The 57,671-nt window shown below is 65.3% G+C and carries 47 protein-coding genes (1 of these 47 running past the window's edge); 27 read left to right on the top strand and 20 right to left on the bottom strand.

Features of this window, described 5'->3' with window-relative positions; translation table 11 throughout:
- The 6 genes from lspA to VIM12_RS10675 all read right to left on the bottom strand — a co-directional run.
- Positions 1 to 194 carry the start of a signal peptidase II gene (gene lspA / locus VIM12_RS10700; RefSeq protein ID WP_331941617.1) on the bottom strand. Its footprint begins 325 nt before the window's first position, so the window shows 194 of its 519 coding nt (coding positions 1–194); it begins with the start codon at positions 192 to 194; its stop codon lies beyond the left edge, outside the window.
- A 43-nt stretch (positions 195 to 237) separates the two neighbouring features.
- Positions 238 to 3,087 (bottom strand): isoleucine--tRNA ligase, encoded by a 2,850-nt coding sequence (gene ileS / locus VIM12_RS10695; protein WP_331941616.1) that lies wholly within the window; start codon positions 3,085 to 3,087, stop codon positions 238 to 240.
- A 57-nt stretch (positions 3,088 to 3,144) separates the two neighbouring features.
- Positions 3,145 to 4,122: a bifunctional riboflavin kinase/FAD synthetase gene (locus VIM12_RS10690; protein WP_331941615.1), complete on the bottom strand. Its 978-nt coding sequence runs from the start codon at positions 4,120 to 4,122 to the stop codon at positions 3,145 to 3,147.
- 35 nt (positions 4,123 to 4,157) lie between these two features.
- A complete protein-coding gene (locus VIM12_RS10685) occupies positions 4,158 to 5,021 on the bottom strand; it encodes a M90 family metallopeptidase (RefSeq protein ID WP_331941614.1) in 864 nt (287 codons plus the stop codon).
- 40 nt (positions 5,022 to 5,061) lie between these two features.
- Entirely contained in the window at positions 5,062 to 5,481 is a 420-nt protein-coding gene (locus VIM12_RS10680; RefSeq protein ID WP_331941613.1) for a YidB family protein, read from the bottom strand.
- 120 nt (positions 5,482 to 5,601) lie between these two features.
- On the bottom strand, positions 5,602 to 6,327 hold the full coding sequence (locus VIM12_RS10675; protein ID WP_331941612.1) for a 16S rRNA (uracil(1498)-N(3))-methyltransferase: 726 nt from the start codon (positions 6,325 to 6,327) through the stop codon (positions 5,602 to 5,604).
- 188 nt (positions 6,328 to 6,515) lie between these two features.
- Here VIM12_RS10675 and tkt point away from each other — a divergent pair, with 188 nt between their 5' ends.
- Positions 6,516 to 8,510 (top strand): transketolase, encoded by a 1,995-nt coding sequence (gene tkt, locus VIM12_RS10670; RefSeq protein ID WP_331941611.1) that lies wholly within the window; start codon positions 6,516 to 6,518, stop codon positions 8,508 to 8,510.
- A 22-nt stretch (positions 8,511 to 8,532) separates the two neighbouring features.
- A complete protein-coding gene (gap, locus tag VIM12_RS10665; protein WP_331941610.1) occupies positions 8,533 to 9,543 on the top strand; it encodes a type I glyceraldehyde-3-phosphate dehydrogenase in 1,011 nt (336 codons plus the stop codon).
- 53 nt (positions 9,544 to 9,596) lie between these two features.
- On the opposite strand, the gene glnE is transcribed toward gap, so the two are convergent.
- Positions 9,597 to 12,314: a bifunctional [glutamate--ammonia ligase]-adenylyl-L-tyrosine phosphorylase/[glutamate--ammonia-ligase] adenylyltransferase gene (gene glnE, locus VIM12_RS10660; protein ID WP_331941609.1), complete on the bottom strand. Its 2,718-nt coding sequence runs from the start codon at positions 12,312 to 12,314 to the stop codon at positions 9,597 to 9,599.
- Positions 12,315 to 12,503: 189 nt separating this feature from the next.
- Between glnE and VIM12_RS10655 the strand changes: the two genes are divergently transcribed.
- The 4 genes from VIM12_RS10655 to aroG all read left to right on the top strand — a co-directional run bounded on the left by VIM12_RS10655 (position 12,504) and on the right by aroG (position 20,385).
- On the top strand, positions 12,504 to 16,667 hold the full coding sequence (locus tag VIM12_RS10655; RefSeq protein ID WP_331941608.1) for a YhdP family protein: 4,164 nt from the start codon (positions 12,504 to 12,506) through the stop codon (positions 16,665 to 16,667).
- A gap of 17 nt (positions 16,668 to 16,684) precedes the next feature.
- Positions 16,685 to 17,494, top strand: a complete 810-nt coding sequence (locus VIM12_RS10650; protein WP_331941607.1) for a carbon-nitrogen hydrolase family protein — start codon at positions 16,685 to 16,687, stop codon at positions 17,492 to 17,494.
- A gap of 113 nt (positions 17,495 to 17,607) precedes the next feature.
- Positions 17,608 to 19,068 carry a metalloprotease TldD gene (gene tldD, locus VIM12_RS10645; RefSeq protein WP_331941606.1) on the top strand — a complete coding sequence of 487 codons (1,461 nt, stop codon included), beginning with the start codon at positions 17,608 to 17,610 and terminating at the stop codon, positions 19,066 to 19,068.
- A gap of 255 nt (positions 19,069 to 19,323) precedes the next feature.
- Positions 19,324 to 20,385, top strand: a complete 1,062-nt coding sequence (aroG, locus tag VIM12_RS10640; protein WP_331941605.1) for a 3-deoxy-7-phosphoheptulonate synthase AroG — start codon at positions 19,324 to 19,326, stop codon at positions 20,383 to 20,385.
- Positions 20,386 to 20,467: 82 nt separating this feature from the next.
- On the opposite strand, the gene VIM12_RS10635 is transcribed toward aroG, so the two are convergent.
- Together VIM12_RS10635 and VIM12_RS10630 are read right to left on the bottom strand one after the other, a co-directional pair.
- On the bottom strand, positions 20,468 to 21,103 hold the full coding sequence (locus VIM12_RS10635) for a retropepsin-like aspartic protease family protein (protein WP_331941604.1): 636 nt from the start codon (positions 21,101 to 21,103) through the stop codon (positions 20,468 to 20,470).
- Positions 21,104 to 21,110: 7 nt separating this feature from the next.
- Complete coding sequence (locus tag VIM12_RS10630; protein ID WP_331941603.1) at positions 21,111 to 21,596, bottom strand: YajQ family cyclic di-GMP-binding protein; 486 nt, start codon at positions 21,594 to 21,596, stop codon at positions 21,111 to 21,113.
- 117 nt (positions 21,597 to 21,713) lie between these two features.
- Here VIM12_RS10630 and murB point away from each other — a divergent pair, with 117 nt between their 5' ends.
- Positions 21,714 to 22,736, top strand: coding sequence for a UDP-N-acetylmuramate dehydrogenase (gene murB, locus VIM12_RS10625; RefSeq protein ID WP_331941602.1), 1,023 nt, complete (start codon positions 21,714 to 21,716; stop codon positions 22,734 to 22,736).
- 33 nt (positions 22,737 to 22,769) lie between these two features.
- On the opposite strand, the gene VIM12_RS10620 is transcribed toward murB, so the two are convergent.
- The 3 genes from VIM12_RS10620 to argF form a co-directional block, all read right to left on the bottom strand.
- Positions 22,770 to 23,090: a pyrimidine/purine nucleoside phosphorylase gene (locus VIM12_RS10620; RefSeq protein WP_331941601.1), complete on the bottom strand. Its 321-nt coding sequence runs from the start codon at positions 23,088 to 23,090 to the stop codon at positions 22,770 to 22,772.
- 27 nt (positions 23,091 to 23,117) lie between these two features.
- Positions 23,118 to 24,455, bottom strand: coding sequence for an argininosuccinate synthase (argG, locus tag VIM12_RS10615; protein WP_331941600.1), 1,338 nt, complete (start codon positions 24,453 to 24,455; stop codon positions 23,118 to 23,120).
- Between the two features lie 67 nt (positions 24,456 to 24,522).
- Positions 24,523 to 25,437 carry an ornithine carbamoyltransferase gene (argF, locus tag VIM12_RS10610; RefSeq protein ID WP_331941599.1) on the bottom strand — a complete coding sequence of 305 codons (915 nt, stop codon included), beginning with the start codon at positions 25,435 to 25,437 and terminating at the stop codon, positions 24,523 to 24,525.
- Positions 25,438 to 25,585: 148 nt separating this feature from the next.
- Between argF and VIM12_RS10605 the strand changes: the two genes are divergently transcribed.
- Positions 25,586 to 26,062 (top strand): DUF2269 domain-containing protein, encoded by a 477-nt coding sequence (locus VIM12_RS10605; RefSeq protein WP_331941598.1) that lies wholly within the window; start codon positions 25,586 to 25,588, stop codon positions 26,060 to 26,062.
- Here the strand turns inward: VIM12_RS10605 and rsgA are convergent.
- The 3 genes from rsgA to VIM12_RS10590 are packed head-to-tail and all read right to left on the bottom strand — an operon-like array spanning position 26,056 to position 28,571.
- Positions 26,056 to 26,952 (bottom strand): ribosome small subunit-dependent GTPase A, encoded by an 897-nt coding sequence (rsgA, locus tag VIM12_RS10600; RefSeq protein WP_331941597.1) that lies wholly within the window; start codon positions 26,950 to 26,952, stop codon positions 26,056 to 26,058. The genes VIM12_RS10605 and rsgA overlap by 7 nt on opposite strands.
- On the bottom strand, positions 26,949 to 27,299 hold the full coding sequence (locus VIM12_RS10595) for a 4a-hydroxytetrahydrobiopterin dehydratase (protein ID WP_331941596.1): 351 nt from the start codon (positions 27,297 to 27,299) through the stop codon (positions 26,949 to 26,951). Before VIM12_RS10595 ends, rsgA begins: the two co-directional genes overlap by 4 nt.
- A gap of 12 nt (positions 27,300 to 27,311) precedes the next feature.
- A complete protein-coding gene (locus tag VIM12_RS10590) occupies positions 27,312 to 28,571 on the bottom strand; it encodes a M48 family metallopeptidase (protein WP_331941595.1) in 1,260 nt (419 codons plus the stop codon).
- Between the two features lie 41 nt (positions 28,572 to 28,612).
- Here VIM12_RS10590 and orn point away from each other — a divergent pair, with 41 nt between their 5' ends.
- From orn to VIM12_RS10570, 4 genes are all read left to right on the top strand, one after another.
- Positions 28,613 to 29,200: an oligoribonuclease gene (orn, locus tag VIM12_RS10585; protein ID WP_331941593.1), complete on the top strand. Its 588-nt coding sequence runs from the start codon at positions 28,613 to 28,615 to the stop codon at positions 29,198 to 29,200.
- Between the two features lie 86 nt (positions 29,201 to 29,286).
- Positions 29,287 to 30,951 carry a peptide chain release factor 3 gene (locus tag VIM12_RS10580; protein WP_331941592.1) on the top strand — a complete coding sequence of 555 codons (1,665 nt, stop codon included), beginning with the start codon at positions 29,287 to 29,289 and terminating at the stop codon, positions 30,949 to 30,951.
- Positions 30,952 to 31,182: 231 nt separating this feature from the next.
- A complete protein-coding gene (locus tag VIM12_RS10575) occupies positions 31,183 to 31,758 on the top strand; it encodes a hypothetical protein (RefSeq protein ID WP_331941591.1) in 576 nt (191 codons plus the stop codon).
- A gap of 83 nt (positions 31,759 to 31,841) precedes the next feature.
- Complete coding sequence (locus VIM12_RS10570; RefSeq protein ID WP_331941590.1) at positions 31,842 to 33,197, top strand: TAXI family TRAP transporter solute-binding subunit; 1,356 nt, start codon at positions 31,842 to 31,844, stop codon at positions 33,195 to 33,197.
- Positions 33,198 to 33,200: 3 nt separating this feature from the next.
- Here VIM12_RS10570 and VIM12_RS10565 read toward each other — a convergent pair whose 3' ends face one another.
- Complete coding sequence (locus VIM12_RS10565; RefSeq protein WP_331941589.1) at positions 33,201 to 33,653, bottom strand: rhodanese-like domain-containing protein; 453 nt, start codon at positions 33,651 to 33,653, stop codon at positions 33,201 to 33,203.
- Between the two features lie 396 nt (positions 33,654 to 34,049).
- On the opposite strand from VIM12_RS10565, the gene glnA reads away from it, so the two are divergent.
- The 5 genes from glnA to cls all read left to right on the top strand — a co-directional run bounded on the left by glnA (position 34,050) and on the right by cls (position 40,381).
- Positions 34,050 to 35,465: a type I glutamate--ammonia ligase gene (glnA, locus tag VIM12_RS10560; protein ID WP_331941588.1), complete on the top strand. Its 1,416-nt coding sequence runs from the start codon at positions 34,050 to 34,052 to the stop codon at positions 35,463 to 35,465.
- Positions 35,466 to 35,626: 161 nt separating this feature from the next.
- Positions 35,627 to 36,124: a DUF4124 domain-containing protein gene (locus tag VIM12_RS10555; RefSeq protein ID WP_331941587.1), complete on the top strand. Its 498-nt coding sequence runs from the start codon at positions 35,627 to 35,629 to the stop codon at positions 36,122 to 36,124.
- 87 nt (positions 36,125 to 36,211) lie between these two features.
- Positions 36,212 to 37,285, top strand: coding sequence for a nitrogen regulation protein NR(II) (gene glnL / locus VIM12_RS10550; protein ID WP_331941586.1), 1,074 nt, complete (start codon positions 36,212 to 36,214; stop codon positions 37,283 to 37,285).
- 58 nt (positions 37,286 to 37,343) lie between these two features.
- Positions 37,344 to 38,939, top strand: coding sequence for a nitrogen regulation protein NR(I) (gene ntrC / locus VIM12_RS10545; protein WP_331941585.1), 1,596 nt, complete (start codon positions 37,344 to 37,346; stop codon positions 38,937 to 38,939).
- A gap of 194 nt (positions 38,940 to 39,133) precedes the next feature.
- Positions 39,134 to 40,381, top strand: a complete 1,248-nt coding sequence (gene cls, locus VIM12_RS10540) for a cardiolipin synthase (protein WP_331942032.1) — start codon at positions 39,134 to 39,136, stop codon at positions 40,379 to 40,381.
- 9 nt (positions 40,382 to 40,390) lie between these two features.
- On the opposite strand, the gene VIM12_RS10535 is transcribed toward cls, so the two are convergent.
- Positions 40,391 to 40,576, bottom strand: a complete 186-nt coding sequence (locus VIM12_RS10535; RefSeq protein WP_331942031.1) for a DUF1289 domain-containing protein — start codon at positions 40,574 to 40,576, stop codon at positions 40,391 to 40,393.
- A gap of 265 nt (positions 40,577 to 40,841) precedes the next feature.
- Here VIM12_RS10535 and VIM12_RS10530 point away from each other — a divergent pair, with 265 nt between their 5' ends.
- The 3 genes from VIM12_RS10530 to VIM12_RS10520 all read left to right on the top strand — a co-directional run bounded on the left by VIM12_RS10530 (position 40,842) and on the right by VIM12_RS10520 (position 43,111).
- Positions 40,842 to 41,417 carry a chromate transporter gene (locus tag VIM12_RS10530; protein ID WP_331941584.1) on the top strand — a complete coding sequence of 192 codons (576 nt, stop codon included), beginning with the start codon at positions 40,842 to 40,844 and terminating at the stop codon, positions 41,415 to 41,417.
- Positions 41,414 to 41,998: a chromate transporter gene (locus tag VIM12_RS10525; protein WP_331941583.1), complete on the top strand. Its 585-nt coding sequence runs from the start codon at positions 41,414 to 41,416 to the stop codon at positions 41,996 to 41,998. The genes VIM12_RS10530 and VIM12_RS10525 overlap by 4 nt, the downstream gene beginning before the upstream one ends.
- Before the next feature lie 90 nt (positions 41,999 to 42,088).
- Positions 42,089 to 43,111: a Stealth CR1 domain-containing protein gene (locus VIM12_RS10520; RefSeq protein WP_331941582.1), complete on the top strand. Its 1,023-nt coding sequence runs from the start codon at positions 42,089 to 42,091 to the stop codon at positions 43,109 to 43,111.
- A 19-nt stretch (positions 43,112 to 43,130) separates the two neighbouring features.
- Here the strand turns inward: VIM12_RS10520 and VIM12_RS10515 are convergent, their stop codons facing one another.
- The 3 genes from VIM12_RS10515 to VIM12_RS10505 form a co-directional block, all read right to left on the bottom strand.
- Complete coding sequence (locus VIM12_RS10515; RefSeq protein WP_331941581.1) at positions 43,131 to 43,364, bottom strand: DUF3072 domain-containing protein; 234 nt, start codon at positions 43,362 to 43,364, stop codon at positions 43,131 to 43,133.
- 28 nt (positions 43,365 to 43,392) lie between these two features.
- Positions 43,393 to 45,270 (bottom strand): hybrid sensor histidine kinase/response regulator, encoded by a 1,878-nt coding sequence (locus VIM12_RS10510; protein ID WP_331941580.1) that lies wholly within the window; start codon positions 45,268 to 45,270, stop codon positions 43,393 to 43,395.
- A 113-nt stretch (positions 45,271 to 45,383) separates the two neighbouring features.
- The gene (locus VIM12_RS10505) at positions 45,384 to 46,460 is read right to left on the bottom strand and encodes an SDR family oxidoreductase (protein WP_331941579.1); all 1,077 of its coding nucleotides are present in this window, start codon (positions 46,458 to 46,460) and stop codon (positions 45,384 to 45,386) included.
- Positions 46,461 to 46,584: 124 nt separating this feature from the next.
- On the opposite strand from VIM12_RS10505, the gene VIM12_RS10500 reads away from it, so the two are divergent.
- The 7 genes from VIM12_RS10500 to VIM12_RS10470 all read left to right on the top strand — a co-directional run bounded on the left by VIM12_RS10500 (position 46,585) and on the right by VIM12_RS10470 (position 57,182).
- Positions 46,585 to 46,959, top strand: coding sequence for an antitoxin Xre/MbcA/ParS toxin-binding domain-containing protein (locus VIM12_RS10500; RefSeq protein ID WP_331941578.1), 375 nt, complete (start codon positions 46,585 to 46,587; stop codon positions 46,957 to 46,959).
- On the top strand, positions 46,946 to 47,650 hold the full coding sequence (locus tag VIM12_RS10495) for an RES family NAD+ phosphorylase (RefSeq protein WP_331941577.1): 705 nt from the start codon (positions 46,946 to 46,948) through the stop codon (positions 47,648 to 47,650). The genes VIM12_RS10500 and VIM12_RS10495 overlap by 14 nt, the downstream gene beginning before the upstream one ends.
- 168 nt (positions 47,651 to 47,818) lie before the next feature.
- Positions 47,819 to 49,135 (top strand): efflux RND transporter periplasmic adaptor subunit, encoded by a 1,317-nt coding sequence (locus tag VIM12_RS10490; RefSeq protein ID WP_331941576.1) that lies wholly within the window; start codon positions 47,819 to 47,821, stop codon positions 49,133 to 49,135.
- Between the two features lie 67 nt (positions 49,136 to 49,202).
- On the top strand, positions 49,203 to 52,283 hold the full coding sequence (locus tag VIM12_RS10485) for an efflux RND transporter permease subunit (protein WP_331941575.1): 3,081 nt from the start codon (positions 49,203 to 49,205) through the stop codon (positions 52,281 to 52,283).
- A complete protein-coding gene (locus tag VIM12_RS10480; protein WP_331941574.1) occupies positions 52,280 to 55,495 on the top strand; it encodes an efflux RND transporter permease subunit in 3,216 nt (1,071 codons plus the stop codon). Before VIM12_RS10485 ends, VIM12_RS10480 begins: the two co-directional genes overlap by 4 nt.
- Complete coding sequence (locus tag VIM12_RS10475) at positions 55,492 to 56,910, top strand: efflux transporter outer membrane subunit (protein WP_331941573.1); 1,419 nt, start codon at positions 55,492 to 55,494, stop codon at positions 56,908 to 56,910. The genes VIM12_RS10480 and VIM12_RS10475 overlap by 4 nt, the downstream gene beginning before the upstream one ends.
- Positions 56,911 to 56,999: 89 nt before the next feature.
- Positions 57,000 to 57,182 (top strand): hypothetical protein, encoded by a 183-nt coding sequence (locus VIM12_RS10470; protein WP_331941572.1) that lies wholly within the window; start codon positions 57,000 to 57,002, stop codon positions 57,180 to 57,182.
- Positions 57,183 to 57,671 lie beyond the last annotated feature (489 nt).

Genomic DNA, 57,671 nt, shown 5'->3' with positions numbered 1-57,671 from the left:
GCGCCCCGGTTGTAGGTCAGCACCAGGTTGAAGAAGGACGTCACCGGAAGCGAGTCGCCGTAGGCCAGCATCCGGGTGATGGTGACCTTGGTGACCTGGTCGATCAGGACGATGATGGTGGCGATACCGAGCCAGGGCAGGAGGCTGGATTTCGGATTCGCGGACAGGGTCTTGAAGCTCTTTTGTTTGGCCATTTCAACTGGATCAGGTGCCGCTCCCGTCCCGGGAGCGGCGGGTTTAGGCAAAGGTTCGGGCTTCGCCCTTGCCGAACAGGTTGCTTACGCAGCGGCCGCAGATGCCGGCGTGCTCGGGATGCGCGCCGACGTCGGCGCGGTAGTGCCAGCAGCGTTCGCATTTCTGCTGTGCCGACGGCGTGACGACGACCGCCTCATCCGCCTCGGAAGCGACCCGGGTAACCCGTGCCTGCGAAGTGATGAACACGAACTTGAGGTCGTCGCCGAAGCTGGCCAGCAGATCGAACCTGTCGCCGCTGGCCTTGATCTCCAGTTCCGCCTGCAGCGAAGAGCCGATCCCGCCTGCCGCGCGCAGTTCTTCCAGCTGCTTGGTGACGGACGCACGCACTTCGCGCAACGCGGCAAACTTCTTCAGCAGCGCCGGCCCGTCCGCGAGCGCGGGCAGCGGATAGTAGGTCTGTGTGAAGATCGTCTCGTCGCTCCGTGCATAACCGTCCGCGCCGGCAAACACCGCCCAAGCCTCCTCGGACGTGAACGACAGTACCGGCGCCATCAGCCGCAGCAGGGCCTGGGTGATGTGCCAGATGGCGCTCTGGGCCGAGCGGCGCGCGATGGAATCGGCGCCGCCGGTGTACAACCGGTCCTTGAGGATGTCGAGGTAGAAACCGCCCAGGTCTTCCGAGCAGTAGCCCTGCAGCTTCGCCACCACCGGGTGGAACTCGAAATCCTGGTAGTGCCCCAGGATCTCGTCCTGCAGTTCGGCCATGCGCGCAATCGCGTAGCGGTCGATCTCGAACAGTTTCTCCACCGGCAGCAGGTCCTTCTTCGGGTCGAAGTCGGAGGTGTTCGCCAGCAGGAAGCGCAGGGTGTTGCGGATACGGCGATAGGCCTCGACCACGCGCTTGAGGATCTCGTCCGAGATGGACAGCTCGCCGGAGTAGTCGGTGGATGCCACCCACAGGCGCAGGATCTCGGCGCCCAGCGTGTCGGACACCTTCTGCGGCGCCACCACGTTGCCCTTGGACTTCGACATCTTCTTGCCTTCGCCGTCCACCACGAAGCCGTGGGTCAGCAGCGCCTTGTACGGCGGACGGCCGTTGATCATCGACGACGTCAGCAGCGAGGAATGGAACCAGCCGCGATGCTGGTCCGAACCCTCGAGGTAGAGGTCGGCGGGGAACTGCGACTGCTCTGCATGCGAGCCGCGCAGCACCGTCTGGTGGGTGGTGCCGGAATCGAACCAGACATCCAGCGTGTCCTTGTTCTTCACGTACAGGTCGGCTTCCGCACCGAGCAGTTCCTTCGGGTCGAGCGCCTGCCAGGCTTCGATCCCGTGCTCGCCGACGCGCCTGGCGACTTCCTCGAGCAGCTCGGGCGTGCGCGGATGCAGTTCGCCGGTTTCCTTGTGGACGAAGAATGCCATCGGCACGCCCCACTGGCGCTGGCGGGACAGGGTCCAGTCCGGCCGGTTGGCGATCATGCCGTGCAGCCGCGCCTTGCCCCAGCTCGGGAAGAACGCGGTGGCCTCGATGCCCGCCAGCGCGGTTTCGCGCAGCGTCGGGCCGCCATCCTTCGGCATGCGGTCCATGCCGGCAAACCACTGCGACGTGGCGCGGTACACCACCGGGGTCTTGTGGCGCCAGCAATGCATGTAGCTGTGGTCGAACATCACCAGCTTGAACAGGGCGCCGACCTCTTCCAGCTTCGCGCAGATCGGCTTGGATGCCTCCCAGATCGTCATGCCGCCGAAGAACGGCAGCCAGGACGCATACTTGCCGTCGCCCATGACCGGGTTCAGGATGTCCTCGTCCTTCATTCCGTGCGCCTTGCAGGAGTTGAAGTCCTCGACGCCGTAGGCGGGCGAGGAGTGGACGATGCCGGTGCCGGACTCGGTGGTGACGTAGTCGCCGAGGTAGACCGGGGAATAGCGGTCGTAGCCCTTGTCGAGCTGGGCGAACGGATGGCGGAAACGGATTTCGGAGAGCGCCTCGCCACGGGTCGTCGCGATGATCTCGCCCTGCAATGCATAGCGCTGCAGGCAGTCGCCGACCAGGTCCTTCGCCAGCAGCAGCAGCAGGGGTTCGCCGTTGCGCTCGGTGCGCACCAGCGCGTACTCGATCTCCGGATGGACGTTGAGCGCCTGGTTGGCCGGGATGGTCCATGGCGTCGTCGTCCAGATGACCGCGTAGCCGCGTTGCAGCGGCAATTGCGGCAGGCCGAAGGCCGCGGCGAGCTTGTCCGGCTCGGCGAACGGGAAGCCGACGTCGATGGCCGGGTCGCGCTTGTCCTGGTATTCGACTTCGGCCTCGGCCAGCGCCGAGCCGCAGTCGAAACACCAGTTGACCGGCTTCAGGCCGCGGTAGACATAGCCCTTCTCCAGGATGGTGCCGAGCGCGCGGATCTCGTCGGCCTCATTGCTGAAGTTCATGGTCTTGTACGGGTTGTCCCATTCGCCGAGCACGCCGAGGCGGATGAAGTCCTTCTTCTGGCGCTCGATCTGCTCTGCCGCATAGGCGCGCGACTTCGCCAGCACCTCGGCCGTCGGCAGGTTCTTGCCGTACTGCTTCTCGATCTGGATCTCGATCGGCATGCCGTGGCAGTCCCAGCCCGGCACGTACTGCGCGTCGAAGCCCGCCATGTTGCGGCACTTCACGATCATGTCCTTCAGGATCTTGTTCACCGCGTGGCCGATATGGATGTCGCCGTTGGCGTACGGCGGGCCATCGTGCAGGATGAACTTGGGGCGCCCCTTGGAAGCCTTGCGGATGCGCTGGTAGATCTTCTTTTCCTGCCATTCCTTGACCCACTTCGGCTCACGCTTGGCAAGGTCGCCGCGCATCGGGAAGGCGGTTTCGGTCAGGTTGACCGGATACTTGTTTTTTTGCTCGGACATGTCGGTTTATATCGTAAAAATGCGGTGGATCGGGCGGGCTGGGCAGGCGGTCGATCGTCAAATTCGGTCGGTCGCCGTCATCGCGAGCGCCGCCCGCTCGCGGAAGAATGCGCGCGCCTGCTGCACATCGTTCTCGATGGCGGCGGTCAGCGCGGGCAGGTCGCCATACTTCTGCTCGTCGCGCAGCTTCTTCAGGAACTCGACCCGCACGATGCGCCCGTAGCATTGCTCGTGATAGTCGAAGAGGTAGGTCTCCAGCAGCACCCGGCCGCTGTCCTCGACCGTCGGCCGCACGCCCATGCTGGCAACGCCCGGCAGCGGCTGGTCGCCCAGGCCGTGCACCTGGACCACGAAGATGCCGGACAGCGCCGGACGCTTGTGGGCGATGCGCAGGTTCATGGTGGGGAAGCCGATGGTCCTCCCCAGCTTCTTGCCATGGGTGACGTGACCGGAGATCGCATAGGGATGGCCGAGCAGCTGCGCGGCCAGCCCGAAGTCGCTGGCCGCCAGCGCGGCGCGCACCGCGGAGGAGGAGATGCGGGTGCCTTCGTTGAGCACCGCCGGCAGGGCCTCGACATGAAAGCCGTGCTTGCGGCCGGCCTCCGTCAGCCGGGCCACGTTGCCCGCGCGCCTGGCGCCGTAGCAGAAATCCTCGCCGACCATCAGCCATTTCACGTGCAGGCCGTCGACCAGCACCTTCTCGACGAAGTCTTCCGGCGACATTGAAGCGAAATGTGCATTGAAATGTTCGACGATCACCCGGTCGATCCCGGCGTCGGACAGCGATTGCAGCTTGTCGCGCAGGTTGGCGATGCGGGCGGGCGCCCGCGCCAGGTCACCCGCGGCGCGCGCGAAGAACTCGCGCGGGTGCGGCTCGAAGGTCATGACCGCCGCTTCGATCCCCAGCCGCCCCGCAGCCTCGCGCACCCGGGCCAGCAACGCCTGGTGGCCGCGGTGCACGCCGTCGAAGTTGCCGATCGTCAGGGCGCAGGGCGCGCGTGACGCGGCATTGGGAAGTCCGCGGAATACCTTCATTGGGAATAGGCGGGAAACGTTCGCAAAACCTGAGATTATAAATGCATTCGCCGCTTTTCCTGCCCGGCAATCCCCTGCAGCGGATTTTGCCGGTAATACTGGCGCAGCAGGTCGAAGACCGCCGGGTAGTCCCGTGCCAGCGGCGCGGGCAGCACGAAGAAGGCCTCCGAGGCGACCGCGAAGAACTCCGCCGGGTGCCTTGCCGCGTACGGGTCGAGCGGCAGGTCGGCTGCGAGCGCGTCATACAGTGCCGCATGCGCCGGGTTGTCATCCGCATAATCTTCCGGCAACTGGTCTTCCAGCATCTCGACCCGCGCGCAGAAGTCCCGGTACGCCTCGGCAAAGGCAGTGCGCCACCGGCGCGGCGACAGTCCGGCGTGAAACGCGGGCAGGAGCGGTGGCGAACCATTTGCCGCGCCGTTGCCCATGTCGATCTTGTGAGCGAATTCATGGATCACGACGTTATAGCCGGCGGTGTCGTTCTGTTGCGCATCTTCCCACGACAGCACCACGGCGCCTCCGGCATCGATGGCCTCGCCGGACACCGGCTCATGCCATTCATGCACCACGCCGGCCTCGTCGACCTCGGTCTGCGGAATCATGAAGGCGGCCGGATAGACGATGACGCCGGCCATGTCGCGATACAGGTCCAGCGTCAGGTTAAGCACCGGCAGGGTGGCCTGGGCCGCGATCAGGACCGCGGTCTCGTCGTCAAGTGCAAGGCCGTCGGCGCCGCTGAAGGATTTCTGGCCGAGCAATTCCTCGGACAACGCCTTCAGCCGCGCGAGGTCCTCACCCGGCAGCCGCGCCAGGAAGTCCAGCCGCTCGACGCAGTACTGCCACAGGGGATCGGGGATATGCGGCGCCTGCCGCCTGAAGAGTCGTGTCAGCCATTCCATTCCGGCATTGTCGCGCAATTCCGCCGGGCGCCGGGTGGAATCATTGGTAGCCGCCCATGAAATGGTCGAGCAGGCTGCTCATGTTGCCGACGCCGCCGCGCGGCACGTGTCCGTCCGGCGTCAGCTGGTCGATCAGGTCGGGGAGCATGGCGCTCAGGCGTTCGGCCACCTCCGGCTCGGCGTAACCGGTTTCCTCGGCGATCTGCTGCAGATGACCTTCGCCCAGCACCTGCTGCATCTGGTCCGGGCTGATCGGCAGGTTCGGGCCGGCGCCGATCCAGGAATGGATGACGCTTGCCAGTCCCGCTTCCTCGAAGCGCTCCACCAGCCCGTGCAGGCCGCCGGCCTGCCCGTTGTTGGCGATCAGGGAAAGCGCGGCCTGCAGCAGGCGCGTGCGCGAGTCCAGGAGCGGAAAATGGCTATCCCCCAGCATGTCGAACGCCCTGTCCAGCAGCCCCATGTTGCTCTCCCCCGGTCGAATGAACAAAGCCTTACCTTAGAAGAAACCCGCCGGCCGCGGTGGGGAATTCGCGGGTTGTTTGATTTGCATACATGGGGGGCGCCTGGATGCCGCGCACCCCTACATTTCGCCCCAGGCGCCGTTCAGCACCGCCAGCGCGGCCAGGCCGGCCGTCTCGGTGCGCAGCACGCGCGCGCCGAGCGAAAGGGCAATGGCGCCGCGCGCGACGGCGCCATCTTCCTCCTCGTCGCTGAATCCGCCTTCGGGACCGACGAGCAGGGCGATGGCCCGCGGCGGGTGGTGGCGCGCCCATTCGGCCAGGCTGCGCTCGGCGCGCGGGGAAAACAGGATGCGCTGGTGCAGGCAGCTCTGCCCGATCCATGTGCCGAAGTCGGCCGGTGGCGCCAGGTGCGGCAGGCGGTTGCGGCCGCATTGTTCGGCCGCCGACGCCATCACTGCCTGCCAGTGTTCCTGCTTCTTGCCGGCGCGCTCGGCAGACAGGCGGACCACGCAGCGCCGGGCAGCCAGGGGCTGGATCGCGGACGCACCCAGCTCGACCGCCTTCTCGACGATCCAGTCCATCTTGGTGCCTTCCGGCAGGGCCTGGGCCAGCGTGACGGCGTACGGCAATTCCGCCTCGCGGGGCGAAAAGGCCTTGACCTCGGCTTGGGCGCGCCGGCGGTCGAGGCCGGCCAGCACCGCCGTGTATTCGCCGCCCTCGCCGTTGAACAGCGTGATGTGCTCGCCCGGCGTCAGGCGCAGTACGTGGATGTGGTGGGCGATGTGTTCGGGCAGGGCGACGGCGGCGCCGACGGCAAGCGGAATAGGACAGTAGAAGCGCGGCATGACGGAGTGTTTTTATTTTGGCAAGGCCCCGGGCGGCAGGGGGAGGCGAGGCGGCTTCCGGGGCCGCTTCCGAATTCCGCGATTTTAATGCCGGCATGCCCGGTCTGGTAAAATACCGGGCTTTTCATGCTCCGCCGGATCGGCCGCTGGCCGGCTCCAGACCTGCCACACACCTTGCTTGCTCTGAAATGACTTCCTCTCTTCCCACCGACAAGATGGCCAACGCGATCCGCGCGCTGGCGATGGACGCAGTACAAAAGGCAAATTCCGGTCACCCGGGCATGCCGATGGGCATGGCAGAAATTGCCGTTGCGCTGTGGACCGGGCACCATCGCCACAACCCGCTCAACCCGCGCTGGATCAACCGCGACCGCTTCGTGCTGTCGAACGGCCACGGGTCGATGCTGCAGTACGCGCTGCTGCACCTGTCCGGCTACCGCCTGTCGATGGACGAGATCCGCAACTTCCGCCAGCTGCATTCCAAGACGCCGGGCCACCCGGAGTACGAAATCACCGAAGGCGTCGAGACCAGCACCGGCCCGCTCGGACAGGGCATCAGCAATGCCGTCGGCATGGCGCTGGCGGAGAAGCTGCTCGCCGCCGAGTTCAACCGGCCCGGCTTCGACGTGGTCGACCATTACACCTACGTGTTCACCGGTGACGGCTGCCTGATGGAAGGCATTTCGCATGAAGTCTGCTCGCTCGCCGGCACGCTGCGCCTGAACAAGTTGATCGCGCTGTACGACGACAACGGCATCTCGATCGACGGCAAGGTCGACGGCTGGTTCACCGACGACACGCCCAAGCGCTTCGCCGCTTATGGCTGGAACGTGATTGCGGACGTCGACGGCCATGATGTGGCGGCAGTGGATGCCGCGATTGCGGCGGCGAAGAAATCCGACCGTCCGACATTGATTTGCTGCAAGACGGTGATCGGCAAAGGAGCGCCTAATATGCAGGGCTCCGACAAGGTGCACGGCGCGGCGCTCGGCGACAAGGAAGTGGCGGCGACGCGCGATGCAATCAACTGGCCGTATCCGCCGTTCGAGATCCCGGACGACGTGTACCAGGCATGGGACGCGAAGGCGCGCGGCCAGGCCCAGGAAGACGAATGGAATGCATTGTTCAAGGCGTATGGCGAGCGTTACCCGCAGGAGGCCGGCGAATTGCTGCGCCGGATGAAGGGCGAACTGCCCGGCAAGCTGGATGCCGCGATTGACGCCTACATTGCGGCCTGCGTGGACAAGAAGGAGACCATCGCGACCCGCAAGGCCAGCCAGAACGCGATCCAGGCGCTGGCGCCGGTGCTGCCGGAATTCATTGGCGGTTCGGCGGACCTGACCGGTTCCAACCTGACCAACTGGAAGGAATGCGTGCCGGTGCGCAGCGAACAGCCTGGCAACCACATCAACTACGGTGTGCGCGAATTCGGCATGGCCGCGATCATGAACGGTCTCTCGCTGCATGGCGGCTACCTGCCGTTCGGCGCGACCTTCCTGACCTTCTCGGACTACAGCCGCAATGCGATCCGCATGGCGGCACTGATGAAAATCCGTTCGGTTTTCGTGTTCACCCACGATTCGATCGGCCTCGGCGAGGACGGACCGACCCACCAGGCGGTCGAGCACGTTTCCAGCCTGCGCCTGATCCCGAACCTGGACAACTGGCGCCCGTGCGATACGGTGGAGTCGGCGGTGGCATGGCAGCAGGCGGTCAAGCGCCGCACCGGCCCGACCACGCTGATCTTCTCGCGCCAGAACCTGCCGTTCATGGAGCGCACGCCGCAGCAACTGGCGGACGTGCAGCGCGGCGGCTATGTGTTGCGCGACGCGGCGGATGCGAAGGCGGTGCTGATCGCGACCGGCTCGGAAGTCGAGCTGGCGATGAAGTCGGCGGATGCGCTGGCGCAGCAGGGCATCGCGGTGCGCGTGGTGTCGATGCCATGCACCGACGTGTTCGACCGCCAGGATGCAGCCTACAAGGCGGCCGTGCTGCCGAAGGGCCTGCCGCGCGTCGCCATCGAGGCTGGCGTGAGCGATTTTTGGTACAAGTACGTCGGGCTGGAAGGCGCCGTGGTCGGGATCGACACCTTTGGCGAATCCGCGCCGGCGGGCGTGCTGTTCAAGCACTTCGGCTTCACCACGGACAACGTGGTCGCCAAGGTGAAATCGGTTTTGGCTTAACCAACGTTCAGGAGAGAAAACCATGACGATCCGCGTCGCAATCAACGGCTACGGCCGCATCGGCCGCAACATTCTTCGCGCCCACTATGAAGGCGGCAAGAAGAACGACATCCAGATCGTGGCGATCAACGACCTCGGCAATGCGCAGTCGAATGCCCACCTGACCCGCTACGACACCGCGCACGGCAAGTTCCCGGGCACCGTGGAAGTCGATGGCGAATTCATGGTCGTCAACGGCGACAAGATCAAGGTGTTTGCACAGCGCAACCCGGCCGAAATCCCGTGGGGCGAGCTGAACGTCGACGTGGTGCTCGAGTGCACCGGCTTCTTCACCACCAAGGAAAAGGCTTCGGCCCACCTCAAGGGCGGCGCCAAGAAGGTCATCATCTCCGCCCCGGGCGGCAAGGATGTGGACGCGACCGTGGTGTTCGGCGTGAACCAGAACGTGCTGAAGGCGAGCGACACCGTGATCTCGAACGCCTCCTGCACCACCAACTGCCTGGCGCCGCTGGTCAAGCCGCTGCACGACAAGATCGGCCTCCTGAACGGCCTGATGACGACCGTGCACGCCTACACCAACGACCAGGTGCTGACCGACGTGATGCATGAGGACCTGCGCCGCGCCCGTTCCGCCACCCAGTCGATGATCCCGACCAAGACCGGCGCCGCTGCCGCCGTCGGCCTGGTGCTGCCGGAACTGAACGGCAAGCTGGACGGTTTCGCGATCCGCGTCCCGACCATCAATGTCTCGATCGTCGACCTGTCCTTCATTGCCGCGCGCGACACGACCGTCGAGGAAATCAACGCGATCATGAAGGAAGCCGCCGATGGTTCGCTGAAGGGCATCCTGACCTACAACACCGAGCAGCTGGTGTCGGTCGACTTCAACCACAACCCGGCGTCCAGCAACTTCGACGCAACCCTGACCAAGGTCTCCGGCCGCCTGGTGAAGGTCTCGTCCTGGTACGACAACGAGTGGGGCTTCTCCAACCGCATGCTCGACACCACCGTCGCGCTCATGTCGGCCAAGTAATTCCGCCCGCACCAAGGAAAACGCCCCGCTTGCGGGGCGTTTTTCATTGACGGCTACTCCGGCCCGAACACCTGCTCCCACAGTTCGCGCACGCAGCCGCTGTCTTCCGCCACGCGTTCCGCGTCCACCCGCGCCCGGTCGCTGCCCTGCAGCCGGATCTGGTGCTGCAGCTTGCGGAAGCGCCGGTAGGCATCGGCCACCTTCGCCGCAAGGGCCGCATCGACCAGTCCGAGCTCGCCCGCCAGCCGCAGCAGCGCGATATTGCCGATGTCGGCCGTCAGCTGCGGGAAGCGCGCCGCCTCCCGCAGGACCAGGAACTGCACGATGAACTCGATATCGATCATGCCGCCCGCGTCATGCTTGAGGTCGAACTGCGCAGAACGGTTTGGATGGGCGTCGTGCAACCGCCGCCGCATGGCCAGGACTTCCTGGCGCAGCCGGTCCGCGTCGCGCGGCTGGCGCAGCACTGACTCCCGGATCGCCTCGAAGCGAGCCCCGATCTCGGTATCGCCGGCACAGAAGCGGGCGCGCGTCAGAGCCTGGTGCTCCCATACCCAGGCCGAGCCCGCCTGGTACTTTTCGAACGCCGACACGCGCGAGACCAGCAGACCGCTTGCACCGTCCGGCCGCAGGGCGACATCGATGTCGAACAGGATGCCGGCCGGCGTATGCGTTGTCATCCAGGTGATGAAGCGCTGTGCCAGCTTCGCATACAGCGCCGGCGCTTCCGGGTCCTCGTCGTCGTACAGGAAGATGACGTCCAGGTCGGATGCGTAGCCGAGTTCCTTGCCGCCCAGCTTGCCATAGGCGATCACCGCGAAACGCGGCACCTCGCGATGGCGGTTGCCGATGGCCTTCCACACCGCCTTGACCGTCGCATCGACCAGGATGTCGGCCAGCGCGGACAGGTGGTCGGCCAGCTTCTCCACCGTCAGCCTGCCCTCGAGGTCCTGCGCCAGCAGCCGGAACAACTGGGCATGGTGGAGGTCGCGCAGCACGTTCATCTGGTGCTCGGTATCGCCGTCCGCGTCGTCCAGCTGCCGCTGGACATCCTGGGCGAAGGCCGGCCAGTCGGGCGCAGTATGAAGATGGCGCAGGTCCAGCAGCTCGTCCAGCAGGATCGGATGCCGGGTCAGATACTTTGCTGCCCAGTCGCTCGCGGCCATCATGCGCACCAGCCGGCTCAGCGTCTGCGGGTATTCCGTCAGCAGCGCCAGGTAGGCCGCGCGGCGCGCGATCGCCTCGAGGAAGTCGAGCAGGCGGCCGAGCGTCGCATTGCGGTCGCCGTTGTTCTCGGCGACGATGGGCAGGGCGGCGCTGACGAGCGCGGCCAGCCGCGCGCGGCTGGCATCCGGCAGGGATTGCAGGCGCGAGGACTGCGCCATGCCCAGGACCCGGCGCGCCGCGCTGCCGGGGTCGGCAAAACCGAGCGAACCCAGGTGGTTCTCCACCGCTTCGGCGTTGTCGGGATCCGCCAGCACCGCCTGCACCTGGGCGATCGCGTCCGCCTGCTCCGGCACCGCCTGCTCGCTGGTCTTGTCGGCGAACATAGCGTCGAATTGCGCCGCCACCTTGCCGCGCTGGCGGTCCAGTTCGGCGAGCAGCGATTCGGCGTCGGGGTAACCCATCATCTTCGCCACCGTCAGCTGGTCGTCCGGATTGGACGGGATGCTGTGCGTCTGGGCGTCGTCGAGGTATTGCAGGCGATGTTCGAGGTTGCGCAGGAAGGTATAGGCCTCCAGCAGCTCGGCGACCTCTTCCTCGGTCATCAGCGCCTTCGCGGCCAGCGTGCGCAGGGTGTTGCGGGTCGACCGGTCGCGTAGCGACGGGTCGCGCCCGCCGCGGATCAACTGGAAGACCTGGGCGAGGAATTCCACCTCGCGGATGCCGCCGCGGCCGAGCTTGACGTTGTTCGCACGTCCCGGATGGCGGGCCTCCTGCCGCTTGACCTCGGCCCGGATCTGCGCATGCATGTTGCGCAGGGCCTCGATCGCGCTGAAGTCGAGATAGCGGCGGTAGACGAAGGGGCGCACGATCTGTTCGAGTGCGGCAATGTCCTGTTCGCGGCCGGTCATGGCGCGCGCCTTGACCCAGGCGTAGCGTTCCCATTCCCGCCCCTGGACGACCAGGTATTCCTCGACCATGCCGAAGCTTGCCGCCAGCGGGCCGGAATTACCATTCGGGCGCAGCGCCATGTCGACCCGGAAGGTGAAGCCGTCCTCGGCGATCTCCGACAGCGCCGCGATCAGCTTCTTGCCGAGGCGGACGAAGAATTCATGATTCGACAACTGCCGCTGGCCCGGAACGGTGATTGCCGTCTCGCCGTCCTCGGGATAGACGTAAATCAGGTCGATGTCGGACGACACGTTCAGCTCGTGGCCGCCGAGCTTGCCCATGCCCAGCACGATCATCTCCTGGGGCTCGCCGGTATCGCGTCCGGTCGGGGTGCCGTGGGCTTCGCACATCTCCGCATGGAGGGCGGCGAGGTGGGTGGCGACGGCAAAGTCGGCAAACGCGCTGATGGCGCCGAGCACCTCGTCCAGGTCCGCCCGCCCGTCGAGATCGCGCTCGATCAGGGCACACACGACCAGGTTGCGGACCCGCCGCATCGCCCTCGGCAGGGGCATGCCGGCCTCGGTTTCCCTTTGTAAAAGCCGAGCAAAAATGTCGGGCGTAATGGATAATCCGGCAAGCTCGGTTACCATGCGTTCGCGCGCCGGGTCGGCGTTCAGCCACCGGGAATAGAACCGCGAGGCAACGCTGCTGGTCATAAGGGATCTGGTCACAATGTCGAGGGGAGGTTAGGTGTAAGTCCGGGCCTGGCCGACGCCGGTTGCCCCGACCCGTGACAGAGGAGCATACCCGCGCGAACATCCTGTTTGCAAACTTGAATCCCGGCTATTCTACGCCGCTCGTTTTTTTGATTGATGTCGACAGACCAGAACATAACGCGCCCGGCCGTGACGCGCGTCGCCGCCGTATGGCAGGCGCTGCGAAGCTGTTATCGAATCGCTAACGCGCTGACCGCCAACACGCTCGGGCTGCTGTTCAAGGTCGTCGTCGTCCTTTACTTCCTGTTCTGTGCGCTGGTGCTCGGCCTGCGTTACATCGTCCTGCCCAATATCGATGCGTACAAGCCGACCATCGAAAGGCTGGCGACCGAGGCTATCGGCAACCAGGTGACCGTCGGCGCCATCGACGCCTCCTGGTCCGGCTTGCGGCCACGGCTCGCATTCGACAAGCTGGTCGTGCATGACAAGGCAGGCAACGCGGCACTGACGCTGCCGCATGTCTCCGGCACCCTGTCCTGGTGGTCTTTCGCGGTCGGCGACCTGCGGCTGCACCGGCTTGAAATCATCCGTCCCGACCTCGACGTGCGGCGCGACCCCGACGGACACCTGTACGTGGCCGGCATCTACATCGACGCGGGAAAGCGGGGGGACAGCCGTGGCGCCGACTGGGTGCTGTCGCAGCGCGAGATCGTCATCCGCGACGGGCGCCTGCGCTGGAACGATGCACTGCGCAAGGCGCCGGAACTGGCACTGGAAAACGTCGATGTCGTGCTGCGCAACGCCTGGCGACGCCATCGCTTCGCACTGAAGGCGACGCCACCGGCGGGCTTCGCCGCCCCGCTCGACGTACGGGCTGACTTCGAGCATCCGCATTTCGTGCATGCGATCTCGGACCCGGCGATGTGGAAAGGCGAACTCTACGCGGACCTGCGGGACACGGACCTCACTGTGTGGCGCAGCTTCGTCGACTATCCGCTTGATGTGCGCAGCGGCAAGGGTTCGGTGCGCGCCTGGCTGAATTTCGACCATGCGCGGGTTGCCGACCTCACCGCCGATCTGACGCTGGCCGGCGTCTCCGCCCGTCTCGGCGAGGATCTTGAGCCGCTGAACCTGCAAGCGGTCAGCGGGCGCATCTCGGTGCATGAAGAGTTCAACGCCGCGGTGCGCGATGGCCGCCCGACATTCGGACAGAACGGGCACCAGGTCGCGCTGACCGATTTCAGCCTGCAGACCGACGATGGACTGTACCTTCCCAGGACCACGATCTCCGAGCGCTACGTCGCCCCGCGCAACGGTCGGCCTGCCCGCACGGAAGTGCAGGCAAGGGTGCTTGACCTGCAGACCCTCGCCAGCTTCGCGGAGCGCCTGCCGATTCCGGCCGAACAGCGCCGGTTGATTGCCGATCTCGCGCCACGCGGCGTTCTTCAGGACTTCTCGGCCCAGTGGACAGGAAGCTACCCGCAGCTCGCTGGCTATAGCGTGAAGGGCCAGTTCTCCGGATTGACGATGCGCCCGCGGGCGGCAAGGGCCGGGACGGCGCGGACGGCTGCAGCGCCAGCCCAGGCCGCGATGCCGGCAATACCCGGTTTCGAGAATATCAGCGGCCGGATCGACGCCAGCGAACGCGGCGGTACGCTCGCACTTGCCGCAACGGACGCGCGCCTGCACTTGCCGGCGTGGTACGAGGATCCAATCATGGCGTTCGAGCGCCTCGATCTGCAGGCAGGCTGGAGCTTCCCCGACAACAAGCATCTTCTGCTCGACGTCCAGCGGCTGGACTTCGCACAGGAAGGCGTCAGCGCCGCGCTGTCGGGCAAGCATCGGATGAGCCTCGCACGCGCACCCGGCCAGAGTCTCGGCATAGCCGATTTCAGCGGCCGCGTGGACCGGCTCGACCTGCAGAAGGTCGGCCGCTACCTGCCGATGCAGACACCCGACACGCTGCGCCGGTGGCTGACCGGCGCACTTGCCGGCGGCGCCGCCCGGGATGTGAAGCTGAGGCTGAAGGGCGACCTCGCGCATTTTCCGTTCAACGGCAAGAGTGCGGCAGAGCGGGCCCGGGGCGAGTTCAGCGTCGCCGGCAAAATCGAGCAGGGCGTGCTCAATTACGCACCCGGCGAGCATGCCCCGGACGGCGCGTCGCCGATGTGGCCGGTGATCGACCGCATCGACGGCAGCATTCTGTTCGACCGCGCCCGGATGGAGATACAGGCCGACAGCGCGCGCAGCGCCGGCACAGCGCTTTCTAAGGTGAAGGCGGTCATTCCCGACCTGCATGCGCAGGACATGGTGCTCGATGTCGATGGCGAGGCCGCCGGCCCGCTGCAAAACCTGGTCCGGTTCACCGTCGATAGTCCGGTCGGCGGCTGGATCGGGCATTTCACCGATGAGACGAAGGCGAGCGGCAACGCCCGCCTGGCACTGAAGCTGCAACTGCCACTGCGCCACCTGCCCGATGCGAAGGTACAGGGCGGGTTGCACTTCGCCGGCAACACCGTCACCCTGCGCAATCTCCTGCCTCCGCTGGCGAACACCACCGGCAAGCTCGAGTTCAACGAAAAGGGTTTCAGCATCGGCGGCATCCGCGCCGCCTTCCTCGGCGGACCGGTCAGCCTCAGCGGCGGCACTCAGCGTGACGGGACGATCATGGTCAAGGCCGAGGGCAGCATCAGCGCAGACGGCATCCGCAAGGCATACGCTACGCCGCAGTTTCAGCGTACGGCCGAGCGCATCACAGGCGGCACCCGCTATGCGACGTCGATCAGGGTAAGGAACAAGCAGCCGGAAATCCTCGTCGAGTCGAGCATGGTCGGCATCGGGCTCGACTTCCCGGCACCGCTTCGCAAGGCCGCAGTTGAAAGCATGCCGCTGCGCTTCGAGATCACCGGCCTGCCGTCCTCGGACCCGGCACTGGCGCGGGACGAAATCCGGATGGCGCTGGGGTCCGCGATCAGCGCCCGTTACGAACGTCACAAGGAAACGAGCAAGGACGCCGGCAAGGAAGCCGCCTGGCGCGTGGTGCGCGGCGGCATCGGCGTCAACGTGCCGGCCCCGCAGCCCGACAGCGGACTGATCGCCAACGTCAGCATGGCCCGGCTCGATATCGACGCCTGGCGGCGCGTCGTCGGCTCGATGGCGACCGGTGGCCCGCAGCGGGAGGCGCGCCAATCGGATGCACTCGGGATTGCGCAGTACATCGAGCCGGAAGTACTGGCGGCGCGTGCCAATGAGCTGATTATCATGGAGCGCAAGCTCGACAACGTCGTGGTCGGCGCGTCGCATCAGAGCGATGTATGGCAGGCCAACATCGATTCCGAGCAGGCCTCCGGCTACATCACCTGGATCGAGTCGGGCTACAGCGGCGGTCTTGGACGGGTGACCGCGCGCCTGGCCTCGCTGGTGATTCCCCAATCCGCGGCGACCGATGTTTCGGAGCTGCTCGACGGCAAGGACACGGCGACGCAGATGCCCGCCATTGACATCGTCGCCGAGAACTTTGAGCTGTTCGGCAAGAAGTTCGGCCAGCTCGAACTGGCCGCCCGCAATGCGCGTGGACCCGCCGGCCGCGAATGGCGAATCAACAAGCTCGGCATCGTCAATCCCGACGGCGAGCTGAAGGCGTCCGGGCGGTGGGTGCGCAAGGACGGCGAAAACCTTTCCACCCTCAACTACACCCTCGATATCGCCGATGCAGGCAAGCTGCTCGAGCGTTTTGGCTTTGCCAACCTCCTGCGGGGCGGAAAGGGGCTCATGAACGGGGAGGTGAGCTGGAAGGGCATGCCGTTCTCACTCGACATTCCCAGCCTGAGCGGCAACCTCCAGCTGAACCTTGCCTCGGGACAGTTCCTGAAGGCCGACGCCAATGCGGCCAAGTTGCTCGGGGTGCTCAGTCTGCAGTCGCTGCCGCGTCGCCTGGTGCTCGACTTCCGCGACGTCTTCTCGGAAGGCTTCGCGTTCGACGGTGTCGCCGCGACCGCCACCATCAACCAGGGGGTCGCCCGGACCGACAATTTCAAGATGCGCGGGGTCGCCGCCACGGTCCTGATCGATGGCAGCGCCGACATTGCGCAGGAGGCACAGAACCTGCATGTCGTCGTCATTCCGGACTTCAACGTCGGCGCGGCCTCCGTGGTCTACGGCCTGGCGGTCAATCCGGTGGTCGGGGTCGGCACCTTCCTTGCGCAGCTTTTCCTGCGCGAACCGCTGACGCGCGCCTTCACGTTCGAATACCAGGTGACCGGCCCCTGGAAGGACCCGGTCGTGACCAAGCTGGCGCGCAAGCAGCCGGCGCCTGCCGGGGAGGCGCGCGGCAACGCCGGCCCCAGTGGCTGACATACAAGGAGGAAGGCATGCATGACGGCACGATGAAAGTGGCAGCGGTCCAGATGGTGTCCGCACCCGTGGTGGACGAGAATTTTGCCGTGGCGCGCCGGCTTGTCGCGAATGCGGCGGCGCGCGGTGCGGGCATGGTGCTGCTGCCTGAATACTGGCCGGTGATGGGCATGAAGGAAACCGACAAGCTCGCGCATGCGGAGCGGCCGGGGGAGGGGCCGATCCAGCGCTTCATGGCCGACATCGCCCGCGAGCACGGGATCTGGCTGGTCGGCGGCACCCTGCCGATGGCGTCGCCTGAAAGCGGCAAGGTGCTCAATACCACGCTGGTATACGACCCCCAGGGGCGACAGGCGGTACGCTACGACAAGATCCACCTGTTCAGCTTCACCCGCGGCGAAGAATCCTACGACGAGGCGCGTACCATCGTGCCGGGAAGCGTGGTCGGCCATGTCGATATGCCCTTCGGCCGTGTCGGGCTGTCGGTCTGCTATGACCTGCGCTTCCCGGAACTGTACAGGGCGCTCGGCGACTGCAAGCTGATCGTGGTGCCGGCTGCGTTCACCTACACCACGGGACGCGCCCACTGGGAGGTGCTGCTGCGCGCACGGGCAATCGAGAATCAGTGTTACGTACTGGCGGCCGCGCAGGGCGGCAACCATCGGAACGGGCGGCGGACTTGGGGTCACAGCATGCTGATCGACCCCTGGGGCGAGGTCCTGGATGTGCTGGACGAAGGCGAGGGCATCGTCTGCGGCGACGTCGACCTCGGCCACCTGCAGCGCGTCCGGGAAAGTTTGCCTGCATTGAAGCATTGCCGCCTGTAGTCCGCGCGGCACCCGTCCGGCGGCGGCACGCCGGACGACACGCGGCGGATGCTCTACAATCTGACGATCCATCTACGACGCGTGCCCGCGCCGGTGCGCAAGACCGAGACACCATGAAACTGTTCGAACCGAATCTCCAGACACTCGCCATTGCGCGGGAAACCCTGCTTGCACCGTTCGGACTCGACGAGTCGAAGCTGCTGAAAGCGCTGGCATCCATCTTCACCCACCGGGTCGACTACGCCGACCTCTACTTCCAGTTCAGCAAGAGCGAAGGCTGGGGCCTGGAGGAGGGCATCGTCAAGACCGGCAGCTTCTCGATCGACCAGGGCGTGGGCGTGCGGGCGGTCTCGGGCGACAAGACCGCGTTCTCCTACTCGGACGAGATCTCCGAGCGCGCGCTGCTCGATGCGGCCGCTGCCACCCGCACCATCGCCAGGCAAGGCGCAGGCGCGATCAAGGTTGCCTCTGCGGTGCAACCGTCCGGCGGTCGCTCGCTCTACCTGCCCAACGATCCGCTGACTTCCCTTGATGCGGCTGCAAAGGTGCAGTTGCTCGAAAGGCTTGAACGCATCGCGCGCGCGAAGGACCCGCGCGTGGTGCAGGTGATGGCCGGACTCGCCGGGGAATACGACGTGGTGCTGGTGGTGCGCAGCGATGGCGTGCTGGCGGCCGATGTGCGTCCGCTGGTACGGGTCTCGGTCACTGTGATCGCCGAGCAGAACGGACGGCGGGAGAGCGGTTCCAGCGGCGGCGGCGGGCGCTATGACTTCCGCTATTTCACGGATGAACTGCTGGAGAAATATGCGAGCGAGGCAGTACGCACCGCCGTCACCAACCTCGATGCGCGGCCGGCCCCTGCCGGCCCGACCACGGTTGTCCTCGGACCGGGCTGGCCCGGCGTGCTGCTGCACGAGGCGGTGGGACACGGTCTCGAAGGCGATTTCAACCGCAAGGGCTCCAGCGCCTTCTCGGGACGCATCGGCGAGCGCGTTGCCGCCCGCGGCGTGACCGTGGTCGACGACGGCACGATCGCCGACCGCCGCGGTTCGCTCAACATCGACGATGAAGGCAATCCGACCCAGTGTACGACCCTGATCGAGGACGGCATCCTGAAAGGCTACATCCAGGACACGATGAACGCCCGGCTGATGAAGATGCCGGTGACCGGCAACGCCCGGCGCGAGTCCTATGCCCACCTGCCGATGCCACGCATGACCAACACCTACATGCTGGCGGGCGACAAGGATCCGGAGGAAATCCTGGCGTCGGTGAAGAACGGCCTCTACGCGGTCAATTTCGGCGGCGGCCAGGTCGATATCACCAACGGCAAGTTCGTCTTCTCCGCCAGCGAGGCCTACATGATCGAAGACGGCAAGATCACGTATCCGGTCAAGGGCGCGACGCTCATCGGCAACGGCCCGGACGTGCTGAACCGGGTCTCGATGATCGGCAGCGACATGCGGCTCGACAGCGGCATCGGCGTCTGCGGCAAGGAAGGCCAGAGCGTGCCTGTCGGCGTCGGCCAGCCGACACTCAGGATCGACGGCCTCACGGTGGGCGGCACCGCATAGCGTGGCCGGCCCGGCCGGCTTGCCAAATCCTGTGAATTACTGCACTATTCCCACAACCCGACTGCAAACGGCAGAGAAATGCACTTCGCGCGCTTTTACTTTTATTTTTACTTTTGCTATTCCAGCCCGATGGCGGTGGAAAAGCGGTAAGCGCGCGAATAAAAGAGCCGACCGAATATCCTGAAAAACCGCCAGAGATGGCGGTTTTTCTTTTTGTACCCCTCGCTGACCAACATTCTGACTGGAGAAATGAACATGCCGCGCACAGACGATCTTCGCATCCGGGAGATGAAAGAACTGCTTCCGCCTTCGCACCTGATCCGCGAGTTCTCCTGTTCCGACAAGGCGGCGACCACGGCAGCAGCGGCGCGCACGGCATTGCACCGGATCCTGCACGGGCAGGACGACCGGGTGCTGGTCGTCATCGGCCCCTGCTCCATCCATGATCCGAAGGCCGCCATGGAGTACGCCCGGCGCCTGGTCAAGGAACGCGAACGCTTCGCCGCCGACCTGGAGATCGTCATGCGCGTGTATTTCGAGAAGCCTCGCACCACGGTGGGCTGGAAGGGGCTGATCAACGACCCGTACATGGACAACAGCTTCCGGATCAACGACGGCCTGCGCATGGCGCGCGAGCTGCTGCTCAACATCAATGAACTCGGGCTGCCGGCCGGGACCGAATTCCTCGACGTGATCAGCCCCCAGTACGTGGCCGACCTGATCAGCTGGGGGGCGATCGGCGCCCGCACCACCGAATCCCAGGTGCACCGCGAGCTCGCGTCCGGATTGTCATGCCCGGTCGGCTTCAAGAACGGTACCGACGGCAACGTGAAGATCGCCGTCGACGCGATCAAGGCCGCGTCCCAGCCGCACCACTTCCTCTCGGTGACGAAGGGCGGGCATTCGGCGATCGTCTCGACCAGCGGCAACGAGGACTGCCACATCATCCTGCGCGGCGGCAAGGCGCCCAACTACGATGCCGTCAGCGTCGATACCGCCTGCAAGGAAATCGCGGCAAGCGGGCTGGCATCGCGCCTGATGATCGACGCCTCGCATGCGAACAGTTCCAAGAAGCCGGAGAACCAGGTACCGGTGTGTGCGGAAATCGGCCGCCAGATTGCGGCTGGCGATACCCGCATCGTCGGCGTGATGGTCGAATCGCATCTGGTGGCGGGACGCCAGGACCTCGTTCCAGGCAAGGAGCTGACCTACGGCCAGTCGGTCACTGACGGATGCATCGACTGGGACGCCAGCGTCCAGGTGCTGGAAGGCCTTGCGGCGTCGGTGAGGCAGCGGCGCCTCCACGGCGACGAGTGAGGACGCGGGCAGGGCAGCGTAGGGAATCGGAAACGGGAGCCGCGGCTCCCGTTTTTTCGTGTGCGACGCCGTCGGGGCCGGGTCAGAACCGCTTGGTCAGCACCATCTGCTGGCCCTCGCGGCGCATCTCGGTGCGGTTGAGGAAGGACATGCCGAGCAGGATGATGTCCAGGCCCTGCTCCTGCACCATCGCATCCACCTGATGGATTTCGATATCGCCGACCTTCACCGTATCCAGCGTGACCTTGTAGGCCGGAGCAATGCCGTTCGCCGTATTGACATACCCGGTGCGGCCCCGCTTGTAGTCGATGCCGAGCCGACGCGCATCCGACGCCGGCATCGCGATCATCGTTGCCCCGGTATCGACCAGCATGCGCGCGCTGCCGCCATTGATCTGGCCTTGCACCATGAAATGCCCGCGGCCGTCGGCCGGCAGGGTCACGCTGGCGCGATCGCTGCTGGCGCGGCGGTTCACATGCTCGCCGAGGGCAATCGTCTGGCGGCGGCCGTTGACCTCCACCGTTGCGCCGGCCTCGTTGGCGGCCACCAGCTTCATTCCTTCGCCGATGGTCGCGCCGACCGCATACGTCCTGGGCGCGCCGCCACCGATCACCAGCACGGCCTTGTTGGGGAACAGACCGACCACACTGACGTCGGCCGGCTGTGCGGCGGCCGTGATGGATACGGAGAGGGCGGCAAGGCCGAGCAGGCGCAGCATGGAGAGGTCAGTCGCGGAAATTGTTGAACTCGAGCGGCAGGTCGGTCACTTCCTTGCGCAGCAGGGCGATCGCGGCCTGCAGGTCGTCGCGCTTGCCGCCGGTGACACGCACCGCGTCGCCCTGAATGCTGGCCTGCACCTTCATCTTGCTGTCCTTGATGACGCGCACGATCTTCTTGGCGTCCTCGGTCTCGATGCCGTTGCGGATCTTGATCACCTGCTTGACCTTGTCGCCGCCGATCTTCTCGACCTTGCCGATATCGAGGAAACGCACGTCCACGTTGCGCTTCACCATCTTTCCGGTCAGGACGTCCCGTACCTGAGTGAGCTGGAAGTCGCTGTCGGCATACGCCGTCAGTTCGCGCTCCTTCTGCTCGACGCGGGCATCGGTGCCCTTGAAGTCGAATCGGGTGGAAATTTCCTTGTTCGACTGGTCGACTGCGTTCTTTACCTCGACCAGATTGGCTTCGCATACGACATCGAAAGACGGCATAGTGAATCTCGCTTGCAGTAGTGTGGGGGTGCCGCCGGCCGGCGGCCTTGTCATCGGATCAACGGGTCATTCTAGCGGACAAAAAATGCGATGGCTAGCCGCTATAATGCGAGGCCTATGGCGCTCCCCCTCGAAACCGGTACCCCCCTGCAGCAGCTCAATACCTTCGGCATCGACGCCAGGGCAGATCACTATCTTCGCGTCACCGACGACAGCATGCTGGAGGAGGTGCGGCGCGACCGCGTCTTGCGCGCCATGCCCCGGCTGGTGCTGGGCGGCGGCAGCAACCTGCTGCTGACGCGCGACGTTCCCGGGCTGGTGCTGCACATGGCGACGCGCGGCATCACGATCGACCGGGAGGGCCGGGACGCGGTCCACGTGCGCGCGGCGGCAGGCGAGAACTGGCACGGTTTCGTACTGCATACCCTGGCGCTGGGTCTTCCCGGACTTGAAAACCTGTCACTCATACCCGGCAGCGTCGGCGCCGCACCCATCCAGAACATCGGTGCCTATGGTGCGGAGCTGAAGGACAGCTTCCATGCACTCCGTGCCTTCGACTTCGACACCGGCGAGATTCTCACCCTCGACCACGCCGCCTGCCGCTTCGGCTACCGCGACAGCATCTTCAAGCAGGCGCTGGCGGGTCGCGCGGTGATCCTCGACGTGACCTTCGCGCTGCCGCGGCAATGGGAACCCAACCTGCGCTATGCGGAGCTGGCGCAGGAGCTGGCGGCGCGCGGCAACAGCGCGCCGACCGCAAAGCAGGTGAGCGACGCGGTCATCGCCATCCGGACCCGCAAGCTGCCCGACCCGGCACAGATCGGCAACGCGGGGAGCTTCTTCAAGAATCCGGTGGTATCGAAGGAAGTGCGGGATGCGCTGTCGGCGCAATACCCGCTGCTGGTCAGCTATGGGCAGCCGGACGGCAGCTACAAGCTGGCGGCAGGATGGCTGATCGACCAGTGCGGATGGAAAGGCAGGAGCTTCGGCGCCGCCGGCGTCTATGAAAAGCAGGCGCTGGTGCTGGTCAACCGCGGCGGTGCGAGTGGCAGGGAGATTGCCGCCCTGGCGGAAGAAATCCGGCGCGACGTGCAGTCGCGCTTCGGTGTATTGCTTGAGCCGGAGCCGGTCTTCATCTGACACGCGCTCCGGCCAGGTGCGGGCCTGCCTGCTTCAGCCGGCGACGAAATGGCAGACGTAGTCCAGCGTTTCCAGTGTCTCGATGTCGAAGCTGGAGTTGCCGGGGACCTCGAACTGCTGTCCGCCCTCGTAGGTCTTCCACGCTTCCTCGCCCTTCAGGCGGATGCGGCACTTGCCCGCATTGAGCTCCATGATTTCCGGCGCGCCGGTATTGAAGGTCAGCGAGGAGGGGAAGATGACGCCGATGGTCTTGCGGCTGCCATCGGCGAACATCACCGTGTGCGACACGCATTTACCGTCGAAGTAGATGTTGGCCTGCTTGACGACGCTGACCTGGTCGAATTGCTTGCTCATGTCGGGTATCCCTCGGAACCGTTATCGTTATTCTTCGCTTTTCTTGCCGAGGCGCGGCAGCGCAACCGAAGGGTTCGACGCCAGCAGGCCGACCTTGCCGTAGATGCCCAGCTTGTCGCGCGTATCCGCAATGTCGAGATTGCGCATGGTCAGCTGGCCGATACGGTCCTGCGGCGAGAACGCGCCTTCGCCCTTTTCCATGGTCAGGCGTTCCGGATGGTAGGTCAGGTTGGGCGACTCGGTGTTCAGGATCGAGTAGTCGTTGCCGCGACGGAGTTCCAGCGTGACCTCACCGGTCACAGCGCGCGCGACCCAGCGCTGCGATGCCTCGCGCAGCATGATCGCTTGCGGATCGAACCAGCGCCCCTGGTAGAGCAGGCGGCCGAGACGGCGGCCGTTTTCGCGGTATTGCTCGATCGTGTCCTCGTTGTGGATGCCCGTCACCAGTCGCTCGTAGGCGATGAACAGCAGCGCCAGGCCGGGGGCTTCGTAGATGCCGCGGCTCTTCGCTTCGATGATGCGGTTTTCGATCTGGTCGCTCATGCCGAGGCCGTGGCGTCCGCCGATGCGGTTCGCTTCCATGATCAGGTCGACCGGGTTCGAATAGACGATGCCATTCAGTGCGACCGGGCGGCCTTCCTCGAAGCGGACGCTGACTTCCTCGCGCTTGACCTCCACGTCGTCGCGCCAGAAGGCGACACCCATGATGGGTTCGACGATCTTCATGCCGCTGTTCAGGTGCTCGAGGTCTTTCGCCTCGTGCGTGGCGCCGAGCATGTTCGAGTCGGTGGAATAGGCTTTCTCGACCGACATCTTGTAATTGAATCCCGCCTTGATCATGAACTCCGACATTTCCTTGCGACCGCCGAGTTCCTGGATGAAGCGGTCATCCAGCCACGGCTTGTAGATGCGCAGCGACGGGTTGACCAGCAGGCCGTAGCGATAGAAGCGTTCGATGTCGTTGCCCTTGAACGTGCTGCCGTCGCCCCAGATGTCGACGTTGTCCTCCTGCATCGCGGCGACCAGCATGGTGCCGGTCACTGCCCGGCCGAGCGGCGTCGTGTTGAAGTAGGTGACGCCGGCGGTCGACACATGGAACGCGCCGCTCTGCAGGGCGGCGATCCCCTCGGCCACCAGTTGTTCGCGGCAGTCGATCAGGCGCGCCTGCTCGGCGCCGTATTGCCGGGCCTTTTCCGGGATCGCGTTGTAGTCGGGTTCGTCGGGCTGACCGAGGTTGGCGGTGTAGGCATAGGGAATTGCGCCCTTCTGGCGCATCCAGTGCAGTGCAGCGCTGGTGTCGAGGCCGCCGGAAAAGGCGATGCCAACCTTCTGGTTGACGGGAACGGATTGAAGTATGGTCGACATGATGTGTGCTTCGCGTACGGGGTGATGGTAGTTAAGACGGTATCGTGTTCTGTCGGCGGGGTCCGGTTCAGCCAACCCGGCCAAGGACCAGGTACTCAAGGAGCGCCTTCTGGACATGCAGGCGGTTCTCGGCTTCATCCCAGACCACCGACTGCGGCCCGTCGATGACATCGGCGGAGACTTCCTCGCCTCGGTGGGCCGGCAGGCAATGCATGAACAGTGCGTCGGGGCGGGCCCGCCGCATCTTTTCCGCGTCCACGATCCAGCCGTCGAAGGCCTTCAGGCGGGCGGCGTTCTCCTCCTCGTAACCCATGCTGGTCCAGACGTCGGTGGTGACCAGGTCGGCATCGGCGCAGGCGTCGCCGGGATCGGGGAAGAAGGTGTAGTTCCGGTTGTCGGAGGCAACCAGGGACGTATCGATCTCGTAGCCTTTCGGCGTCGAGACGTTGACGTGGAAACCGAATACCTGTGCCGCCTGCAGCCATGAGTACAGCATGTTGTTGGCGTCGCCGATCCAGGCCACCGTGCGCCCCTTGATCGTGCCGCGATGCTCGATGTAGGTGAAGACGTCGGCCAGCACCTGGCAGGGATGATGCTCGTTGGTCAGGCCGTTGATCACCGGCACCCGTGAATGGGCCGCGAAGCGGTCGATGATCTCCTGGCCGAACGTCCGGATCATCACGATGTCGCACATCCGTGAGATCACCTGCGCCGCGTCCTCGACCGGTTCGCCGCGGCCAAGCTGGCTGTCGCGGGTGTTCAGGTAGATCGCCGCGCCGCCGAGCTGGTGCATGCCGGCCTCGAAGGACAGGCGGGTGCGGGTCGAATTCTTCTCGAACACCATGACCAGCGTACGGTCCACCAGGGGGTGGTAGGGCTCGTAGTTTTTGAATTTGCGCTTGATGACCCGGGCGCGATCGATCACGTAGTCGAATTCATCCAGCGTAAAGTCAGAAAACTGCAGGAAGTGTTTGATTGCCATAAATGAAAACGGCGGCAAGTTGGCGCCTGCCGCCGATGGTTTATAACTTGTTCAATTATATGGCTTTTGTACCAGGAAAGACAGCCGGGATTCGGTCACCGGCCGCCATTCTCTATATATCCTGACAACAATCGAGGCTGCCCGGATCATGTCCGCTTATCTCTTGCTGAAAACCCTGCATATCCTGTCCTCGGTCGTCCTGGTCGGCACCGGCTTCGGCTCCGCCTTCTACCTGTTCTGCGCCAATCGCAGCCGCAGCGTCGCCGCGCAGGCGGTCGTGGTGCGCTATGTGGTGCTGGCGGACTGGATGTTCACGACGCCGGCCGGCTTCATCCAGCCGATCACCGGTTTCGCGCTGATGGCGATGGCTGGCTTCTCGTGGAACACGCCATGGATCCTCTGGTCCCTGCTGCTGTATGTGCTGGCGGGCGCATGCTGGCTGCCGGTGCTCTGGCTGCAGCTGCAAATGCGGAAACTGGCCGAGCAGGCGGTGCGCACCGGCGCCGCATTGCCGGCGGCGTACTGGCGCTACGCGAAATGGTGGGAGGCGCTGGGGTATCCGGCCTTCGCGGCGATGGTCGTGATCTACTTCCTGATGGTGACGAAGCCGACATTCGGTCAATAGCCGATGGTCTGCTCCGATTCGTGCACGAGCTGCCGGTACAGGTCGTGCCGCATGCCCGCGATTTCGCCGGACGCCACGGCCGACAGTACCGCGCAGCCGGGTTCTGTCAGGTGGTGGCAGTTGTAGAAGCGGCAATGGCCGAGATGCGGGGCGAACTCGCGAAAGGCGCGCTCCAGCATGCCCTCGCTGAGATGGTGGAGGCCGAATTCCTGGAAACCCGGCGAGTCGATGATCGCAGCGTCGCTGCCCATGCGGTACAGCCGGGTGAAGGTCGTCGTGTGCTTGCCGGAATCGAGGGCGGCGGAAATTTCCCGGGTGGCGATGTCGGCGTCCGGCACCAGCAGGTTGATCAACGAGGATTTGCCCATCCCGGACTGGCCGATCAGGATCGTCGACTGCCCCTGCAGCAAGGGCAGCAGGGTAGTCCGTGTCGCTTCGGGCGCCGCGGTGGCGGACACTTCATGGACCGGATAGCCCAGGCCGGCGTAAAGCGCGAGCCGTTCGCGCGCGCGGGGCAGCGCCGTCTCGACATCGATCTTGTTCAGCACCAGGTGGGCTGCGATGCCTCCGGCTTCCGCAGCGACCAGCGCGCGCGAGACCAGGTCGTCCGAAAAACCCGGTTCGGTGGCGACCACGACGAACAGCTGTGTCAGGTTGGCCGCCAGCAGCTTGGACTTGTACTGGTCGGAGCGGTAGAGCAGGGTGCGGCGTTCGCCGATCGACTCGATCACGCCCTGGTCGGCCGACGTGCGCTTGAGGCGGACGACGTCACCCACCGCGACGTCGCTCTTCTTGCCGCGGGTGACGCACTGGAGGCGGACATCCCCGACTTCCACCAGGTAATGCCTCCCGTGCGCGGCGATCACGGTGCCGCTTTCCTCGCTCGTCACCGTGTCTTCTGCCGGTAGATGGCGTCGACCTTGGCCGCAAGGATGAAGTCGTTTTCGGAAATGCCGCCGCGTCCGCCGTTCACCGAGTGGGTGTCGAACTTCACCACGCAACGGTTGTAGGTCACCGTCAGTTCGGGATGATGGTCGTCGGCGTGCACCGGCCAGGCGACGGCATTCACGAAAGCCAGGGTCTCGTGGTAGTTGGCGAACTCGAAACTGCGGACCAGCTTTCCTTCCTGCAGCGACCATCCCTCGACGGCCCCCAGGTATTCCTTGATCTGGGTTTCATCGAGTCCTGTCTCCAGGTGGCGGCCCTTCTTCGTAATCAATTCGGATGCAGTAACCATGTGTTTTTCCTTTCATCGTCCGGCAAGCAGGTGGTGGATGCGCACGCTTGCCGGCGGATGCGAATCGTAGAAGGCGGAATGCAGGGGGTCGGGGGTCAGCGTGGACGCGTTGTCCTCGTACAGCTTGACCAGCGCCGACACCAGGTCCTGCGCATCCGTATGGCGGGCCGCGAAGGCATCCGCCTCGAACTCGTGCTTGCGGGAGGTGATCGAGCTCAGCGGCGAAAACACGAAGGTGAACACCGGCAGCGCCAGCATGAACAGGATCAGCGCCATCGCATCGTTTACGCCGAGCAGCATCGGATCCACGCCCAGCCCGGTGAAGAACCAGACCTGCTGCTTCAGATAGCCGAGCAGGGCGAGGAAGGCGAGCGAGAGCGCAAACATCACGGCGATCCGTTTCAGCACATGCCTGAGCTTGAAATGACCCAGTTCATGGGCGAGCACCGCTTCGATCTCCTGTGGCCCGAGGCGGGCGAGCAGCGTATCGAAGAACACGATGCGCTTGGCCGCGCCGAAGCCGGAGAAATAGGCGTTGCCGTGCGCGCTGCGCCTGGACCCGTCCATCACGAACAATCCCTTGGACGCGAACCCGACGCGCTGCATCAGCGCCTCGATGCGCGTCCGCAGGTTTTCATCCTCCAGCGGCGTGAACTTGTTGAACAGCGGCGCGATGGCCGTCGGGTACAGCACCAGCATCAGCAGCTGGAAGCCGGTCCAGACCAGCCAGGCGTACAGCCACCAGAGAGCGCCGGTGCTTTCCATCAGCACGAGTATCACCCATGCCAGCGGCAGGCCGATGACGATCGCGACCAGGGTGTTCTTCGCCAGGTCGCTGAAGAACAGCTTGCGGGTCATCTTGTTGAAGCCGAAGCGCGCCTCCAGCACGAATTGCCGGTAGTAGTCGAAGGGCAGTTCGATCAGGGCGGACAGCAGGCCGAATGCCGCAAGCAGCGCGAGCTGATAGCGCATGCCGCCGCCGGTCAGCCCGAACACCTCGACCGATAGCCACTGCAGGCCGCCCAGCAGGGTGAAGCCGATCAGGATGCCGGCGTTGACCAGGAGCGAGACCAGTCCGAGCTTGGTCTTGGCCACGGTGTAATCGGCCGCTTTCTGGTGCGCATACAATGGAATCTTTTCTGCAAATTCCGCCGGGACTGCGTTCCGATGCGCAAGCACATGCCGGATATGGCGCGAGCCCAGCCAGAACCGCAGCGCCAGGGTGGCGACGAGGAAGCTGACGAAGAGCGCCGAAAACGTGATGGAAGACATGCTGTGCTGTGAGAAAATGGCGGATTGAGAAGGGACAAATTATGTCACAAGCGACTGAAAACAATACCGTCGGCCAGGCGCCGGCACGACCGAACGAGTTCAACCTGGTCTGGCTCGACATGGAGATGACCGGACTCGACCCCGACAACGACCGTATCATCGAGGTGGCGGTGGTCGTCACCGATTCCGACCTGAACGTGATCGGCGAAGGTCCGGTATTTGCAATCCATCAACCGGACGAAGTGCTGGACCGCATGGACGCCTGGAACAAGGGCACGCACGGCCGCTCCGGACTCATCGACCGCGTCAAGGCATCGACCGTGACCGAGGCTGAGGCGGAGACAGCGCTGATCGCCTTCCTGAAACAGTACGTCCCGGCCGGAAAGTCGCCCATGTGCGGCAACAGCATCTGCCAGGACCGGCGCTTCATGGCGCGGGGAATGCCGAAGCTGGAGGCGTTCTTCCATTACCGCAATCTGGATGTGTCGACGCTGAAGGAGCTCTGCAAGCGCTGGAAGCCGGAAATCGCGTCGGGTTTCAAGAAGGCACAGAAGCACACCGCGCTGGCCGATATCGTCGAGTCGATCGAGGAACTGCGCTATTACCGCGAGCACTTCATCAAGCTCTGACCGTCGTCCGGCAGCCATATTCCCCCGGCCGTCCGGCGCGTTCAGCAGGCGGCCCCCGTGATTCATTTTCATTTTCAAGGCGCATCATGGCCTCCGCACCCGACCTGACGTCCCCGGACGCAACCGACAATGTCGAGAACCGCAAGGTACCGACCGAACTCATCGCGCGCGAAGTGGCGCGCCGGCGCACCTTCGGCATCATCTCCCACCCTGACGCCGGCAAGACCACGCTGACGGAAAAGCTGCTGCTGTTCTCCGGCGCGATCCAGCTCGCCGGCACCGTGAAGGCCCGCAAGAGCGGACGCCATGCGACCTCCGACTGGATGGAGATCGAGAAGCAGCGCGGCATCTCCGTGGCCAGCTCGGTCATGCAGTTCGAGTACCGCGAGCACGTGGTGAACCTGCTCGACACCCCCGGTCACCAGGATTTTTCCGAGGATACCTACCGCGTGCTGACCGCCGTGGACTCGGCGCTGATGGTCATCGACGCCGCCAAGGGCGTGGAAGAGCAGACCATCAAGCTGCTCAACGTCTGCCGCATGCGCGCGACGCCGATCCTGACGTTCATGAACAAGATGGATCGCGAAACCCGCGACCCGCTGGAACTGCTCGACGAAGTGGAGTCGGTGCTCAAGATCCAGTGCGCGCCGGTGACCTGGCCGATCGGCATGGGCAAGAACTTCCGCGGCGTCTACCACCTGCTGCGCGACGAGATCCTGCTGTTCAAGGCCGGCGAGGAGCGCGCCGACCAGGAGTTCGAGGTCATCAAGGGCATCGACAACCCGCGCCTGGCCGAGATGTTCCCGCTCGAGATGGAGCAGCTGAAGATGGAGGTCGAGCTGGTGCACGGCGCTTCTCATCCGTTCGACCTGGAGTCCTTCCTGGCCGGCATCCAGACGCCGGTCTTCTTTGGCTCCGCGATCAACAACTTCGGCGTGCGTGAAATCCTCAATGCCCTGCTCGACTGGGCGCCGCCGCCGCGCCACCGTGACGCCTCGGTGCGCGCGGTGGAGCCCCGGGAGACGCCGTTCTCGGGTTTCGTGTTCAAGATCCAGGCCAACATGGACCCCGCGCACCGCGACCGCATTGCCTTCCTGCGCGTCTGTTCCGGTCGCTTCGAACGCGGGATGAAGATCAGGCACCTGCGGCTGAACCGCGAGATCAAGGTGTCCAGCGTGGTCACCTTCATGGCCTCCAGCCGGGAACAGGTGGAGGAAGCCTACGCCGGCGACATCATCGGCCTGCCCAATCACGGCAACATGCAGATCGGGGACAGCTTTTCCGAGGGCGAGCTGCTGCAGTTCACCGGCATCCCGTACTTCGCGCCCGATTTCTTCCGCGTCGTCCGCATCCGCAACCCGCTGAAGATCAAGCAACTGCACAAGGGCCTGCAGCAGCTCGGCGAGGAGGGCGCGGTGCAGGTGTTCAAGCCGGTCCACGGCGGCGACCTGGTGCTGGGCGCGGTAGGCGTGCTGCAGTTCGAGGTGGTGGCGAGCCGGCTGATGAACGAGTACGGAGTGGACGCGGTGTTCGAAGCTGCCAGCATCAGCAGTGCACGCTGGATATCGAGCGACGACAAGAAGGCGCTGGCGGATTTCGAGCGATCCTCCGCCGGGGCCAACATCGCCTATGACGCCGCGGGTAACATGGCGTACCTTGCCACCTCCGGCGTCAACCTGAAGCTGACGCAGGAACGCTGGCCGCAGCTGACCTTCCACTCGACACGCGAACATGCGGTGAAAGTTGGTTGAGTCGAGAACGTCGACGATGATCGTTGCCATGATTTAAAGGTTCAATCGCAGCAAAAGATCGATAGTTAGCGGAAGTTGTTATTTCGATTTGAGCCATCTCAAGGGCATCCGGAGAGGCCGTCCTATACTCGGCGGACTGATTTTCGACACCTCTCCCAGCCCGGAAGCCAGGAGCAGGCGAGGGCGGGCGAGAGCTGCCCTTGGCCCCTTACTTCGCAACCCGGATCGCTCATGCTGACTTCCACATACTCGCTCGTCGCCATCGCCGCAGAACAGGAACGCTCCCGCAGCATGCTTGCGCGGCTGCGCCAGCATTTCCACAACGCGTGGAAGGGAATGACCCGTCTCGATCTGCCCTTCGCAGAAAATCTCTGCCAGCGCCTGGCCCATGTCGACAACTTCTTCCGTCGCCGCAAGATCGAACTCTACCTTGTGCCAGTCCTGCGCATGATGGGGCGCGAGGCCGAAACGCTGGTGGCCGAGCTCGACGCGCTGAGCGCGCGCGCCGCCGCCATGCTCAGCACCTTCCGCGAACAGGTGCGCACCGCTTTCGATGTACGCCTGCACCGGCCGGAGCAGGTGCGGGAGGTGGTGGACGGCTACTGCCACACCATGTCCTGCCGGCTCGACCGCGAGGAGCAGGAACTGCTGCCCCTCGCCCGGCGCCTGCTGTCCGTGGAGGACTGGTTTTCGATCGCCGCACAGATGCTGTCGGATGGTTCCCCCACCCGCGGGCGCGGCCACCGGTCGATCCTCCTGCCGCGCGGCGCCAGTCCCGCCATCCGCCGGGTTGCCAACTTGCGTTGACGGACGTGCAAGTGCTTGCCTGCCGCTTGCAGGCAAGCACATTTCTTGGCATCGTGTGACCCCTGCTTCCTTCAGGGCCACGCATGCCGAAAATTCTCCGCTTCACTCGCTTCACCCGTTTCTCGCTGCGCGATCTCCTGGTCGCCGCCGGCCCCGCGGCCGTTGCCATCCTCGCTACCTGCCTGCTGGCCTACTGGCTGGTCGATCCGTCCCCGCCGCGCAGGGTGGTGATCGGAACCGGCCAGGAGAACAGTGCCTATGAAGCCCTTGGCAAGCAATATGCCGCCTCGCTGGAGAAATTCGGCATCACCGTGGAGCTGCGATCCTCGCTTGGTTCGCGGGAGAACCTGCAGCGCTTGCGCGACCCGGACTCCGGCATTGACATCGCCTTTGTCCAGAGCGGTTCGACCGGACAGGAGGAGGCCGAGCGCAGCGGGCTGGTGTCGCTCGGCAGCCTGTTCACGGAGCCCGTATGGCTGTTCACGCGGCGCGAGCTCACACGCCTGTCGCAGTTGAAGGGCATGCGCATCAATGTCGGACCGGAAGGCACCGGCGTCCCCGACCTGTTTCGCAAGATCCTGGAGGTGAACGGTGTGGAGGCCGGCGCGCTTCGCCTCGACATGCTGCAGAACACGCCCGCGACCGTGGCACTGCTGGAAGGACGCATTGACGGGCTGGTGTTCAGTTCGGCGCCGGATGCGCCGCTGATACAGATGCTGCTGCAGACGCCCGGCATCCGGCTGTTCGATTTTGCCCAGGCGGAGGCCTACACCCGCCGCTTTCCGTTCCTGACGCACGTCACGCTCCCGCGCGGCATCGTCGATCTCGGCCGCGACCTGCCGCCGAAGGACTACCATCTGATTGCGCCCACTGCCACCCTGGTTGCGCGCGAATCGCTGCATCCGGCACTGGTCGACCTGCTGGTGCAGTCGGCGGACCGCATCCACGGCGACGCCGGCTGGTTCCAGAAGAAGGGGGAGTTTCCGACTGCCAGCTATACCGAGATCCCGGTGGCCGCCGCCGCGGCCAAGTTCTATCAGGGCGACCAGCCTTTCCTGCAGCGCTATCTGCCGTTCTGGCTCGCGAATTTCCTGCAGCGGATGTGGGTCGTCGTGGTCGCGCTGGGTGCGCTGATCCTGCCGCTGTCGCGCATCATTCCGCCGCTCTATGTGTGGAAGGTGCGCTCGCGCGTCTACCGTTGGTACGGGCAGTTGCGCGAAGTCGAACAGGCGGTGGAGGAGGCGCCGCCGGAGCGCCGGCCGGACGTGCATGCCGTCCAGTTGCAGCGTCTTAACGAGATCGAGGAGCGGGTCAACCGGATTTCGATACCGCTCTCGTTCGCAGACGAGCTGTATGGCTTGCGCAGCCACATCAACTTCGTGCGCCGGCGGTTGCTGTCTCCGCGCGCGGACGACGGCCGCGCTTCGCTGCAGCAGTAGCGATCAGGCGCCTTTCCATGGAAGGCCCGCGTGGCACCAGCCGCCGACGGTCTTCCTGTGGCCCTGCTGGTCCTTGTCGCCTTCGAAGCCTTCGAGGATGTCGAAGCAGTTTACATAGCCATGCTCGGTGGCCAGCCTGGCTGCATGGCGCGACCGCACGCCCGAGCGGCAAAGGAACAGCAGTACGTCGTCCTTGCCCGCCACCTCGTCCAGCTGGCGCAGGAAGTCCGGGTTGGGCGTGCCGCCGGGGTAGAGGCTCCACTGCACCGAGGCGTGCTGAGGATCGGGGATCGCCGGCCGCCCCACCCAGTCGCGCTCGGCGTCGGTCCGTACGTCGACGAGCCGCACCCGCGGATCCTGCTGAAGCAAGTCGTAGGCTTCCGCCGGCGTCAGTGCCCCTGCATAAGGCAGGGCCTGCTGCCTGCCACGCAGGCGTCCATTTTCAATAATGTCCATGTGTTTGCGCTCCTTTCAGTACGTCATTCTAGCCTTCAAGCGGGCAACGGCGATCGGGCAAGCGGCGCACCAGAAAAGTGCAAAAGGAGGGCGGAAATCCGCTGGTGCACCATGGCGGTGAGCAGGCGGCTTTTACGCACCACGAAAGAGCATAGCATTTTGACAGCATGCTGCGCCATCCGTGTTCCATCTGCGCACTTTTCCTGCCAACGTGCATGCTTCATGACGGTGCAGCGCACTTGTTTTTCCTCAAATTGGTGGCACGGTTTCTGCTATCATCCCCGCCTGTGTTCTGGTCGCACTTCGGCGCATCCGCGGTCCCCGCATCGACGAACCATCGGCTCAAACCAACCGCAGCATTCCTGTATCAACTACTAGCTCATTTAGGAGATTCGCATGGCATTGACGGCCGCAGACGTCTTGAAGATGGCGAAAGAAAACGAAGTCAAGTTCGTCGATTTTCGCTTCGCTGACACCCGAGGCAAAGAGCAGCACGTAACCGTTCCGGTATCGCAGTTCGGCATGGACAAGTTCGAGTCCGGCCACGCGTTCGACGGTTCCTCGATCGCCGGCTGGAAGGGCATTGAAGCCTCGGACATGCTGCTGATGCCGGATCCGAATACCGCCAACATCGACCCGTTCATGGAAGAGACGACGATGTTCATGCAGTGCGACGTGATCGAACCGTCGGACGGCAAGGGCTATGACCGCGACCCGCGTTCCATCGCCAAGCGCGCGGAAGCCTACCTGAAGTCCTCCGGCCTGGGCGACACCGCCTACTTCGGCCCGGAACCCGAGTTCTTCATCTTCGACAACGTGCGCTGGAAGGTCGACATGTCCGGCTGCTTCGTCAAGATCGGCTCGGAAGAAGCATCCTGGTCCACCGGCAAGGAGCTCGAAGGCGGCAATACCGGCCATCGTCCGACCGTCAAGGGCGGCTACTTCCCGGTTCCCCCGGTCGACAGCTTCCAGGACATGCGCTCGGAAATGTCCCTGATCCTCGAAGCGATGGGCATCCCGGTTGAAGTGCACCACCACGAAGTCGCCGGCGCAGGCCAGAACGAACTCGGCACCAAGTTCTCGACCCTGGTGCAGCGCGCCGACTGGACCCAGAACATGAAGTACGTGATCTGGAACGTCGCCCACACCTACGGCAAGACCGCGACCTTCATGCCGAAGCCGCTGGTCGGCGACAACGGCTCGGGCATGCACGTGCACCAATCCGTATGGAAGGATGGCCAGAACCTGTTCGCAGGCGACGGCTATGCCGGCCTGTCCGACTTCGCGCTGTACTACATCGGCGGCATCATCAAGCATGCGCGCGCGCTGAACGCCATCACCAATCCGGGCACCAACTCGTACAAGCGCCTGGTTCCGGGCTTCGAGGCGCCGGTCAAGCTGGCCTACTCGGCACGCAACCGTTCCGCTTCGATCCGCATCCCGCACGTGGCAAACCCGAAGGGCCGTCGCGTCGAAGCGCGCTTCCCTGATCCCCTGTCCAATCCGTACCTGTGCTTCTCCGCACTGCTGATGGCAGGCCTGGACGGCGTGCAGAACAAGATCCACCCGGGCGAAGCCGCGACCAAGGACCTGTACCACCTGCCGCCGGAAGAAGACGCAAAGATCCCGACCGTCTGCTCCTCGCTGGAGCAGGCGCTCGAGTACCTCGACAAGGATCGCGAGTTCCTGACCCGTGGCGGCGTGTTCAGCGACACCATGATCGATGCCTACATCGAGCTGAAGATGCAGGAAGTCCAGCGCTTCCGCATGACGACGCATCCGATCGAATTCGACATGTACTACTCGCTGTAATCAGCGACGGTGCCAGGTCGGCAAGGACGGGGAAAGCGCAGGCTTTCCCCGTTTTTCTTTTAGGGAACTGTTGCACGCGGGGTTGCTCTGAGACGGGTGGTTTGTCATGCTCCCCGACTTACCCTAAACTACTATCCGCCATGGTTTCTCTTCGGAATGATATGAAACAGTCAATGATTGTCCTGCTGGTCCTTGCATGCGCGACCGGCCAGGCGTTGGCGCAGAACGAAGTCTTTCTTTGCGTCGACGAGAACGGCAAGAAGGAATACAAGAACACCGGCGCGACCAAGGGGTGCCGCAAGATCGACCTGCCGGGCATCACCATGATTCCCGCCCCTGCGCAGGTTGCCAAGAAGCCGGTGCTGCAAAGCGCCGCCGCAAAGCCATCGAACCCGGCACCGGATTTCCCCAAGGTCGACGGCGAGACCCAGCGCGCACGCGACAACGACCGCCGCCAGATCCTGCTGGACGAGATGCGGATCGAGGAGCAGAAGCTGGCCAGCCTGAAGAAGGAATTCAACAACGGCGAGCCGGAGCGGCGCGGCGACGAGCGCAACTACGCAAAGTACCAGGACCGTGTGGCCGGCATGAAGGACGACATTGCCCGCACCGAAAAGAATGTCGAGGCGCTGCGCCGCGAGATCGCGAACCTGAAATAATGAAACCGGCGCGCCACGCGTACCGTCGGGTATGACGCTTGCATCAACCGGGCCGCTGAAAGCGGCCCTTTCTTTTACCCCTTGCATGTGAAAACGCCTACGCATTCCTATGACGCCCTGGACCTGCTGTCCTCGGCCGTGATCATCCTCGACGCCGAAAGCCGGGTGCGCTACGCCAATGCGGCCGCGGAAAACCTGTTCGAGTCCTCGTTCAAGAACCTCGCGAACCAGAAGCTGCCGGCGCTCTTCCTCAACGGCGAGGAGCTGACCGGCATCTTCCGCGAAGCAGTCCAGCACCGCTTCGCCGACAAGCGCCTCGACCTCACGCTGGAACGCGCAGGCCGCGAGGCGCTGCAGGTCCATGTGATCGTGACCGCGCTCGACGATCCGCATACGCCTGTGCTGATCGAGCTGCGCGAGAACGTCAAGCAGCTCAAGCTCGACCGGGAGGAGCGGCTGCTGGACCAGAGCCAGCTGAACAAGGAGCTGATCCGCAACCTGGCGCATGAGATCAAGAATCCGCTGGGCGGCATACGCGGCGCGGCCCAGCTGCTTGAGTTCGAACTCCCCGAGCGGCAGTTGAAGGAGCTGCGCGAATACACCCAGGTGATCATCAAGGAGGCCGACCGTCTGCAGACGCTGGTGGACCGCCTGCTGGCGCCGCACCGCCGCCCGCACATCGTCGGCGACGTCAACGTCCATGAAGTCTGCGAGCGCGTGCGCAGCCTGATCGTCGCCGAATTCCCGGTGGGGCTGACGATCAAGCGCGACTACGACCTGTCGGTGCCCGAGTTCAGGGGCGACAAGGAGCAGCTGATCCAGGCCGTGCTCAACATCGCGCACAATGCGGCGCAGGCACTCTCGGCGCGCATCGCCGGCGGCGACGCGCAGATCACCCTGCAGACGCGCGTCGCCCGCCAGGTAACGCTGGCGAAAATTCGATACAGGCTGGCACTAGACTTGCATATCATCGACAACGGGCCGGGCATCCCGCCCGAGATCCAGGACCGCATCTTCTATCCGCTCGTATCGGGAAGGGAGGGCGGCAGCGGACTCGGGCTGACGCTGGCGCAGACATTCGTGCAGCAGCATATGGGCGTGATTGAATGCGAGAGCAGGCCAGGATGCACCGACTTCCGGATTCTGATCCCGCTGCCTTGAATGCTGCATGAGGCGGGATCCCGATTACTGCCACACCACGGGCAATGCCGACAGAAATATGAAGCCAATCTGGATAGTTGACGACGACGAATCAATTCGCTGGGTCCTCGAAAAGGCGCTCGCCCGCGAGAATCTTGCGACCAGGAGCTTCGCCAATGCGCGCGAGGCGCTGGATGCGCTCCAGACCGGCGTGCCCCAGGTCCTCGTGTCGGACATCCGCATGCCGGGCGAGTCCGGACTCGAGCTGCTGCAGGCGGTCAAGGCCAGGCATCCCGGACTGCCCGTCATCGTCATCACGGCATTCTCCGATCTCGATTCGGCGGTCGCCGCCTTCCAGGGCGGGGCCTTCGAATACCTGGCCAAGCCTTTCGACATCGACAAGGCCGTCGAGCTGATCCGGCGCGCGCTGGAGGAGAGCCTGCGCGAATCGGGCGTGGAGCAGGCGGCGGCAGAAACCCCCGAGATACTCGGACAGGCCCCGGCCATGCAGGACGTGTTCCGGGCCATCGGGCGGCTGTCGCAGTCCAACGTGACGGTGCTGATCACCGGCGAGTCGGGCACCGGCAAGGAGCTGGTCGCCCGCGCGCTGCACAAGCACAGCCCGCGTGCGGCCCAGCCCTACATCGCGCTCAACACCGCGGCAATTCCGAAGGACCTGCTGGAGTCGGAACTGTTCGGTCACGAGCGCGGCGCATTCACCGGCGCCCAGGCGACGCGGCGCGGACGCTTCGAACAGGCGGAGAACGGCACGCTGTTCCTCGACGAGATCGGCGACATGCCGTTCGATCTCCAGACCCGCCTGCTGCGGGTGCTCTCCGATGGCCACTTCTATCGCGTGGGCGGTCACCAGCCGCTGAAGGCGAACGTGCGCGTGATCGCGGCGACGCACCAGAACCTCGAGCAGCGTGTGAAGGAAGGCCTGTTCCGGGAGGACTTGTACCATCGGCTCAATGTCATCCGCCTGCGGCTGCCCAGTTTGCGGGAGCGGCGCGAGGACATTCCGCTGCTGACCCGCCACTTTTTGGCGCAGAGCGCCAAGCAATTGGGCGTCGAGGCCAAGCGCATGTCCGACTCGGCGATGCAGTTCCTGGCCGGCCTTGACCTGCCGGGCAACGTGCGGCAGCTGGAAAACCTCTGCAACTGGATCACGGTGATGGCGCCCGGCCAGACCGTCGAGACCAAGGACCTGCCGCCGGACCTGACCCACGGCCATGAGTACGGCCCGGCCACGGCGCCGGCCGCGGCGCCCGTCACGGTCCATGCACCGCCGTCGCCGGTTTCCCAGTCCGCGCCCGCCGCCTCGCCGGCGTATTCGCCGCCCGGCGAGATCGCCGGACTTGCGATGCCTGCGGTCCCCGCCCAGCCGCCGTCGATCACCTCCATGCAGCCGCCGGGCGTCCCGAACGGCCTCGCCATGCAGGAGAAGGCCGGCTGGATCGCCTTGCTGGAGACCGAGGCCGCGAGCATGCTGGCCGCCGGGAAGCCGGAGGTGATGGATGCCCTCGGGCGGCAGTTCGAGTCGGCCCTGATCAAGACCGCGCTGCGCCATACCCATGGACGGAAGAACGATGCGGCAATCAGGCTGGGCATCGGCCGCAACACCATCACCCGCAAGATCCACGAACTCGGGATCGACGGCGCCAAGGAAGAGTAGCCGCAGCGCCGGCGGTCCGGTCCACGCCCCGCCGCGGTGCGCAGCCTGGCCCGGGCTGCGGGCAACCCACCCGCGCAGAAAGCTTTAGGGATCGCAAAGGTGCGCCGCCCCGGTGCGCCTATGATGGGCTTGTCGCCATTCGCTCCCCAGCCGCCGCCAGCGTGAAGAACAAGTTCAATATCGTCGACCTCGGCATGGCCGTTTCCGCAACGGTGGGCCTGACCCTGTTGGCGATGAACCTTGCCACCGGCGAGAAGAAGGTCGCTTCCCGGGTCGAATCCCTGTACGGCGTGCGGGATCCGCAGTTCCTGCGCTCCATGGGGCTGTTGCTGGGCCCCGGCATCCAGCAGGGCAACCGCATCGATTACCTGGAGAACGGCGACCAGATCTTTCCGGCAATGCTGGAGGCGATCCGCTCCGCAAAGAAGACCATCACCTTCGAAACCTTCATCTACTGGTCCGGCGAGATCGGCCGGGAGTTTGCCGACGCCTTGCGGGAGCGGGCGCAGGCAGGCGTGCGTGTGCATGTCCTGCTCGACTGGGTGGGAAGCATGCGCATGGATGGGCGCCTCCTGGCGCGGATGCGGCGCGACGGCGTGGAGGTGGAACGCTATCACCAGCCGCGCTGGTATCACCTCGCGCGGATGAACAACCGCACGCACCGCAAGCTGCTGGTGGTCGACGGCAGTGTCGGTTTCACCGGGGGCGTGGGCATCGCCGACCAGTGGTCGGGCAACGCGCAGGATGAAGCGCACTGGCGCGATGCGCACTTTCGTGTGGCGGGACCGGTCGTCGCCGAGTTCCAGGCGGTTTTCATGGACAACTGGGTCAAGGCGACCGGCCGCGTGCTGCACGGGAGCGACTATTTTCCCAAGCTGTCGGAAGCCGGGGACATGGCGGCGCAGATGTTCAGCAGTTCGCCGACCGGCGGCAGCGAAAGCATGCACCTGATGTACCTGCTGTCGATCGCCGCTGCCCGCGAGAGCATCCTGCTGTCGAGCGCGTACTTCGTGCCGGATGCACTGGCAATCGATGCACTCGTCGATGCCGCGGCGCGCGGCGTGAAGATCCGCATCATCACGCCCGGCGTCCACATCGACGAACACGTCGTGCGGCGCGCGTCGCGGGCGCGGTGGGGCGAGCTGCTTGAGGCGGGCATCGAGATCTACGAATTCCAGCCGACGATGTTCCACTGCAAGATCATGATCATCGACGGCTATCTCGTTTCCACCGGCTCGACCAATTTCGACAACCGGTCCTTCCGGCTGAACGACGAGGCCAACCTCAACGTCTACGACACCCGTTTTGCGGAATGCATGACCGGGGTGTTCGAGCGGGACATGCAACGGGGCCGTCGCATCGAGCTTGAGCAGTGGCGGCACCGGCCGCTGCCGCAGAAGGTGACCGAGCATGCGGCGTCCATGCTTGGCAAGCAGTTGTAGCGCGGTAGCTCATGAATTCCGGCGCGGGTAGCCCTGCGCGGTGATGCGCGTCCAGACCCGTTCCTTTTCGTCATCGCTCATGAATACCCAATGCGCGACCTCATCCACCGTCCGGCCGCATCCGCGACAGATTTCGTCGAAGGTGGTCGAACAGACGGCAACGCAGGGCGTGTCAGGGCGTGGAGGTTTTTGCATGAAGGGCTCGATACACGATTCGTAGCCGAGATCATAGGCGAAATCCGCGTCGCGAACAGGCCGGGGCCGCGGTATTTGCACAGGGGAGACGCCATTTGCCATGCATTGTCCGCCATGCGTGCAACGATACTGCGCGCGCAGCGGAAATTGCACTCGCGGCAGGACATCCTGGCCGGGGATCCGCCCGCGGCAAGGCCGGGCAGGTGGCCGGCAGCGATGGCGGGCGCGCAGGAGTAAGATATCGTCTTCCCCGAAGACCCGTTCCATGACGTCCGACAAACCTGAAGACCGGCCCGGCCCCACATCCCCGGCCGACCTGTTCATTTCCTTTACGATTCTCGCGCTGCAGGGCTTCGGCGGTGTCCTCGCCGTCGTGCAACGCGAGCTTGTCGAACGCAAGCGCTGGTTGACGCAGGAGGAATTCCTCGAGGACTGGGCCGTTGCCCAGATCATGCCTGGGCCGAATGTCGTCAATATCTCGCTGATGATCGGCGCCCGCAGCTTCGGCCTGCGCGGCGCGCTCGCCGCCCTGGCCGGCATGCTGACGCTGCCGCTGGTCGTGCTGATCCTGCTGGCGCTGGTCTATTCCCGCTATGCGGACAACCTCTTCGTCCTCGGCGCGCTGCGCGGGATGGGGGCGGTAGCGGCCGGACTGATCATGGCAACGGGCCTGAAGCTGCTCCCGGCCCTTGAGAAAAACCCGCTCGGCGGCGTGCTGTGCGCGCTCTTCGGCGGCGCCGGCTTCATCGCCATCGCCTTGTTGCGCTGGCCGCTGGTGTACGTGCTTCCGGTGCTGGGTGTCGCCGCCTGCGTCCTCGCATACAGGAAAATCGCGCGATGAACATGCCACTGCAACTCGCGCTTGGATGGGGGGACTGGCTCGCGCTGTTCGTGCAATTCCTGTCGCTGTCGCTGCTGGCGGTAGGGGGCGCCATCACGACGACGCCGGAAATGCACCGCTACCTGGTCGACCAGCAGCGCTGGCTGACCGACGGGCAGTTCACGGCATCGATTGCGATCGCACAGGCGGCGCCAGGGCCCAACATCCTGTTCGTCGCGCTGATGGGCTGGAATGTCGGGCTCAATGCCGGAAGCGTCACCCTTGCCTTTCTTGGATTGCTGGCAACCATGGTCGGCATCATGCTGCCGAGCGCAACCCTGACTTACCTTGCCGCAGGCTGGGGCCATCGCAATCGGCATCTGCGGGCGGTGCGCGCCTTCAAGCAGGGAATGGCGCCGGTCGTCGTCGCCCTGATGATTGCCACCGGCTGGATCCTCGCCAGTGCGCACAACGATCCGGCGCGCGACTGGCGGATCTGGTTGCTGACGCTGGCCTCGGCGCTGGTGGTCTGGCGCACCCGCTTGCATATCCTCTGGCTGCTCGGGGCAGGTGCTCTGCTCGGCGCCTTCGGCATCGTCTGAACCGCAAAACTTGCGGCATGGAACCGCACCGTCACTTCAGTCACTCATGTTGCAACGACGGCATGCACGTCCGTTGCAGCGGGAGGGCGAATGGAGAATGGCGGGAAGCGTTACGACGTGGTCTACCTGTGGGTCGATGGCGCGGATCCCGACTGGCGCCAGCGGCGGTCCCGGGCCTTCGCTGCCTGGTCGGCGCGCCACCCGGGCCTCCTGGCGCCGTATGGGAATGTGGAAGGACGTTACCGCGACAATGATGAACTGCGCTTCAACCTGCGCGCGCTGGAACGGTACTTCCCGAACCATGGCCATGTCTACCTGGTGACCGACCGCCAGCAGCCGGCCTGGCTTCGGCCCTCGTCGGGGCTGACGGTGATCGATCACGCGGATCTCATTCCGGCCTCGGCGAGACCGGTCTTCGACTCCGGGCATATCGCCTCCTACGTCCACCGCATTCCCTGGCTGTCGGAACGCTTCTTCCTGATGAATGACGATGTGTTCTTCGGCGCGCCCGTCGATACGGCGCACTGGTTTGGCGAGCGGACGCCGGTGTATGTGGAGACGGCGGTCGTGCCGGCGCACGAACGCGTGCAGCCGCACGGCAGCGCGCTCGTCAATGCGGCGATCCTCGCACGGGAGTGGATGACAGCCAGGTATCCGGACTACCGCCACGAGCCGCGCGTCGTCGCGCATGCGCCGCGGGCGCTCTCGCGCAGCCTGCTGTTCGAACTGGAGCGCCAGGCGCCGGAGGTGTTTGCACTTGTCCGCTCGACGGCGTTCCGGTCCTGGCGCGCGCCCACCGTCGTGAGCGGCCTGCTGCTGCACTGGATGGCGCATTGCGGACTGGCCCGCTTCCTGCCGGCGCCGGACGGCCACTGCGTCCAAAGCGGAGACAGCAACGCGCTGGCAGCCTTTCTCTCCCTGCAGAAGCAGCTCGGCCGCATCCCGTTCTTCTGCATCAACGACACCTGCGACGATGCCGCTGCCGGGGACCTCCGATTGCGTCGCGTTGCACGCATCCTGCAGCAATGGCTGCCGCTGCCCTCGCAGTTCGAAGCCGACCGTCAGTCGCGCGACCCGCGCGTGTCCGGCAGCGCGACCGGGATGGCCGCCTAGCAGGCGGGCGCGTTGCGGATCAATGTGCCTTTCCGCCTTCCAGGCCGCGGCCTGTCTTTTGCTGCAGCTCGTCAATCCGGCGTGATGCCTCGGCCTTGCTCAGCCCCTCGTCCATTTCCTCGCCGGCTTCTTCGCTCAGGGTCTTCAGGTAGGACTTCTGTGCGCCGGTCATCGGCTCGTCGCCGGTGGTCCAGTCTTTCGGGTCCTTGACCATGTTGCCCTTGTCGGCGTCATCCTGGGTTCGCTTGTCCATGCTGGCCTCCATTGAAAATGCGCATGCTTCAATGATTGCGCCCGGCCCCCGATTGTTCCCCTTGCACCGCTGCAAGCACGCGGCCGCGCGGTTCATCGTGCGCACCCGAGGCCAGGGCGGCGAGCAGTTGCTGCGCGCGCACCGGCTTGTACAGGCAGGGCACTCCGCTTTCCCGGATTTCGGCGATGCGGTCGGGGGCGGTCTCGCCGGTGACCAGCAGCATGCGCAGCCGAGGGTGCTCCGCGCGCAGTTGCAGCAGGAAATCGAGTCCGTTGCGCGGTCCGGGCAAGCGAAAATCCGCAAGCACCATGTCGACTGCCAGCCGGGACAGCAACTGCTCGGCTTCGTCGACATCACCGGCGCCGGTCACCTTGCACCCATGGGAGGACAAAAGTGCGGCGAGCGCCTGGCGGTTGTCGGCCTCGTCGTCGACCACGAGTACGTGGGCCGGCAACTTGCGGACGGGGGAGAGCAGCGCCTCGCTGCCGAAGATGCCTGCGGCGGCAAACTCCTGCGCGTGCGGCACCAGCACCTGGAACCGGGTGCCGCGCCGCAGCCGGGAACGCAGCGTCACAGGATGGCCGAGCAGCCCGGACAGGCGCTTGACGATCGACAGCCCGATGCCCAGGCCGAACGAACGGTCGCGCTGCGGATTGTCGACCTGGTAGAACTCGTCGAAGACGCGTTGCTGATGCTCCTCGGGAATGCCGATCCCGGTGTCGACCACGTCGAAGCACACCTGGCCGGGGTGGCCACGCCAGCGTCCGGTCCGGGCGGCAACCACCACGCCACCGTGGCGGGTGTACTTGACCGCGTTGTCGATCAGGTTGCCGAGCAGCCGTTCCAGCAGCTGGGCGTCGCTCAGGACGAGCAGGTCGCCGGGCGCCCGCAGGCGCAGCTGCAGACCCTTGTCGGCTGCCCGTGCACCGTACGTCGTGTGCAGCGCCAGGAACAGGTCGTGCACCGGCATCGGCCGGGGTTGCGGTTCCACCGCGCCGGCGTCCAGCTTGGCGACGTCCAGCATGGAATCGAGCGAGTCGCTCAGGATCCGCACCGAATGCGCGAGGCGGCCGACGGTGTCGGTGGTGTCATCGTCGAAACGGGTGCGTTCGAGCACGGCCGTGAACAGCGAGATGGCATGGAGCGGCTGCCGCAAGTCGTGGCTGGCCGCAGCAAAGAAACGGCTTTTTTCCCGGTTCGCGGCTTCCACCAGCGCCACCTGCTGCGTCAGCCGGCGTGCGAGTTCTTCCTTCTCGAACCGGACCGTGAGCGATTCCACCAGCTGGTCCGACTGCTGGGAGGTCCAGCGCAGGCAGACCGCAAGGTGGAGGATGAGCGCTGCTGCCAGGGCCCAGCCGACTCCCCCGTACCACATGTGCGAGGTGACCAGGCCGGCGCCGAGAGGCAGGCAGAACGCGGCGACCGCCTGCCGGTGGGTGGAAAGCATGACGGCGCCGGTGGACAGCGCGCCGATCAGGTAGGCGGTCAGCCAGGCCCGGTAGGCGATGTCGGCGTGCGGGCTGAGCAGCCAGGGCGTCAGGCCCCAGGCGACGCCATGCATGAAGATGTGCCGCATGATGCGGCGGGTACGCACCTCCAGCTCGCGCGCCATCCGCTCGTCGGGAATCGGCCCCAGCCGGTCGAGCCGCTTCCATTCCATGTAGCTGTAGAGGGCGACCGCCGACACCAGCCCCGCCCAGATCAGTGCGCCCGGCGAGCGCGTGTGCAGGTAGAACACGATCCAGAGCAGGGTTGCGAAAGGGAGCGCGACCAGTGCGCGCACCGGACTGATTTTCTTGCGCAGCAGCTTGAGCTGCACCCGTCGCACTTCGAGCGGCGCAGCGGGTGCAGGCGGAACGACCAGGCGTCCGAGATATTGCGTGAGCGATCTGAGGGTTGTCTGCACGTTTCCCGCCACAGGTTTGCGCGTCCGGCCACCGCCGGGCGGCGGGAGCAGACGGACCAGTGCCCGCGCATGAGGCCTGCGTGGCAGCAGGATGGCAGGCGCGGGGCCTGGCGCTATTGTATGCCTTGCGGCAAGGGCTGGCGCAGGGCCGGGCCCTTGGTCGGCTGCAGCAGGGGGCGCTGCCGGCGAGCGCGCCCGGCGGCTTTCCAGTACAGCGCGGCGGCAGCGGCGGCAAGCAGCAGAGTGGTGGCGGTGCGATGGCGCGCAATACCGGTGTAGATGCTGTGTTCCTGCACATAGGCGGTCCGCCCGCTGCGTTCGCGCAGGCCCTGCATCGGCTGGAACAGGGCGTCCTCGTGCTTGCGCGACGCCGGAGTGCGGGTCTGCTGCAGGCGGAACATCACCAGTTCCATGATCCTGTCGACCAGGCGCGGCGCATGATAGGACGCGCTGGCGAGCAGCTTCCCCGTCGATCCCACGTACAGCTCCGCGCGCGGATGCGCGGCGAGGTGCAGGATGGCTTCGGCCACCGTCTCCGGCGCGTACTGCGGCGGCGGCAGCTTCGGCACATGGTCCGTGTAATTCCTGGCGTGCACCGGAAACATCGTGTCGATTGCCGATGGCGTCACGAGGCAGACTGCGACCGGCGCACCGGCCTGTTCCACCTCCATCCGCAGCGCCGTGGTGAACGCCTTCACCGCGTGCTTTGCCGCGGAATAATAGCCATGCAGCGGCGCCGCACGGTCCGCAAAGGCGCTGCCGACGTTGATCAGCGTGCCTCCGCCTGCCTTCAGGCGCGGCAGGGCCGCCAGGCTGCCGTGGACGACTCCCCAGAAATCGGTGTCGAAAAGGCGCATCCGGTCTTCCGCCGCCACCTCCGTCACCCTCCCGAAGATGCCGATGCCGGCATTGTTGACCCATGTGTCGAAGCCGCCGAAATGCGCGGCCGCCTGGTCGGCCACGCCGCGCATCGCGTCTTCGCTGCCGACGTCGGCCTGCACGCAGATCGCTTCGCAGCCGTTACCGGCGCATTCGTCACGCAGGTGCTGCAAGCTGTCCTTGTTGCGCGAAACCAGAACCAGCCGGGCTCCGCGCCGGGCCGCCATCCGCGCAGTGACCAGGCCGATGCCGCTTGTGGCCCCGGTAATGACGATCACCTGCCCGGACAGTCGCTTCGGTCGAAAATGCATAACGTCCTCCTTTTTCCGGAAGCAGCTAGCGAAAAGCATGCCTCGGCTTGGGCCTGTACCTGCATCATCCCTTGCTATGGAAAGATTTTTGTCCTATTCTTTCCCCAGAATAGGAAAGGATGCAATGAAAGCTCAGGAACAGCACGTCGACCAGGCCGAGAACGTCATGTCCCAGGCGCTGCTGCGCGCGGCCGACATGCTCGGCATCAGCCAGGCCACGATGGCAAAGATCCTCGGTATCAGCCCCGCGACCGCTTCGCGCCTGTATAACGGCAACTACCGGCTCAGCCGCACGCGAGAGAAGGAATGGGATTTCGCTGTGCTGTTCGTCCGCGTATTCCGCTCGCTGGACGCGATTGTCGGCCACGGCGAGAACGCGCGCCGCTGGCTGCAGTCCCACAACCATGCCCTCAATGCCCGTCCGATCGAGTTGCTGACCAGGACAGAAGGCATCGTGCACGTTCTGGCCTACCTGGACGCCTACCGTGGCCGCATCTGAGGCGGCGCCGACGATCCGGCTCGACGTCTGGCGGGCGGTCGAGGCCCAGCACAAGGCCGCCACCATGCTCCTCGCGGACAGCCTGGAAGAGCAGCATCTGCTGGAACAGATCCTTGAGGATTCCAAGCCGCCCTTGCCGCCGGAGGCGCGCGGCCTGCACTGGCTGCTGTTCACCCCGTTCCGCTACCCGCCGTTGCCGCGCGGCTCGCGGTTCCGCTCCCCCGGCGATCCGGGCGTGTTCTACGGCGCCGACCAGCAGCGCACTGCATGCGCGGAACTGGGCTACTGGCGCTGGCGCTTCCTGATGGAGAGCGAGCTCGATGCGCTTGACCCGTTCCAGCAGACCTTGTTCCAGGCCAGGCTCAAGGGTCGCTGCATCGACTTGCGCCGGCCGCCGTACGACAGCCGGCGCGAACAGTGGACGGATCGCGCCGATTATTCCCATTGCCAGACATTCGCCCGGGAGGCCCGCGAGCAGGGCGTGCAGGTGATCCGCTACCAGTCGGTGCGCGATCCACAGGCCGGCGCATGCGCCGCCGTGCTCAGCCCTGCGGCCTTCGCCCAGCCGGCCCCGATCCGCAGCGAAACCTGGATTCTCAGCGTGGCCCGCGGCCGGGTGCTGTGGCAGCAGGATTCCATCTTCCCCGGGGGGGCCTTCGAATTCCCTGCCGCCAGCTGGGAAACGTCCTGACTTGTCGATGCTGCATGAATGCCGACAATTCGATACAAAACCAGGCCGGCAGGACATGCGAGGGATACATCGGCACGGCAATATTGCACCCGCTGCACCGCCGGCCCGGATTCTGCATAATCGCGCAGGCGCCGCCACTGCCCCGGGCCGCATAATCAGGAAGAATTGATGGATCGACAAATCCCGCCTCCCGCTGACACTTCTCATCGCACCCGCTCTCGTCGCACGTCCTTGCTCGGCACCATAGCCGCCCTCCTGGTGCTGGCCGCGCTGGGCGGCCTGGCCTGGTACCTGGTGCAGCAAACAAAGGCGCCCGACGCCGCCGGACCCGGCGCCCGGCGCGGCCTCCCGCCCACCACCGTCGGCATTGCCACGGTGGAAAAACAGGACATTCCCGTCATCGTCGAGGCCCTGGGCACGGTGACCGCGAGCGCGGTCGCCACCGTGCGGCCGCAAGTGACGGGCGTCCTGCAGAAGGTGCATTACACCGAAGGGCAGGTGGTCAAGGCGGGGCAGCTGCTGGCGACGATAGATCCGCGCCAGTTCGAGATGGCGTTGATGCAGGCAACCGGCCAGCGCCAGCGCGACGAGGCCCAGCTGGAGAACGCGCGGGTCACCCTGGCCCGCTACAAGACGCTGCTGGAACAGGATTCGATCGCCCGGCAGGAGGTCGACAGCCAGGCGGCGCTGGTCAAGCAGCTTGAAGGCACGGTAGCGGTGGACCGTGCGGCCGAGGGCACCGCACGGCTCAATCTCAGCCACACCCGCATCACTGCACCGATCGGCGGACGTCTCGGCCTGCGCGCGGTCGACGTCGGCAACCTTGTCAGCAGCAGCGATGCGGCGGGCATTGCGGACATCACGCAGGTTTCCCCGATCGACGTCGAGTTTTCCCTGCCGCAGGACCTGGTGCCCGAATTGCGTGAACGCCTGGACGCGAACGCCGAGCTGCCGGTCGAGGCGCTCGACCGGGCGCGCGTCAATGTGCTGGACACCGGCAGATTCCTCGCCCTTGACAACCAGGTCGACCCCGAGACCGGCACGGTCAGGGCCAAGGCGCGCTTCACCAACGCCAAGGGCGCGTTGTTTCCGAGCCAGTTCGTCAATGCGCGCCTCCTCCTGCGCACGATCAGCGGCGCGATGACGGTGCCGGTCAATGCGGTCAGGCACGGCGGCAACGGCGACTACGTCTACGTCGTCAACACCGCGGATCGCAAGGTGGCGTTGCGCGCCGTGAAACGCGGCCAGGCGACCGTTGACAAGGTGCAGATTGTTTCCGGACTCGAGGCCGGCGAGAAGGTGGTCACCGAAGGTGCGGACCGCCTCAAGGACGGCGCCAGCGTCACCTTGCCGGGCGAGGCGCGCCGGCCGGGCGGCGCCCGCGGCAACGGGGCGCAGGGCCCGGGTGCGCAGGCGCAGGGCGATGCTCCCCCGATGTCGCAGGGCGAACGCCGCCGGCGCAGCGCACAGACCACGCCGCAATAGGCGCAACCGGCCACCGTCGAGGCGCGGCGCCCCCCGCTTCGCATCCAACAACAGGAAAGATGCATCAATGAGCCCCTCACGGCCATTCATCCAACGCCCCGTCGCGACCTCGCTGCTGATGCTGGCCATCGTCCTGGCAGGCCTCATCGGCTTCCGCTTCCTGCCGCTGTCCGCGCTGCCGCAGGTCGACTTTCCGACGATACAGGTGCAGACGCTCTATCCGGGCGCCAGCCCTGAGGTGATGAGCCGTACCGTGACCGCGCCGCTGGAACGCCAGCTCGGCCAGATGTCGGGCCTGCAGAGGATGAGCTCGACCAGCGCCGCCGGCGTGTCCATCATTACGCTGCAGTTCGGCCTGGGGCAGACCATCGACGTCGCCGAACAGGAGGTGCAGGCCGCAATCAACGCGGGCGGCTCGCTGCTGCCGGCGGATCTTCCTGCGCCGCCGGTCTACGCCAAGATCAACCCGGCGGATGCGCCGGTGCTGACGCTTGCCATCACTTCCGACACGCTGCCGCTGACCGAGGTGCAGAACCTCGTCAACACCCGGCTGGCGCTGAAGATCAGCCAGGTGTCCGGCGTCGGCCTGGTAACGCTGAACGGCGGCCAGCGGCCCGCCGTCCGCATCCAGGCCGACACCCAGGCGCTGGCCTCCTACGGGCTCGGCCTCGACAGCCTGCGCACGGCAATCACCGCCGCGAACGCGAACGGGGCGAAGGGCAGCTTCGACGGGCCCACGCGCTCGTATACGATCAACGCCAACGACCAGCTGCTGACGGCAGCCGACTACCGCGACCTGATCATTGCCTATCGCAACAATGCCCCGGTGCGCCTGTCGAATGTGGCGCAGGTCGTCGACAGTGCGGAGAACCTGAAGCTGGGCGCCTGGGCCGGAACGACGCCGGCAATCATCCTGAACGTGCAGCGCCAGCCGGGCGCCAACGTGATCGCCACGGTTGACGCAATCAAGGCGCGCCTGCCGGAACTGCAGGCCGGACTGCCGGAGTCGCTGAAGGTCGAAGTGCTGAGCGACCGCACCAGCGGCATCCGCGCCTCGGTCGAGCATGTGCAGATCGAACTGGTGCTCGCGGTGCTGCTGGTGGTGCTGGTGATCTTCGCCTTCCTGCATGACCTGCGGGCCACGGTCATTGCCAGCCTGGCGGTGCCGATCTCGCTGATCGGCACCTGCGGATTCATGTACCTGCTTGGCTACAGCCTCAACAACCTGAGCCTGATGGCGCTCACCATCGCCACCGGATTCGTGGTCGACGACGCCATCGTGATGATCGAGAACATCGCCCGTTTCATAGAAAAGGGCGAGAAGCCGATGGCGGCGGCCATCAAGGGGGCGTCGCAGATCGGTTTCACCATCATTTCGCTGACCGTATCACTGATCGCGGTGCTGATCCCCTTGCTGTTCATGGGTGACGTGGTCGGCCGGCTGTTCCGCGAGTTCGCGGTCACGCTGTCGCTCACCATCCTGATTTCCGCACTGGTGTCGCTGACCCTGGTGCCGATGATGTCGGCGCGGTGGTTGCGCCCGTCCTCCGTTGCGCATCATGAAGGCCGGTTCCAGCGCGGTTTCGACCGGCTGGTCCGGCACTATGACAGCGGGCTGCAATGGGTGCTGGCTCGGCAGGGGCTGACCCTCGTCGTCGCCTTGCTGACGCTTGCGTTGACGGTACTGCTGTATGTCTGGATGCCGAAAGGCCTGTTCCCCGTGCAGGACACCGGCCAGTTGCGGGCGCGGATCGAGGCGGGGCAGTCCGTCTCCTTCCAGCGCATGGCCGAGCTGCAGCAGCAGGCCGCCCGGGAGATCCTGGCCGATCCGGCGGTCGCCAATCTCAGTTCCGTCGTCGGCGTCGATGCCGCAAACAACACGATGCTCCACACCGGCAGCATGCTGATCAACCTGAAGCGCGGCAGCGGCAGCAGCCAGGAAGAAGTGATGGAACGGCTGCGCGAGGCGGTCGGCCGCATTCCCGGATTGACGCTTTACCTGCAACCGACGCAGGACCTGACGATTGATGCCGAAAGCGGGCCGACGCAGTACCGCGTCTCGCTCGAAGGCTCGGACAATGCCACCGTTGTCCAGTGGGCCGACAAGCTGGCGCAGCGGATGCGGGAGATGCCGGCGTTGCGCAGCGTTGCCACCGACGCCGGCGCCACCGGCGTTGCAGCCTTCGTCGATATCGACAGGGACACCGCGGCAAGGCTTTCGGTGACCGCCGCCTCCATCGACGACGCTCTCTACAACGCGTTCGGCCAGCGCATCGTCTCGACGATCTTCACCGAGACCAACCAGTACCGGGTGATCCTGGAAGCCCGTCCCGGCCTGCTCACCACGCCTGCGTCGCTCGGCATGCTGCCGCTGCGTACCGGCTCGGGCGAACCGACTCCGCTGTCCGCGGTCGCCCGCGTGAACGAGCGGCCGGCACCGCTGCAGATCACCCACGTCGCGCAGTTTCCCGCCACCACCCTCGGCTTCGATACCGCCCCTGGTGTCGCGCTTGGCCAGGCCGTCGATGCGGTGCGCAAGGCGGCTGCCGACATCGGCATGCCCGCCAGCGTCAGCCTGCAATTCCTGGGTTCCGCGGGCGCCTACGAGGCCTCGCTCACCAACCAGCTATGGCTGATTCTCGCGGCGGTGGTCTGCGTCTACATCGTGCTCGGCGTGCTCTATGAAAGCTACATCCATCCGCTGACCATCCTGTCCACGCTGCCGTCGGCCGGGGTCGGGGCATTGCTTGCGCTGTGGATCAGCGGACAGGACCTGGGTGTGATCGGCATCATCGGCATCATCCTGCTGATCGGCATCGTGAAGAAGAACGCGATCATGATGATCGACTTCGCCATCGATGCCGAACGCAATGAGGGACGTTCGCCGCGGGATGCCATCTACCAGGCCGCGCTGCTGCGTTTTCGTCCGATTCTGATGACCACCCTCGCCGCGCTCTTCGCCGCCCTGCCACTGATGTTCGGCTGGGGCGAAGGCGCCGAGCTGCGCCGGCCGCTCGGCCTCGCGATCTTCGGCGGTCTGGTGGTCAGCCAGGTGCTGACCCTGTTCACCACGCCGGTGATCTACCTCGCCTTCGACCGCCTCGGCAACCGCCGGCGGGCGCGAGAGGCAGGGGAGGCACGGGCGTGAATCTCTCCGCTCCCTTTGTCCGCCGGCCGGTCGCCACCATCCTGCTGACCATCGGCCTTGCCCTGGCGGGCATCGCCGCCTTCTTCGTGCTGCCGGTCTCGCCGCTGCCGCAGGTGGACTATCCGACCATCTCGGTCAGTGCCTCGCTGCCCGGGGCGAGTCCAGAAACGATGGCGACCAGCGTCGCCACGCCGCTTGAAAGACGGCTGGGCGTGATCGCGGGGGTCAACGACATGACCTCCAACAGCGGCAACGGCTCGACCCGCATCAGCCTGCAGTTCGACCTGAACCGCAAGATCGACGCCGCCGCGCGCGAGGTGCAGGCGGCCATCAACGCCGCCCGTGCCGACCTGCCCGCGACGCTGCGCAGCAATCCCACCTACCGCAAGGTGAATCCCTCCGACTCGCCGGTCATCATCCTGGCGCTGACGTCCCGGACGCGTTCGCCGGGCCAGATCTACGAGGAAGTCTCCAACCTGGTGCAGCAGAAGCTGGCCCAGGTGCCGGGCGTCGGCGATGTCGAGATCGGCGGCGGCTCGCTGCCAGCGGTGCGGGTGGAATTGTTGCCATTTGCGCTGAACCGCTACGGCGTCAGCATGGAGGATGTGCGCGCGGCCATCCAGGCGAGCGCCGCCAACCGGCCGAAGGGTGCGCTGGAAGGAAACGGCAGGCGCCTGCAGATCTACAGCCAGGCCGGCAACGGCGGACGCACGGCCGCCGACTACCGCGGGCTGGTCGTCGCCTGGCGCGACGGCGCGGCGGTGCGCCTGCAGGACGTGGCGGAGGTGGTGGATGGCGTCGAGGACAGTCGCACCATCGGCCTGTTCAACGGCCAGCCGTCGGTGATCGTGCTGGTGACGCAGCAACCCGGCGCCAACGTGATCGAGACGGTGGACGGCGTGCGCGCGCTGTTGCCGGAACTGCAAGCCTTGCTGCCCCAGGACGTGCGCCTGCAGGTGGCGTCGGACCGGACAAGCTCCATCCGCAACTCCCTGGAGGAGATCGAGTTCACGCTGCTGATCTCCATCGTGCTGGTGGTGCTGGTGGTGAGCGCCTTCCTGCGCAGTGTCCGCGCGACGGTGATTCCCGCCGTGGCAACCGTTGTTTCGCTGCTGGGCACCTTCGGCGTCATGTACCTGCTCGGATTCAGCCTGAACAACCTCAGCCTGATGGCACTGACGGTGGCCACCGGCTTTGTCGTCGACGACGCCATCGTCGTGCTGGAGAACACCAGCCGCCATGTCGAACAGGGCATGGACCGTTTCAAGGCGGCGTTGCTGGGGGCGCGCGAGGTCGGATTCACCGTGCTCTCCATCAGCCTGTCGCTGGTTGCGGTGTTCATTCCGTTGCTGTTCATGGGCGGCCAGATCGGTCGGCTGTTCCGGGAATTTGCCGTCACGCTGTCGGCCGCCGTGATGATATCGATGGTGATTTCCCTGACCACGACGCCGATGATGTGCGCCTGGCTGCTCAGGCCCGGGCACGCGGACAAGCCGCAGGGGCGGATCGCCCGGTTCTTCGCACGCGGTTTCGATCGCATGCAGGGAACCTACGCCCACAGCCTCGACTGGGCGCTCGCCCACCGCTGGATCGTGATGGCGGTCCTGGGGGCGATCGTCGGCCTGAACATCTACCTTTTCATGGCCGCGCCCAAGGGCTTCTTCCCGCAGCAGGACACCGGCCAGATCAATGGCGGTCTGCGCGCCGATCGCAGCATCTCCTTCGAGGCGATGCAGGGCAAGCTGCAGCAGATGGTCGACATCATCCGGCGCGATCCGGCCGTCGATACCGTCGTCGGTTTCACCGGCGGCAGGCGCGCGGGCGGCGGCTTCATGTTCGTCAACCTCAAGCCGCGTTCGGAAAGGGATGTCGGCGGACAGGCGGTGATCGCGCGCTTGCGTCCGCAACTGGCGCAGGTCACCGGCGTCAGCCTGTTCCTCAATACCGTGCAGGATCTTCGCATGGGCAGCCGCCAGAGCAACTCGACCTACCAGTATTCGCTGAAGAGCGACAGCAGCGGCGACCTCAAGACCTGGGCCGTGCGGCTCGCGGAAGCGATGAAACTGCAACCCTCCCTGGTCGACGTCGACACCGACCAGCAGGAGAACGGCGTGGAGACCTTCGTGGAGATTGACCGTGACGCCGCCTCGCGCCTCGGCGTGACATCGCGCGATGTCGACAACGCGCTTTACAACGCCTTCGGCCAGCGCCAGGTCGCGACGATCTACGACGAGCTCAATCAATACCATGTGATCATGGAAGTTGCGCCGCGCTACGCCCGCAGCCCCGAGTCCTTGAAGGATATCTACGTCCCGGTGCGCGCAGCGGCGACCGGGGCCGCCGGCGCCGCCGCCGCAAGCACCACGCCGGTCAACCCCGCGCTGCGCGATCCGTCCAGCGGACAGGCGCTGAGCACGAACGCCTCGACGATGGTGCCGCTGGTGGCCTTTGCGAGCTTCAGCGAGCGCTCGGCGCCGGCCTCCATCAGCCACGAGAATGCGGAACTGGCGACGACGATCTCCTTCAACCTGGCGCCGGGCAGCAACCTCAGCGACGCCCAGGCCGCGGTGAAGGCGGCCGAGGCCGAGATCGGCATGCCGACCAATGTGCGCGGCAGCTTCGAAGGTGCCGCGCGCAGTTTCCAGGAGTCGCAGAACCAGCAGCCGTTGCTGATCGCGGCCGCATTGGTGGTGATCTACATCGTGCTCGGCATCCTCTACGAGAGCCTGGTGCATCCGGTCACGGTGCTGTCGACCCTGCCTTCCGCCGGCGTCGGCGCTGTGCTTGCGCTGCTGCTGTTCAAGATGGATTTCTCGGTGATTGCGCTCATCGGCGTGTTCCTGCTGATCGGCATTGTCAAGAAGAACGCGATTCTCATCATCGACTTTGCGCTGGAGGCGGAACGTGCGCGCGGCTTGCCGGCGCGCGAGGCCGTGCGGGAAGCCTGCCTGTTGCGCTTCCGCCCGATTCTGATGACCACCCTTGCGGCGGCGCTGGGGGCCTTGCCCCTCGCAGTCGGTTTCGGCGAAGGTTCCGAATTACGTCGGCCGCTCGGCGTGGCGATCATCGGCGGCCTGATCGCCAGCCAGTTGCTGACGCTGCTCACGACACCAGTCGTCTACCTGATGCTCGACAAGCTGCGGCGCCCGAGCGCCAACGAACACCTGCTGGCCAGGGACGACGGCCAGACATCGACCACACCACAAGCATGAAGAACATGACCCGATCCATGCTCGCCGCGCTGCTCGCGGCCCTCCTCGGCGGATGCGCCCTCGCGCCGGCGTACGAGCGCCCCGCGCAACCTCTGCCTGCGCATTTCAAGGAGGCGCCGGGCTGGATGCCCGCCGCTGCTGCAAACCTCGAACGCGGGCCATGGTGGACCGTTTTCGGCGATCCGGTACTGGACGAGCTTGCCGCCGCGGTGGAGGTGTCGAACCAGAATGTCGCGGCCGCGGCCGCGGCCTACGAGCAAGCCCGGGCAGCGGTGAGGCAGCAGCGATCCGGATTGTTCCCCCTCGTGACGCTCGATGGCGGCGCCGGGCGCTCCGGTGGTGGCAGCGGAAGCAGCCGTTCCGTTTCCAGCAGCACATCCACGGGTTCGTCGAACTCCTATCAGGTCGGCATCGGCGCCAGCTGGGAGCCCGATGTCTGGGGCCGGCTGCGCGCGGCGGTGAACAGCGCCGGCGCCAGCGCCCAGGCCAGTGCTGCCGATCTCGCCGCCGCGCGGCTGGCAGCGCAGGGGGAGCTCGCCGCCAACTATTTCGGTCTTCGGCTTGCGGATGTGCAGATCGCGCTCCTGCGGGAAACCATCACCGGGTACCAGCGCGTATTGCAGATCACGCGCAATCGCTACCAGGCAGGTGTCGCGCCAAGAACCGATGTCTTGCAGGCAGAGACGCAACTGGCGAGCGCGCAGGCGGAAGAGGCCGGATTGACGCGCGACCGCGCGCAACGCGAACATGCAATCGCCGTGCTGATCGGTAAGGCGCCCGCTGACTTCTCGCTGGCGGCAGGGCAGCCGACCGCCAATGTGCCGGACGTCCCGGCGCTTCTTCCTTCGACGCTGCTGCTGCGCAGGCCGGACATCGCGGCGGCGGAGCGCCGGGTAGCGGCGGCGAATGAACAGATCGGCATTGCCCGCAGCGGCTACTTTCCCAGCGTCGGGCTGAGCGCTTCATATGACAGCTCGGCAAGCAGCATCGGCAACCTGTTCAGTGCATCGACTGCCCTCTGGTCGCTCGGGCTTTCCGCAGCGCAAACGCTCTTCGATGCCGGCGCCATCGGTGCGGGCGTTGACGCGGCGCGCGCTGCGCACCAGCAGGCTGCCGCGCGCTATCGACAAACCGTTCTCTCGGCATTTCAGGATGTCGAGGATCAGCTCTCGGCATCGCAGGTGCTTGCGCGCCAACTCGAATTCAGGCGCCAGGCCGCGGAGGCGGCGAACCTGGCCGAAGAGCAGATGCTCAATCGTTATCGTGCAGGCCAGGTCGGGTACACGGAGGTGGTATCCGCACAAGTGACGGCACTCAATGCACGTCGTGCACTTGCGCAAGCCCGCGCCGACAGGCAGACCGCTGCCGTGGCGCTGATCCAGTCGCTCGGTGGCGGCTGGGAGCAGGAGCAGTGAGCAGCGCAGCGTCATGCAACCAGGCAAGGCTGGTCAAAACGGAACGTCCTTCCCGCCTCGGGATCATAAGGATTTTTGCGGAGGCAAACATGACTGGACCTACACCTGCAAACAAATCGCCGGCGGACTCGGCCGGCCCCCAGCCGGTTCGTACAACGAAGGACACGATCGCTACCGAGGACATCGGCCTGCCGAGCGGTGTGCAGCCGGACGAACTGCCGAAGCTCGACGAGATCAGCCCTGACCAGGACAAAGTCGAGCGCAAGCACTGAGCGAATGCGCGCGCCAGCAGGTGCGGCGTGAGCAATTCGTCTATCCGTTTCATCTACATTTTTCGCCGCGTGCAGAGGCCTCGGCAGCGGCGAAAAAGAAAAACGAAAAATTCTCCGCGCAGCCACTTGCAGATCGCCGCCGTCTTCGCTATAGTTCGCCTCCCGTCGCGCAACACAGCAAACAAGTGCTCCGAAACGAGCGGTTTGCGTAGCGTGATGGAGGTAGGCAAAGCAGGAGAATTTCCTTGAAATTCGAGGCGCAGCTACCAGATAGATTGGACGGGCAGTGAACACAACGATTCGCTGCCAGGCAGTAAAAAGATCTTTAACAAGTAACAGCCGATAAGTGTGGGCGCTTGGTGGAGTGCGGCGATGAGAGATCATCGTAATGCTTTAAATATCAAGTGCTCGCACAGAATATAGGTAGGAATCGCAAGAGAACTACCTGTCAGTATTTTGAGTGAGCGACGGTTCTTCGGAACCTGCCAG

The sequence above is a fragment of the Noviherbaspirillum sp. genome (genome assembly GCF_036563305.1).
GTDB lineage: Bacteria > Pseudomonadota > Gammaproteobacteria > Burkholderiales > Burkholderiaceae_D > Noviherbaspirillum.
Note: the sequence above shows the minus strand (reverse complement) of the source record. Positions and strands in the feature narration are given on the sequence as shown.

Excerpts from the sequence above, each read along its gene's own strand:
- VIM12_RS10565 (WP_331941589.1), bottom strand. The coding sequence starts at position 33,653 with ATGGACATTATTGAAAATGGACGCCTGCGTGGCAGGCAGCAGGCCCTG.
- VIM12_RS10635 (WP_331941604.1), bottom strand. The coding sequence starts at position 21,103 with ATGCTGCGCCTGCTCGGCCTTGCCGCCCTCTCCGTATCCATCACGGCC.
- glnA (WP_331941588.1), top strand. The coding sequence starts at position 34,050 with ATGGCATTGACGGCCGCAGACGTCTTGAAGATGGCGAAAGAAAACGAA.
- VIM12_RS10680 (WP_331941613.1), bottom strand. The coding sequence starts at position 5,481 with ATGGGGCTGCTGGACAGGGCGTTCGACATGCTGGGGGATAGCCATTTT.
- ntrC (WP_331941585.1), top strand. The coding sequence starts at position 37,344 with ATGAAGCCAATCTGGATAGTTGACGACGACGAATCAATTCGCTGGGTC.
- gap (WP_331941610.1), top strand. The coding sequence starts at position 8,533 with ATGACGATCCGCGTCGCAATCAACGGCTACGGCCGCATCGGCCGCAAC.
- VIM12_RS10525 (WP_331941583.1), top strand. The coding sequence starts at position 41,414 with ATGAACATGCCACTGCAACTCGCGCTTGGATGGGGGGACTGGCTCGCG.
- VIM12_RS10620 (WP_331941601.1), bottom strand. The coding sequence starts at position 23,090 with ATGAGCAAGCAATTCGACCAGGTCAGCGTCGTCAAGCAGGCCAACATC.
- VIM12_RS10500 (WP_331941578.1), top strand. The coding sequence starts at position 46,585 with ATGAAAGCTCAGGAACAGCACGTCGACCAGGCCGAGAACGTCATGTCC.
- VIM12_RS10475 (WP_331941573.1), top strand. The coding sequence starts at position 55,492 with ATGAAGAACATGACCCGATCCATGCTCGCCGCGCTGCTCGCGGCCCTC.
- orn (WP_331941593.1), top strand. The coding sequence starts at position 28,613 with ATGTCACAAGCGACTGAAAACAATACCGTCGGCCAGGCGCCGGCACGA.
- VIM12_RS10685 (WP_331941614.1), bottom strand. The coding sequence starts at position 5,021 with ATGGAATGGCTGACACGACTCTTCAGGCGGCAGGCGCCGCATATCCCC.
- VIM12_RS10505 (WP_331941579.1), bottom strand. The coding sequence starts at position 46,460 with ATGCATTTTCGACCGAAGCGACTGTCCGGGCAGGTGATCGTCATTACC.
- cls (WP_331942032.1), top strand. The coding sequence starts at position 39,134 with ATGGCCGTTTCCGCAACGGTGGGCCTGACCCTGTTGGCGATGAACCTT.
- VIM12_RS10575 (WP_331941591.1), top strand. The coding sequence starts at position 31,183 with ATGCTGACTTCCACATACTCGCTCGTCGCCATCGCCGCAGAACAGGAA.
- VIM12_RS10580 (WP_331941592.1), top strand. The coding sequence starts at position 29,287 with ATGGCCTCCGCACCCGACCTGACGTCCCCGGACGCAACCGACAATGTC.
- argG (WP_331941600.1), bottom strand. The coding sequence starts at position 24,455 with ATGTCGACCATACTTCAATCCGTTCCCGTCAACCAGAAGGTTGGCATC.
- VIM12_RS10490 (WP_331941576.1), top strand. The coding sequence starts at position 47,819 with ATGGATCGACAAATCCCGCCTCCCGCTGACACTTCTCATCGCACCCGC.
- VIM12_RS10570 (WP_331941590.1), top strand. The coding sequence starts at position 31,842 with ATGCCGAAAATTCTCCGCTTCACTCGCTTCACCCGTTTCTCGCTGCGC.
- tldD (WP_331941606.1), top strand. The coding sequence starts at position 17,608 with ATGAAACTGTTCGAACCGAATCTCCAGACACTCGCCATTGCGCGGGAA.
- VIM12_RS10590 (WP_331941595.1), bottom strand. The coding sequence starts at position 28,571 with ATGTCTTCCATCACGTTTTCGGCGCTCTTCGTCAGCTTCCTCGTCGCC.
- VIM12_RS10485 (WP_331941575.1), top strand. The coding sequence starts at position 49,203 with ATGAGCCCCTCACGGCCATTCATCCAACGCCCCGTCGCGACCTCGCTG.
- VIM12_RS10520 (WP_331941582.1), top strand. The coding sequence starts at position 42,089 with ATGGAGAATGGCGGGAAGCGTTACGACGTGGTCTACCTGTGGGTCGAT.
- tkt (WP_331941611.1), top strand. The coding sequence starts at position 6,516 with ATGACTTCCTCTCTTCCCACCGACAAGATGGCCAACGCGATCCGCGCG.
- murB (WP_331941602.1), top strand. The coding sequence starts at position 21,714 with ATGGCGCTCCCCCTCGAAACCGGTACCCCCCTGCAGCAGCTCAATACC.
- VIM12_RS10630 (WP_331941603.1), bottom strand. The coding sequence starts at position 21,596 with ATGCCGTCTTTCGATGTCGTATGCGAAGCCAATCTGGTCGAGGTAAAG.
- glnE (WP_331941609.1), bottom strand. The coding sequence starts at position 12,314 with ATGACCAGCAGCGTTGCCTCGCGGTTCTATTCCCGGTGGCTGAACGCC.
- ileS (WP_331941616.1), bottom strand. The coding sequence starts at position 3,087 with ATGTCCGAGCAAAAAAACAAGTATCCGGTCAACCTGACCGAAACCGCC.
- VIM12_RS10595 (WP_331941596.1), bottom strand. The coding sequence starts at position 27,299 with ATGGTTACTGCATCCGAATTGATTACGAAGAAGGGCCGCCACCTGGAG.
- VIM12_RS10530 (WP_331941584.1), top strand. The coding sequence starts at position 40,842 with ATGACGTCCGACAAACCTGAAGACCGGCCCGGCCCCACATCCCCGGCC.
- VIM12_RS10515 (WP_331941581.1), bottom strand. The coding sequence starts at position 43,364 with ATGGACAAGCGAACCCAGGATGACGCCGACAAGGGCAACATGGTCAAG.
- VIM12_RS10605 (WP_331941598.1), top strand. The coding sequence starts at position 25,586 with ATGTCCGCTTATCTCTTGCTGAAAACCCTGCATATCCTGTCCTCGGTC.
- VIM12_RS10675 (WP_331941612.1), bottom strand. The coding sequence starts at position 6,327 with ATGCCGCGCTTCTACTGTCCTATTCCGCTTGCCGTCGGCGCCGCCGTC.
- VIM12_RS10650 (WP_331941607.1), top strand. The coding sequence starts at position 16,685 with ATGCATGACGGCACGATGAAAGTGGCAGCGGTCCAGATGGTGTCCGCA.
- VIM12_RS10470 (WP_331941572.1), top strand. The coding sequence starts at position 57,000 with ATGACTGGACCTACACCTGCAAACAAATCGCCGGCGGACTCGGCCGGC.
- VIM12_RS10690 (WP_331941615.1), bottom strand. The coding sequence starts at position 4,122 with ATGAAGGTATTCCGCGGACTTCCCAATGCCGCGTCACGCGCGCCCTGC.
- argF (WP_331941599.1), bottom strand. The coding sequence starts at position 25,437 with ATGGCAATCAAACACTTCCTGCAGTTTTCTGACTTTACGCTGGATGAA.
- VIM12_RS10535 (WP_331942031.1), bottom strand. The coding sequence starts at position 40,576 with ATGCAAAAACCTCCACGCCCTGACACGCCCTGCGTTGCCGTCTGTTCG.
- VIM12_RS10555 (WP_331941587.1), top strand. The coding sequence starts at position 35,627 with ATGAAACAGTCAATGATTGTCCTGCTGGTCCTTGCATGCGCGACCGGC.
- aroG (WP_331941605.1), top strand. The coding sequence starts at position 19,324 with ATGCCGCGCACAGACGATCTTCGCATCCGGGAGATGAAAGAACTGCTT.